This is a genomic window from Butyricicoccus sp. AM05-1 (assembly GCF_003474415.1).
GTDB lineage: Bacteria > Bacillota > Clostridia > Oscillospirales > Butyricicoccaceae > Agathobaculum > Agathobaculum butyriciproducens.
In genome coordinates this window covers 230-57,383 of sequence record NZ_QUDG01000002.1, presented here as the reverse complement: position 1 = coordinate 57,383, position 57,154 = coordinate 230, and the positions used below count along the sequence as shown (strand labels likewise).

The window sequence follows — 57,154 nt, the reverse complement described above, 5'->3', positions numbered from 1 at the left end:
CTTTTCCGATCAGGCAGTCGCGGCAATGACCGTCCTCGGCGTTACCATCGGCGAGGTGGCTGCCGCTGTTTACATGCTCATTCAAGGTGCGATCACGCATCGCAGCAGCTCGGCAGTGCACGCGCTGGACGACAGCGTGCGTCCGGCGGGCCAGCTGGCGAAAACGCTGCTCAGTCTGTCCATTCCGATCACGATCAGCTCAGCGGTTATGAGTCTGACCGACCTGATCGACGTGGCGCTGATTTCCACGCGTCTGCAAAGTCCGGCGGTCGGCATGACGGCAAGAGAAGCAATGTCCACCTACGGCATTTACACCGGTCAGGCCATCAACTTCTTCAACCTGCCGCAGACGCTCATCACCGCACTGGCGGTCAGCGTGCTGCCGACCATCGCAAGCGCACGCGCAGCGGGCAACCATGCCAAGGTCTCCAAAACACTGGGTACCACGCTGCGCATGACGGTTATCATCACCCTGCCGGCCGGCGCGGGCTTCATCATGCTCGCCGGACCGATCCTGCGCATGCTGTACTCGCAGGGCACGGAGCTTGGCGGTGTGCTCATGGGTCTGCTCGGCTTTGCCGTACCGGCGGCGGCACTTGTGGCTGTCACCAACTCGACGCTGCAGGCGTTCGGCCGTATTGACCTGCCGCTTGTCTCGATGTTTGCAGGCGCGGTTGTCAAAATGCTCGGCGACTATTTTCTCATCGGCAATCCGGCACTGAATATCATGGGTGCGCCCATCAGTACGGCGCTCTGCTACTGGCTGATCGCGGTCATCAACCTGTTCCATATCAGGCGTTTGACGGGTTCGCTGCCGCCGATCGGAAAAACGGTCTGCCGCCCGCTGGCGGCCACCATCGGCATGGGTGCGGCGATTTTCATTGTGCAGCGCGTGCTGAACGGTGCGTTGAGCGCAGCTCCCGGCACCATGCCTGACAAGCTGATCACGCTCGCGTGCATCGGTGTGGCGGTTGCCGTGTATGCCGTTCTGCTGCTCGCGCTCGGTGCAGTCGAGCGGGATGATGTTCTGCTGCTGCCCAAGGGCGAGAAAATCGCAGATATTTTACATCTAAAGTAATCAGGAAGTGCAAAAATGGTTGATTTTGAAATAAAGGATTGTTACAAGTTCGATGATCTGCTTCGCATTATGGAAATCCTGCGCGCGCCGGACGGCTGCATGTGGGACCGTGAGCAGGATCATCATTCCATCCGCCGCAACTTCATCGAGGAGACCTACGAGGTCTGTGAAGCCATCGACGACGAGGACACCGAGCATATGAAGGAAGAGCTTGGCGATGTTCTGCTGCAGGTGGTATTCCATACCCAGATGGAGAAGGAAAAGGGCACATTCGACATCGACGATGTGGCGGACGGCATCTGCAAAAAGCTGATCTTCCGTCATCCGCATATCTTCGGCAATGTCGAGGTCGCCTCGTCCGAGGAGGTCCTCAGGAACTGGGATGACCTCAAGCGCAAGGAGAAGCATCAGGAGACTGATACGCAGGCGCTTGAAAGCGTAGCAAAGAGCCTGCCGAGTCTGATCCGTGCAGAAAAGCTGCAGAAGAAGGCGGCAAAGGTCGGCTTTGACTGGGATAACGTGAAGGATGCACTTGACAAGGTGCAGGAGGAGCTTGACGAGGTCCGCCGTGCCATCGACGGCGACGGCGATACGGAGGAGGAGATTGGCGACCTGCTGTTCGCGTCCGTCAACGTGGCGCGTCACCTGAAGATCGATCCGGAGGCTGCCGCCGAAAAGACCTGCAACAAGTTTGTCAGCCGCTTTGCGGAGATGGAGTGTCAGGCGACTGCCGCAGGCAAAAAGCTGGCTGACCTGTCCCTTTCCGAGCTGGACGCACTGTGGGACAGCGCAAAGCACGAGGAACACGCATAAGGAGCAAAACCATGAAGAAAAGCGAACTGGTGACGCTGGTTGCAGAAAAGACCGGCTTTTCCAAGAAGGACACCGAAAAGACGATCGACACCGTGTTTACCGCCATTGCGGATATCATGGCAGCTGGTGACAGGCTGCAGATCAGCGGCTTCGGCACGTTTGAGACCAAGGAGCGCGCAGCACGCACGGGACACAATCCGCGTACCGGCGAGGAGATCAATATTGCAGCGGCGACCATGCCGGTGTTCAAGCCGGGCAAAGTTTTGAAGGATAAGGTAGACGGAAACAAGTGAGATTAGACAAGTATTTGAAGGTATCCCGCCTGATCAAGCGCCGCACGGTGGCGAATGATGCATGCGATGCAGCGCGCATCACGGTCAACGGCAAGCCGGCCAAGGCTTCATATCAGGTGAAGATCGGCGATGTGATCGAGATCGCATTCGGTCAGCGCACGATGAAGGTGGAAGTACTGAATATCGCGGAGCATACGCTCAAAGCAGATGCGTCTGCGCTGTATAAGGAACTGTAAACCGAACATAACGTATCCCGCTCTCGCATATATTGCAGAGCGGGATACTTTTTTGCAGTCAGGAGGGGAGTTATATGGCACAGGAGGAACGAAGCCGTGAAATGCCGCACAGTGTCATTCTGGAGGGGAGAGAGAAGCTGACCATTTCCGGTGTGACCGACGTGCACAGCTTTGATGAGGAACAGGTGCTGCTCGAAACCGTGCGGGGCATGCTGGTCGTGCGCGGTCAGGGACTGCATGTAGAGCGGCTGCAGCTCGAGGCCGGAGAGCTGATCATTCAGGGTGAGATCGGCCTGCTCGAGTACGACGACAGCGTGCAGCCGCGCGACAGCCTGTTCCGGCGGATATTCGGCGGGTGAGCGGCCATGCCGGTGTTTACGAACAGCCAGCAGGTCACGCTCGTGCTGCAAAGCATGCTGCTCGGTGTCGGGATCGGGGCGGTGTATGACATGCTGCGGGCACTGCGTCTGCATTTCCGGTGCGGATGGGCAGGGGCGGCGCTGCTCGATACGTTGTTCTGGGCGATCGTGCTGGCGGCTTTATTTGAGTTTGGGCTGATCGCGGCCGCCGGTCAGCCGCGCGGCTTTGTGCTTTTAACGGCGGCAGGCGGCATGGGATTGTACTTTGCGGCGCTGAGCGAAACCGTGCTGGAGGCGATTATGCGGCTCCTGCAGGTGCTTGCAAAGCTGAGACGCGCCGTATACGGCCTGCGGATGCACTGTCAAACGGTGGTAAAACAGCGGTGCAGTTCGGTAAAAATTCGGTTTTTGACGAAAAAATTTGAAAAAGACTCTTTTCTTTTTCGCAGAAAAGGTATAAAATAAAACTTGTATCAGTCTGACGCGCAAGCAAACGATATGAGGTGAGCAGATGACAAGGCGCACGCGGATGATCCTTATCAGGGCAGCGGTAGTGGTGTTTCTGCTTTACGCGGTCGTCAATGTGGTAAACCTGCGCACGCAGATCAAGAGCAAGCGGGATGAACTCGCGTCTCTGACGTTGCGGGTGGAGGAATATCAGAAGGCGAACGAGACGCTCCGGCAGGAAATGCAAAGCGGCATTTCCGAGGAGGATATCGGAGAGATGGCGCGGACAGAACTGGGTTATGCGGAACCGGGCGAGCGTATTTTTGTAGATACGTCCAGCCGGTAAAAGGGAAATAATAACGGAGGCAAAACAGCTTATATGGATTTGGCAGTGGGAGCAATCGTAGAGGGCAAGGTAACCGGCATCACCAAGTTTGGTGCATTCGTTGCGCTGCCCGAAGGCAAGTCGGGTATGGTGCATATTTCGGAGGTCGCTTCGACTTTCGTAAACGACATCAAGGATTTCCTGCAGGAGGGCCAGCAGGTCAAGGTAAAGATCATCAATATTGATCAGGCAGGCCGTATCAATCTGTCGATCAAGAAGGCGCAGCCGCAGGAGCCGCGTCAGCCGAGACAGGAGCGCCGTGAGGGCGGCTTTGCGCCGCGTCAGCCGCGTTTCCAGCGTTCGTCCGCACCGCGCGGACGTGTGCAGCAGGCACCGAAGGACCCGTCCACGATGAGCTTTGAGGATAAGCTGAAGGCGTTTATGTCGGACAGCGAAAGCCGTCAGGCCGATGTGCGCCACGCAACCGATCGAAAGAACGGTTCGCGCCGCCGCAGATAAAGAAGAAAACCGAGGGAAACCTCGGTTTTGCTTTTATATGCCGGTGCACGAAGCGTCGGCAGGGCTTTTCGGCACTGGCTGTCCGGTGCACATGAACTGCGTAAGCGTGTTCGCCCTGACGGGGCGGCTCCTTTTCTGCACCGACCCAGCGGGGTGCGCGAACTGCCGCAGGCGGGTTCGCCCTTTCCGGGCGGGAAGTTTTCGCTGAACCTCAGAGGGGGCGACGCCGTACCCACGGCGGTGGGCAAAAAGGAAGGACAACCTGCGGTTTTCCTTCCTCTTTGAACTCCTACCTTTCCCATGGATAGTCTTGCGCAGATTGCCGACATGTGACCGCTGCGAAATAGGGGAACGGCAGTCGGGTTACTGCAGCGTGACTTTCTCCGCCTTTTCGCAGTTCACAGACAGCGTACTGCTACACAGGTGGGTTCATCTAAGCAGGCGCGACATAACAGTGTCGCGCAACTCTTTAACGCGTTATACCGCATGGCACCTGCGAATTAGGCGTTTGATACAATTTATCTTCGTAGGTGCTATCTATTATAACGCGCTTACGATTTGCGCGGCACTGTTATGCCGCGCTCTGCGCAGAGTAAACCGTATGTGTAGCAGAACGGTATCTGGCACTGCGAATATGTCGGGATAGGGGAGCACACTGTGCTCCCCTACGGTAGAAAAACTCCTCTGCCGTTCCCCCATTTCGCAGCGGTCACATGTCAGCAATCTGCGCCAGACTATCCAAGGGAAAGGGGAGAAAATCAGAGGGTGGAAACCGCAGGTGTCTACCCTCTTGTGCGCCCGCGCGGCGTCAGCGCAAATCCCCCGCCGCGGGGCGCGGCACGTTCCCGCCGCCGTAGGCGGCGCACTCCAGCTGAGGTTCAGCGAAAAACCCACCGTCCGTTAGGGGCGAACCGCCTGCGCGGTTCGTGTGCACCAGACAATCGGTGCAGGAAGAGGTACTGCCCGGACAGGGCGTATTGCTGCGCAACTCGCGTGCCCAGCATAGTTTGTGCTGAAAAAGAAGCGCAGCTCCTGCTTTTGCGCAAAAAAGCGCGCTCTTCCTTGCGAAAGAGCGCCAAAAGTAGGATTGTGGGGATAAAGATATGAACGGTGCATGGCGGCTTTCCCAACCGCCATGATAAATATACCATAAATTGCCATATATGTCAATAGCTTTTTTGAAAGAGGTTCTGAATGAATCAAACACTGATCAAAAATATCAACATTTGGACGATGGATGAGCGTGATTCTCGCTTTTTCGGCTGGATTCTGCTCGAAAACGGCAGAATTGCCTCGATGGGCGAGGGAGAAACGCCGGACTGCGAAAGCGTCATTGACGGCGAGGGCGGCGTGCTGACCCCCGGCCTGATTGACATTCACTCGCACATCGGTCTTTACGAGGACGGTCTCGGCTTTGAGGGCGCGGACGGCAACGAGGATACCGATCCGGCGACGCCGCATCTGCGTGCACTGGACGGCGTCAACCCGTTCGACCGCAGCTTCCGCGAGGCACTTGAGGCCGGTGTGACGGCTGCCGCAGTCAGCCCGGGCAGCGCAAACCCCATCGGCGGACAGATTGCGCTGCTCAAGACGGCAGGCCGCCGTGTGGACGATATGATTCTCAAGGCGCCGCTGGCGATCAAGTTCGCGCTGGGCGAGAACCCGAAGTCGGTCTACCACGACAAGGACGAAACGCCGGTCACGCGCATGGCAACCGCGGGCATCATCCGCGAGGAGCTGTACAAGGCGAAGGAGTATTTCTTGCGCAAGGCGCGTGCGGAGGACGATCCGGAGCAGGACGAGCCGGATTTCGACATCAAGATGGAAGCGCTGCAGCCGCTTCTCTGGGGCAAGGCCGAGGCACATTTTCACGCGCACCGTGCGGACGATATCTTTACCGCACTGCGCATTGCGAAGGAGTTCGGTCTGCGGGCCGTCATCATTCACGGCACGGAGGCGCACCTTGTGGCCGACCTGCTGGCTGAGGAGCACGTTCCGGTGGTCAGCGGCCCGTACATGACCGACCGTTCCAAGCCGGAGATCCGCAACCTGTCGGATGCCGCGCCCGGACTGCTGTGCAAGGCCGGAATCGAAACCGCCATTACGGTCGATCACCCGGAAATTCCGCTGCGGCTGCTGCCGATGGCGCTTATGCTGGCGGTGCGTGCGGGTATGGATAAAACGGACGCGCTGCGCGCGGTCACATCGGTACCCGCGAAAATTGCGGGCATGCAGGACAGAATCGGCAGCCTGAAAACCGGTTTGGATGCAGACTGTGTGCTGTGGAGCGGCGATCCGCTGGATATTGCAACCCAGGTGCAGGCTGTTTTTGTAAACGGTGCACCGGAATATAGGAGGACAAAATGAGGACGATTGAGGTTTCGGAAGTAACCAAGCTGGTGCGTCAGCTGTGCATTGACGCCAACTACTATCTGCCCGCAGATCTGCGGCAGGCGTTCGTGGATGGTCAGAACGCGGAGGAGTCTCCGCTCGGCAAGACCATCTTCGGTGAAATGATCGCCAACTGCGACCTTGCACGCGAGAACAACGTGCCGGTCTGTCAGGATACGGGCATGGCGATCGTGTTCGCGGAGATCGGTCAGGACGTGCATCTGACCGGCGGCTCGTTCGAGGATGCAGTCACCGAGGGTGTCCGCCGCGGCTACATTGACGGCTATCTACGCCTGTCGGTGGTCGGTGATCCGCTGCGCCGCGAAAACACCAACGACAACACGCCGTGTATCCTGTACACCTCGGTCATTCCGGGTGACAAGGTGAAGATCACGGTGGCACCGAAGGGCTTCGGCTCGGAGAATATGACCCAGATGAAGATGTTCACGCCTGCCGCTACCAAGGCGCAGATCGTGGATTTCATCGCGGATGCGTGCATCCATGCCGGCTCCAACCCGTGCCCGCCGATCGTTATCGGTGTCGGTCTGGGCGGCACGAGCGATAAGGCGGCATATCTCGCCAAGCGTGCGCTGCTGCGTCCGGTCGATCAGCACAACGCCGATCCGCTGTACGCCGAGATGGAGCAGCAGATTCTCGATAAGGTCAACGCATCCGGTGTCGGCCCGCAGGGACTCGGCGGCACGGTTACCGCTCTTGCCTGCGCCATTGAGCCGTTCGGCACGCATATCGCCGGTCTGCCGTGCGTGGTTAATATTTCCTGCCATGTTACCCGTCACGCAGAGGGCGAGCTGTAAGCAACCTTGACAAGAGATTGTAAAACATCTTGGGAAATATGCTGAACAAATTGTGAACTTCTGAAAAATTGTTGGACAAGTTGCATAGGTTGTGCTATACTGAAGATAGCAAAAACCCAATACCGTTTCCGTCACACCACGGCGGCCGCGGATAAAGCCATCAAAGGCGGTTTACGCCTGTTAGGAGATGATTTTATGAAGTTCACTATCGTCGAAAGAAAAATCAAGATCGAGGACGAGCTGCGTCAGTACGCACTGCGTAAGGTAGAAAAGCTGGATCGCTACTTCCAGCAGGATTCGGATACCACGCTTACATTCAGCGAGCTGCGCGGCAAGCAGACGGTCGAGATCACGGTGCGTCAGGTTGGTCTGGTTGTCCGCGCCGAGGAAACGACGACTGATATGTATGCTTCCGTAGACGGTGCCATCAGCAGTATCGAGCGCCAGATCCGCAAGCATAAGACCCGTCTGGAGAAGCGCCTGCGTGAGGGTGCATTCGACAAGATGGCAGAGCAGAAGGCCGCACTGACCGAGGAGGATTTCGATGTAGTACGCCGCAAGCGCTTCGACGTAAAGCCGATGAGCGTGGACGAGGCTATCCTGCAGATGAACCTGCTTGACCACCAGTTCTACTTCTTCCGCAACGCCGACAACGACAATATCCACGCCGTTGTTTACAAGCGTGCGGCAGGCGGTTACGGTCTGATCGAGGGCGAAGAGTAAGCGCTGCTCTAACAATACAAAGTGCATTACATAAGGACCGGCGGCGCTCTGCCGCCGGTCTTTTTCGGTCAAAAAGGGGAGAAACGAATGAATTTATGTGATATTGAGACAATTCGAGCGGTTCTGGGCCGTCATGGCTTCCATTTTTCCAAATCGCTCGGACAGAACTTTCTGACGGACGAAAGCGTGCCGCGCCGCATCGCGGAGATGAGCGGTGCTGCCGAGTGCGGCAACGCGGTTGAGGTCGGCCCGGGCATGGGCTGCCTGTCGGCGGAGCTGTGCCGGCGTGCGGATAAGGTCGTAGCGGTCGAGCTGGACCGTGCGCTCATGCCAGTTCTGGCAGAGACGCTCGCGGATTATGATAACTTCGAGGTCGTGCACGGCGATGTGCTCGAAACCGACCTTGCCGCGCTCTGCAAGGAGAAATTCGGTGACGGAAAGGCGATCGCGTGCGCCAATCTGCCGTATTACATCACCACACCGGCAATTACGGCGCTGCTCGAGAGCGGCACGTTCGAGCAGGTGACGGTCATGGTACAGAAGGAGGTCGCGCAGCGCATCTGCGCAGAGCCGGGCACGGCGGCGTACTCGGCGTTCTCGATTTATGTGCAGTACCACGCCAAGGCGGAAATCCTGTTTGATGTTCCGGCGGACTGCTTTGTGCCCAAGCCCAAGGTGGATTCGGCGGTGCTCAAGCTCGTGCCGCTCGACAAGCCGGCGGTTGAGACTAAGGACGAGAAGCTGTTTTTCGCCCTTGTGCGCGCAGCGTTCAATATGCGCCGTAAGACGCTCGTGAACGCGCTCGGTCCGGTGCTCGGCTCGTCGATGAGCAAGGAGGAGATCACCGCACTCGTAGAAGCAGCCGGTCTGGATGCCCGCGTTCGCGGTGAACGGCTGAGCCTTGCAGAGTATGCGAAACTGGCAGATCTCGCGGCGGAAAAGCTGCAGTAAATTTTGATTTGTGGGTTTAATCAACCTGTACAGGCTATCGTAGGGGCGGACCGGTGTGTCCGCCCTTTTCCGTGGTGGGCGATCGGTCAGATTAGGGCGCACACATTAGTGCGCCCCTGCGGAACGTGTGCCGTTGGTGTTCATTGGTGCAAACCGGAGAGAAACGGCGGGATGACCCCATCCCGCCGTTTACCGGCTATACCTAATGGAATACTCAAACCTATCCCCACCCTGTGGACAAAAGAAAAAGCCTGCACATGCAGGCTTTTTCTCATACCACAATGGCTCTCGGCGGCACCGGCGAGGAAAACACGATCTGTGTTTCGGTCTTGCCGAATTTCTGCAGACGTCCGATAAAGCCGTCCAGCTCCTGCGTCGAGGCGAACGACACCTTGATCAGCATGGAGTAGTTGCCGGTCACGCAGTTGCACTCGAGCACATTCGAGCACGCAGCAATGAACGGATAAAATTCCTCTTTCTGGGTGGGCTGCATATCCAGATGAATGTACGCGAGAATGTGATGGCCAAGCTGCAGCGGGTCCAGATCGAGCGTATACGCACGAATAACGCCCTGTTTTTCCAGCCGCTCAATACGCGCGGAAACCGCAGGGGAGGAAAGGCGAACCTCACCTGCAAGGGCCTTGATGGGGGTGCGGGCATTCTTCTGCAGCAGCCGCAAGAGCTTCAGATCAATTTCGTCCATGGGGCAAATAGCCCTCCTTATCCTAAAAATAAAAACAGGAGTCCGACCCGCCTTCGCGGGACGAACTCCTTTGTTCACTGTTTATTATAAAGCACGACCGGGTTGTTGTCAAATAAAATAAGGCTTCGAACAAAAGTTTTTATACATCCGAGTCGGTGATGACCTTGAATTCCATCCAGTCCGGCGTTGCGGAAACGTAAATGGTATCCTCGTCAATGAACACAAAATCCCGGTTATCGCTGAAATTGGACTGGTTGTTTTCGGTCGGAACATCGTTTCGGTTTGCCGTTTTCGAGGTGATCGAACCGTCAGGCGTTCCGCAGAACGGCTCGGAAGGCAGGTTTCCGGTCTCCTGATACAGCTTGCCATCCACCATGACCATCCGCGGTACGGTGGCATCCTGCTCGAACACGATCCACTGGTTATCAATCAGCACCTCGATATGGTCGTCTATGCGCTGATAGCCGTAGCCCGTGCCGAAGTTGGACTGGCCGTTCTCGGTTGGCGCGTCCGTACCGTTTTCGGTCTGCGAGGTGATCTCGCCGTCCATGTTGCCGCAGCGGCCATCGACCGTGCTGACCTCACCGGCAGACTGATACAGCGTGTTATCCACCATCACCATCATGGGTGCATCTGCGACCGGTTTCTGCTCGGTGGTATCCGGCAGGGCAGTTGCGTCATCCGTGCTCTGGCTGCCGATTTCGGCTTCCGCATTTTTCGGCTCGGCATTGCCGCAGCCGGTCAGCAGCAGCGCCAGAAGTGCAAGAAGCATTGCTAAAGTACGTTTTGTCATAAAAAACACCGCCTTTCGTAACTCTGATAGTATAGACGAAAGACGGCGTAAAAAGTTCCGTATAAAATTATTTTTTCTTTTTCGGTTTTGCCCAGCCGGATTTCTTACCCTGATTCGGCTTGCTCTGAGCCGGACGCGAAGCCGGACGTTTGCCGTTCGGTGCACTGTGCTTGCCGTTGTTAGGCGCAGAATGACGGCGGTCATTATTCTGCTGTCTGCCGCCGTTGGATACGCCGTGGCGGCTGACGCTGTGCTGCTTGCTGCCCGGAATCCGCTGGTCGCTGCTTCTGCCCGGACGAATGAGACATTCCTTGCCGAAGCCGATGAGATCCTCACGGTGCGCCTTTTTGAGCGCGGCAATGACGATCGGGCGCTTGTCCGGTCGGCGCCACTGCAGCAGCGCACGCTGCATCGCCTTGTCCTCGGGCGTTTTTGCCACAAAGACCGGCTTCATGGTGCGCGGATCAATCTCGGTGTAGTACATCGCGGTGGACAGCGTACCCGGCGTGGGATAAAAATCCTGCACCTGCTCGGGCATGTAGCCGACGCGGTTGAGGTACTGCGCGAGCATGATGGCGTCATCAAGCGTTGCACCCGGATGCGAGCTCATCAGATAGGGCACAAGATACTGCTTGCGGCCCAGCTTTTCGTTGATGCGGGCATACCGCTCGCGGAACTGCTCGTACACCTTGAAGGACGGCTTGCCCATGTAGTACAGGGCGTTGTCGCTCATGTGCTCCGGCGCGACCTTCAGCTGACCGGAGATGTGGTGCTCGACCAGTTCGCGGAAGAACGCATCGTTCTTCTCGGCCATCATGTAGTCGTAGCGCAGACCGGAACGGACAAACACCTTCTTCACGCCCTCGATGCGGCGCAGCTCACGCAGCAGTTCGAGGTAATCCGTGTGGTCGGCCTCGATGTTCTGACAGGTGGTGGGGAAAAGGCAGCGCTTGTCCTTGCAGCAGCCGTATTTCTCCTGCTTTTTGCAGGCTGGAAAGCGGAAATTCGCGGTCGGGCCGCCGACATCGTGGATGTAGCCCTTGAAGCCGGGCATTTGGGTGATCTTTTTTGCTTCCTCGATCACGCTCTCGTGGCTGCGGACCTGAATGTAGCGTCCCTGATGGAACGCGAGCGCGCAGAAGTTGCACGCGCCGAAGCAGCCGCGGTTGTGGATGATGGAGAACTGCACCTCCTGAATGGCAGGTACGCCGCCGAGCGCCTCATACGACGGATGATAGTTACGCATGTACGGCAGCGCATAAACGTGGTCCATCTCTTCGGTGGTCAGCGGCTTCGCGGGCGGGTTCTGCACAAGGATGCGCTTGCCGTGCCGCTGGAGAATCGCCTTGCCGCGCACGGCATCCTGTTCGTCGTACTGGATTTTGACCGAACGGGCGTAGTCCGGCTTGCTGGCACAGACATCCTCGTACGAGGGGCATTCGACCGCATCATACTCCAGATCGTCCGTATCATGCACCATATAGGCCGTGCCGCGGACTCCCTTGCACGCATCCGCACCCTTTTTACCGTGCTTGAGGTTGTTCGCCAGCTCAACGACCGAGTGCTCGCTCATGCCGAACATCACGCCGTCCGCGCCGGTGGATTCCAGAATGGACGGCATAACGCGGTCAGCCCAGTAATCGTAGTGCGCAAATCGGCGCAGACTGGCCTCAATGCCGCCGAGATAGACCGGCGTTTCCGGGAAGGCGCGCCGCGCAAGCATGGAATAGACGGTTACCGCACGGTCCGGGCGCTTGCCGCCCACACCGCCCGGCGTGTATGCATCGTCCGAACGGCGCTTTTTCGCCGAGGTGTAGTGCGCGACCATCGAGTCGATGTTGCCGCCATTGATGAGCACCGCGTAGCGCGGACGGCCCATCTCGAGGAAGTCGTGCTCATCGCGGAAGTCCGGCTGACTGAGGATAGCGACCTTGTAGCCGGCATCCTCCAGCACGCGTGAAATAATCGCCGTGCCGAACGACGGATGATCAACGTACGCATCGCCGGTGACGATGAGAAAATCGCAGTAATACCATCCGCGATCGGCCATATCTTGTTTGGAAATAGGGAGAAAACCGTTCATATATACCTCTTTGGATTTACAAGGTGAAAATTATAGGTTACAATAAAAATACGGGTAATCCGGCAAAAGATGTTGAAGACGGTTGACCATACTCCCTGAAGGGAGGTGGTATTGTGGATCAGATTCTGCAGATTATTACATTGATCATTCTGCTTGAAATCGTTAAAACCATAAAAAAATAACCGTCCTCGGCCAAAGGTAACGGTTATTTTTTTAACAAAATAATTGAACCCAGGTCAACCGTCTTCTGCCGGATTGCCCTTTTCTATCTATAAGTATAGCAAATCTGCGGTAAAAGTCAAGCCGCAGAGAACGGAAATGTTTTGTAAAATGAAAAATAACCGTCCTCGCCAAAGGTAACGGTTATTTTTTCGCAAATAAGGTATACGGTTATTCTGCAAAAACTCAGTTATCCAGATAGAACTGAACCAGCTCCTGCATGAGTTCGTCGCGGTCGATCTTGCAGATCAGGCTGCGGGCATTGTTGTGGTTGGTTATGTAAGTCGGGTCCTCAGAGAGAAGATAGCCGACGATCTGGTTGATCGGGTTGTAGCCTTTCTCCTTGAGCGCGTCATACACAGTGGTAAGCGTGCGCTTCATCTCCTTGTTGGACTCGTCTACCAGACTGAATTTTCTCGTTCCGTCAAGCATATTTGGTTCTCCTTTCCGATCCTACCTGTCGGTGTTTATCGTTACTTAAAGCATAATACAAAAAGCGGAAAAAGTAAAGCCTTATCCGCGCAAAACTCGCATGAAAACTTTTTCCGCCTGTGGCATACACTGTATGGCGATGGAAAAGGAGACGGTGTTTTACGAGCTGTAATTTTCCAGCAGCCGCGCCAGCTCCTCTGCATTATCGAGTGTAATGCCGTCCGCAAGTGCCTGCTGCTCGGCGGATGGCAGCGTGCGCGTGTCGATGCCTGTGCGCAGGACCGAGCCGTCGCTCTGCCGGATGACAAGCCGGTCGTTTTCGCTCTGCACCGTATAGGTAATCGATGCGCTCGCCGGAACGGCCGGCGAAGCCAGAAGCGCACGTCCGGCCAGTACCAGACTGATCATTGCTGCAAGACATGCCAGCGCGGCGAACTGTGTGCGCCGCCGCGCCTGCTGCATAGCAAGCAGATAAAAACCCTGCATCATAGTCAAAACTCCTTCACTCAGTGGGACTTGCTTTGAGTATTCCCACAAAAATACGGTCTATTCTAAAAGCAGCGTAAAAAATGTTTGGAATTTGCAAAGTCCTGTGGTATAATGCTATCAGAGTGCCTATTACCTCGGCAGTAAGCTGCCGGAAGAAAATCGGCACAGGCAGCTATTGTACAATTCATTTAGCCTTATAAGACGGTAATACCGATGAATTTTACGGTATTGCCAACAATACACGGTGCTTAAAAAAAGACCGTGTGCGGGAACAAATAGGACGTGTTCTTCGTCTTACCCGACAGGACCCTGCGGTGCATATCGTGGGGCAAGGAGGAAAACAAATTGGCAACTGGCAATCAAAAAGGAACGGGAATCGGACATCTGTTCTCCCGCATACTGATTACACTGGTATTGATCGGTGTGCTGTGCGGCTGCTTCTGCGGTATTGCGTTTGCGCTGTATGTACACATCTATATCAATCCGTCCGCGCAGGAAACTGCGGTGGAGATCAGCAAGGGACTGGGTCTGAATCTGAATTCATTCATTTATGCTAAGGAATCGGATTCCGATGAATACAAGCTGTACGAAACCATCAAGGGCAAGGAAAACCGTGAATGGGTGGACAGCGACAAGATTCCGAATACCCTCAAGAACGCAGTCGTTGCAATCGAGGACGAGCGCTTTTACAAGCACCACGGTGTAGACTGGGTGCGCACGATCGGTGCGGTCAAGGGCTGGCTGCTCGGCGGTACGCAGTACGGCGGCTCGACGATAACGCAGCAGCTGATCAAAAACATCACGGCTGATAACGATTACTCGGTAAAGCGCAAGGTAAACGAGATTTTCCGCGCGTTTGCACTTGAGAAAGAGATTGACGACAAGGACCGTATTCTGGTCATGTACCTGAACACGATCTATCTGGGCTACAACAGCTACGGTGTGCAGACTGCGGCGATGCAGTATTTTGACAAGGATGTATCGCAGCTGGATCTGGCAGAATCCGCCGTGCTGGCAGGTCTTACCAACAACCCGTCGATTTACGACGTTTATAACCATCCCGAAAAGGTAAAGAAGCGTCAGGAGACCATCCTTGCACAGATGCTCGATCAGAAGATGATCTCGCAGGAGGAGTACGAGGCTGCCGTAGCAGAGGAGCTTAACTACCGCCCCTACGAGGAGTATCAGCAGGAGATCAAGTCCACCTACAGCTACTTCACCGATGAAGTTATCAAGGACGTGATCAACGACCTGATGACCGAAAAGGGATATTCCCGTCTGGTTGCGGAGAACATGGTTTACTCCGGCGGTCTGAACATCTATGCGACCATCGACACCAAGGTGCAGAATGCACTCGATGAGGTCTGGGCTAACGCAGATAATTTCCCGAACACCGAGAAGTACGGCGAAATCCCGCAGAGTGCCATGGTCATCACGGACAAGCAGGGCAATATCGTTGGTATTGCCGGCGGCCGCGGTGAAAAGACCAGCAGCCGCGGTTTCTCCTATGCGTCTGACGCACGCCGTCAGCCGGGTTCTTCGCTCAAGCCGCTCTCGGCTTACGGACCGGCGATGGATAACGGCATCGTCACGCCGGACAGCACGATTTATGATCGTGCACTCATGGAGGATGAAGAGGGCAATCCGTGGCCGATGAACGACGGCAAATATCCGACCGGCCGTCAGCTGACCATTAAGGAGGGCATGACCCGTTCGCTCAATACGGTCTCTGCACAGCTTCTCAAAACGCTGACACCGCAGGTATCGTTTAACTTTTTGACCCAGCAGCTTGGCTTTAAGCTGGTAGACAGCCGCACCAACGAGGATGGTACCGTGCAGTCGGATATCGACCTTGCACCGCTGGCGCTTGGCGCACTGACGGACGGTGTTACCGTTCGTGAGATGGCGGGCGGTTTCTCGACCTTCATCAATGATGGCGTTTGCGGCGGTACCCGCACCTACACCAAGGTGACGGACAGCGAAGGCAACACCGTAATGGAGAATACACCCAACACGGATAAGGGCTTTACCAATGTCCGCACGGATTATTATATGCTCGACTGTCTGCAGAACGTTACCGCACACGGTACCGCCTACGGCATTCAGCTTGACGGTGTAGAAACCGGCGGCAAGACCGGTACCACCACCTCCAATACCGATATCTGGTTCTGCGGCATCACGCCGAAGTATTCCGGTGCGGTATGGGTAGGCTACGAGCATAACTACCGTCTGGACGGCCTGTACGGTCGCAATGCGGCGAATATCTGGCTGGCTGTTATGCAGAAGGTGCATGCAGGTGATTCCGGTCTGGTATTTGACTCGCATCCGCAGGATTTCGAGGAAGTCACCTACTGTATGGATACCGGTCTGCTGGCATCCGGTGCGTGCCGCGCTGCGGGACGTGCTGCAACCGGCCGATTCTGGAAGGGCAAGGTTCCGACCGAGACCTGCAGTCATCAGAATATCGAAAACAAGTATGATTTCGAGAACATGGGCGTAGATAATTATTACTACGATGATGAAGAAGATGACAGCGATTCGGACAGCAGCTCTTCGGATACCGGCACCGGCAATGAGGATTCCGGTGACGGCGGATCGTATGACAGCGGCGACAGCGGCGATTCCGGTGACGACAGCGGAGACGGCGGTGACAGCGGAGACGATTCGGGAGACAGCGGCGATTCCGGTGGCGACAGCGGAGACAGCGGTGACAGCTCGGAGGATCCGGAAGCATAAAGCCGAATTGTTCGGCACAAACTGAAAACTGAAAATCGTTCAGCGCCGCACAAGGCCGCACAAGTCGGGGCGTTAGCGGTGCCTTGAACCCGCAATCCGCTTCAGCGGGGACTATGCGGGTAACAAGGAGCACACATGCGGCGAGGCAGCCACTCACAGGGCGATGAGGAACCGGTACTGCGCAACGGAGGACTGTGAACCATGTCAGGCGGGGAACCGAGCAGCATTAAGCAGAAACCATCGTGTGCCGCAGATCTGCCGATTCTGAGCCCGAAATGCGGAAAGGCAGCCGGGTGTGTGTATTCGAATTACCTGTGTGCGGTCTTGTGGGGCGCTGAACGAATCTCGATCGAAACCACGCTTTCGATCGAAGGGGATGTGCCGAGCCTGCGGCTCGGACAAATCCCGGCGGGACAAAAGTTCCTCCCGATGGTCGAAACTTTTGCTCCGTCTTGTATAAAAACCCACGCACATGTCGCGGGTTTTTATGAATCTTACGGCGTGGCCGTAAGATTCGATTGAATGCCGCCGTGAAGCGGCGGAGACCGATGGCTCGGATTTTTGAAACAAAATCCTGCCATGCGGGTACGGTTTGCAAGCAAATCGGTATTGAATGGCGGACAAAGTCCGCGAGAGGACGCTTTGAGGCGGGCTTACGCCCGCCTCTTTATTTTATTGAGGGGAGGATTTTCGTTTGTATCAGGCTTTATACCGCAAATGGCGGCCGCAGACGTTTGCGGATGTGATTGGGCAGCAGCATGTCACGGACACACTGCGCGCGCAGCTGCAGTCCGGACGTTTGAGCCATGCATATCTGTTTACAGGCACGCGCGGCACCGGCAAGACCACCTGTGCGAAGATCCTCGCGCGCGCAGTCAACTGCGAGCATCCGGTGAACGGCGATCCGTGCAACGAGTGTGCGGCGTGCCGCGGCATTCTGGACGGCTCGGTGCTGGACGTGACCGAGATTGACGCGGCGTCCAACAACGGTGTGGACAACATCCGTGACCTGCGCGATGAGACGCGCTACACGCCTGCACAGGTCCGCAAGCGCGTGTTCATCATCGACGAGGTACACATGCTGTCCATCGGTGCGTTCAATGCGCTGCTCAAAACACTCGAGGAGCCGCCGGAGCATGTTCTGTTCATCCTCGCTACCACCGAGCTGCACAAGGTACCTGCGACCATTCTGTCGCGCTGTCAGCGGTTTGATTTCCGCCGCATCGGCGCGGAGGACATTTCCCGCCGGCTGCTGGATGTTGCGGCAGGTGAGGGCATTGCGCTGACCGAAGGTGCGGCACGCCTGATTGCCCGGCTGGCAGACGGCGCCATGCGAGACGCGCTTTCCATGCTCGACCGTGCGGCGGCAGCCGGTGCGGTGGACGAGAAAACGGTCACGGCGGCGCTCGGCGTCATGGGTCAGGACGATGGCATTCGCCTGGCCGAGCACCTGAAAACCGGTGATCTGGCGGCGGCAGTCGGCCTGCTGGACGAATATTATAACGCAGGCCGTGATTTAGCGTCTGTGTACGACCAGATGCTTGGCCTGATCCGCGATGCACTGCTGGTCAAGACCAGCAAGACCGACGTTTCCGCGCTTATTTCTCCCGCGTACAGCGTAAAGACGCTGCAGGCGCTGTGTGACGGTCTGGCGTCGTCCACGCTCATCGCGTGGAGCCGCATTATCAGCGATTCGCTCGACCATATGCGCACGGCAGCCAACCGCCGCGTGGAGGCGGAGCTGTGCGCGGTGCGGCTGTGCAGTCTGGGCGCGGATAATTACGATACACTCGGCGGGCGCGTGGAGGCGCTCGAGGAAAAGCTGAAGAACGGCGTTCCGGTGCAGATGGTGCCCGCAGCAGCCGCGCAGCAGGCAGGCGATGTGCCGCCTCCGCCGAGTGACGATGATGCACCGCCGCTTCCGGGTGACGAGGATGCGCCTGACTGGGTAAGCGAGGAGGAGTCGGCACCGGCACCGCCCAAGCCGGAACGGACGCTGTGGCAGCACTGGCAGCCGCTGCTCAAGGCGCTGACCAACAAAATCAACATCGGCGCGCACACCTGTATCAAGCTGAGCGCGAAAGGCGTGCTCGAGGACAACGCGCTCGTCATTCTCTGCGAGGACAAAATGACGGCTCTTCTCGCGGCAAAGGAGCCGACCATTTCGGTCATCCGGGAGCAGGCGGCCAAGCTGAACGGCGCACCCATCAAGGTCAAGGTGCGCGAAGCGGGCGAGGAGCTTGGTGTGAAAAAAAATATCGCAGTCGATGAACTGATCGACCGCGCTAAATCAATGGATATTCAAGTGAAACAGCTTTAAGGAGGACATTTATTATGGCAAAGGGTAAGGGTTTCGGCGGCTTCGGCGGCGGCATGAACATGCAGGCGATGATGAAGCAGGCACAGAAGATGCAGGAGAGCATGCTCAAGGCGCAGGAGGAGATCGCGCTGATGGAATCCACCGGCACGGCAGGCGGCGGCATGGTTACCGCGACTGTAACCGGCACTTCCACGCTCAAGAGCATTGAGATCAAGCCGGACGTTGTTGATCCGGACGATATCGACATGCTGCAGGATCTGGTCGTTGCAGCGGTCAACGAGGCGCTCAAGGCGGCTTCCGACAAGTCGCAGAGCCAGATGTCCGCGATTACGGGCGGCATTGGCGGCGGTCTGGGCGGTCTGCTGTAATGGAGCTTTTTGCACCGCCGGTCGAACGGCTGATCGAGGAGTTTGCAAAGCTCCCGGGCATCGGCCAGAAGACCGCACAGCGGCTGGCGTTTCATGTGCTCGACCTGCCGAAAGAGGATGCCGAGCGGTTTGCGGATGCCATCCGTGAAGCAAAAGCCAAGACGTTCACCTGCAAGCGCTGTCAGAATCTGACGGACAGCGAGATCTGTCCGATCTGCTCGGACAAGACGCGCAACCAGAAGGTGATCTGCGTGGTGGCAGAGCCGCGCGATGTAATCGCGTTCGAGCGCACGAAGGAGTACAAGGGTCTGTATCATGTGCTGCACGGCACGCTGTCTCCGATGGGGCACGTCGGACCGGACGACATCCGTATCCGCGAGCTGGTCAAGCGCGTGGCGGAGGAGGAGACCGAGGAGGTTATCCTCGCCACCAATCCGGACACCGAGGGCGAAGCCACGGCGATGTACATTTCGCGGCTGCTGCAGCCGTTCGGCATCAAGATTACGCGGCTGGCGTATGGTATTCCGGTTGGCGGGCATCTGGAGTTTGTTGATGAGGTGACGCTGACCCGTGCACTGGAGGGTCGAAAGGAGCTGTGATGGCTCCTTTGCAGCCTTGTAAGGTTTGTGTTTGACGGAAATTGGTGCCGCAGTATGCTGCGGTTCTTGCCTTCGCGGCAGGCGTACAAGAGGGTAGACACCAAGGTTTCCGCCCTCTGATTTTCACCCCTTTCCTAAGATAGCCTGACGCAAATCAGAGACCGGCGACTGCTTCGAAAAGGGGAACGGCAGAGGAGCTTTTCTACCGTAGGGGCGCACAGTGTGCGCCCATGTCTCTGCCTGTACGCAGTGTCAGATAGTTTACTACTACACATATGGGCAACTCTACGCAGAGGGCGGCACAAGGTGAATTGCCCAAAGGGCAAGAGAGGGTCCTCTGGAGGATGGCAGTGCCGCCCAAAGATTTGGTTGGTTGCTGTGCTCGGCAGCGTTGTTTATGACAAGATTGTACTTGTTAGCGTATAGGCGTGCCCGGTGACAGCGTACCGCTTCGCGGATCGTGTGCACCGGATAGATGGTGCTGAATAGAATTTACAACGTCAACTCTCATTTTACCTTTAAAAAAGGCAAAAAAACAGGAACAGCCGAACTTTCGTCCAGCTGCTCCCGCAATAAAAGGTAGGATAGAGAGTAGAAAGCAAGAACATGTGGGGGGATCTTACGCTTTCCACGTCATTTATAATACTGGTGAATTGTGAACATTCTGTGTACATTCTACAACAATATTAGATTTTTGATAGATCGGGAGGAAAAAGTCTGTGGCAGACCTGAAAAAAGAAATTGAAAATCGGCGCACATTTGCAATCATTTCGCACCCTGACGCCGGTAAAACCACCATCACAGAGAAGTTTTTGCTCTACGGCGGAGCCATTCAGGAGGCCGGCATGGTCAAGGGCAAGAAAAACAGCCGTCATGCGGTTTCCGACTGGATGGAGATCGAGAAGCAGCGCGGTATTTCGGTAACGTCCTCGGTGCTGCAGTTCCGCTATGAGGGTAAGTGCATCAACATTCTGGATACCCCGGGTCATCAGGACTTCTCGGAGGATACCTACCGCACGCTGATGGCGGCTGACTCGGCGGTGATGGTCATTGACGCCTCCAAGGGCGTCGAGGCACAGACCCGCAAGCTGTTTAAGGTTTGTGCGATGCGCGGTGTGCCCATCTTCACCTTTATCAACAAGATGGACCGTGAGGCACGCGACCCGTACGAGCTGCTCGAGGACATCGAGAACGAGCTGGGCATCGGCACCTATGCGGTAAACTGGCCGATCGGCTCGGGCAAGCGCTTCAAGGGCGTGTACGACCGCATGGACGATGAGGTTATCGCGTTTGAGGGCGCGGATTTCCGCCACGAGGTCAAGGCGCGGCGCCTGTCGATCGACGATCCGATCCTCGAGGGACTGCTGCCCGAGGATCAGTACCAGACGCTGATCGACGATGTGGAGCTGCTCTCCGGTGCAGGCGACGAGTTTGATCTCAAGGCTGTGCACGAGGGCAAGCTGTCGCCGGTGTTCTTCGGTTCCGCGCTGACTAACTTCGGCGTTGAGCCGTTCCTGAAAAAGTTCCTGCAGATGACGCCGCCGCCGACCGCGCGTACCGCTGACATCGGTGTGATCGACCCGTTCGACCCGCATTTCTCCGCGTTTGTGTTCAAGATTCAGGCGAACATGAACAAGGCGCACCGCGACCGTGTTGCGTTCATGCGTATTTGCTCCGGCAAGTTTGAGCGCGGTCAGGACGTGCTGCACGTTCAGTCCGGCAAGAAGATGGTGCTTGCCGCACCGCAGCAGCTGATGGCACAGGACCGCTCCATTGTCGATGAGGCGTATGCGGGCGATATTATCGGTATTTTCGATCCGGGCGTGTTCTCCATCGGTGATACCGTGTGCGATCCCAAGCATAAGTGCGTGTTCTCCGGCATCCCGACGTTCGCACCCGAGCTGTTTGCCGTTGTCCGTCAGAAGGACACGCTCAAGCGCAAGCAGTTCGTCAAGGGTGTCGAGCAGATCGCACAGGAGGGCGCCATCCAGATCTTCCGCGAGCCGAATGCCGGTATGGAATCGGTTATCGTCGGCGTTGTCGGCGTGCTGCAGTTTGAGGTGCTCGAGTACCGTTTGAAGAACGAGTATAACGTTGAGATCATCCGCGAAAACCTGCCGTATGAGCACGTTCGCTGGGTTGAGAATGACGAGGAGGACTTCGATATTAAGAAGCTCCAGCTCACGAGCGATACTAAGATCGTCGAGGATCTCAAGGGCAACAGCCTGCTGCTGTTCACCTCGCCGTGGAATATCACCTACGCAACCGACCATAACGAGAACCTGCGTCTGGCAGACTTTTCCGAAAACGCATAAGCTAAAAGACCGCCTTACGGCGGTCTTTTTCGATGGTGTGTGATAAGGTGCCCGGGGGGGATGGACTCGGCGCACCGAATTAAACGATTGGTACATGTTATCCCGTAGGGGAGCACAGTGTGCTCCCATGCAATGTAAAATTGAACGTGTTCTGGGCGAACAATGTTCGCCCCTACGGCTGTATATCTGCAAATGGTCTGCAACGGTGCGCCGAGTCGGCGCACCCTACGGTTAAGCGATATCGTATGGTTTGATACTTTGCCGGGTCATTTTTAGCAAACAATAAAAGAGCACCGGAATCGAAATTCCGGTGCTCTTTTATTGCGGTAGCCCTTACAGGCAGCGCCTGTCAAGGGCGTCCCTCGATTGAAAGGGCTGTGCCCTTTCAATCGAAAATCAGCATACGCCCTGAGCCAGCATAGCGTCAGCAATCTTCTCGAAGCCGCCGATGTTAGCGCCCATAACAAGATTGTCCTTGTGGCCGTACTTCTCAGCTGCAGTGATGCAGGTGTGGAAGATGTTAACCATGATGTCGTGCAGACGCTGGTCAACTTCCTCGAAGGTCCAGGACAGACGCAGGGAGTTCTGGCTCATTTCCAGACCGGAGGTAGCTACGCCGCCTGCGTTAGCAGCCTTTGCCGGGCCGAAGAATACGCCGGCTGCCTGGAATGCTGCAACAGCCTCCGGGGTGGACGGCATGTTAGCGCCCTCAGCTACGAACTTGCAGCCGTTGGCGATCAGAGCCTTGGCGTTCTCCTCGTTCAGCTCGTTCTGGGTTGCGCACGGCAGAGCGATGTCGCACTTTACGCCCCACGGACGCTGACCCTCGGTGTAGGTGCTGCCTGCAACGCGCTCAGCATACTCCTTGATGCGGCCGCGCTTAACTTCCTTGATGTCCTTAACAACATCCAGATTGATGCCGTTCGGATCGTAGATGAAGCCGTTGGAGTCGGACATGGTAACAACCTTAGCGCCCAGCTGGGTAGCCTTCTCGCAGGCATAGATTGCTACGTTGCCGGAACCGGAGATTGCAACGGTCTTGCCCTCGAACGAAGTGCCCTTGTATGCGAGCATTTCCTTCATGTAGTAGCACAGGCCGTAGCCGGTTGCCTGCGTGCGTGCCAGAGAACCGCCGTAGGACAGACCCTTACCGGTCAGCACGCCGGTGTACTCGTTGCGCAGACGCTTGTACTGGCCGAACATAAAGCCGATCTCACGGCCGCCAACACCGATATCGCCTGCCGGTACGTCGGTGAACTGACCGATGTGCTTGCACAGCTCGGTCATGAAGGACTGGCAGAAACGCATGATCTCAGCATCGGACTTGCCCTTCGGGTCGAAGTCGGAGCCGCCCTTGCCGCCGCCCATCGGCAGAGTGGTCAGGCTGTTCTTGAAGCACTGCTCAAAGCCGAGGAACTTGATAACGGATGCGTTAACAGAGGGGTGCAGACGCAGACCGCCCTTGTAGGGGCCGATTGCGGAGTTGAACTGTACGCGGAAGCCGCGGTTAACCTGAACCTTGCCCTGATCGTCAACCCACGGTACACGGAACATGAACATGCGCTCCGGCTCTACGATGCGCTCCATGATGCCGTTCTTCTCGAGCTCCGGACGAGCTTCAACAACCGGCTCAAGGCTCTCAAGAACCTCGTAAACTGCCTGCTGGAACTCCGGCTCATTCGGGTTGCGCTTCTGTACGGTTTCGTACACGCCCTGCAGATAAGAATTGGTAAGTGCCATTTTTATTGTCCTCCTTACATTCTATACCACTCGCTTAACTTTCGTAAGTAATCCGAGTGGAATGCTTTTATATTTGGTGACGGTTTTATTATATAGCAATTTTTTTGTATATGCAATACTTTAGCGTGATAAAATTATACAGTTTTTTAGGCTGAAAAACCTATGGATATTGGCAATCTGACTTGATATAATAAAGTAAAAGAAGGAGGCAACAGCCATGGCAAACAGCTTTGAACGTATATATGCAGTGGTGAAGAAAATTCCGCGCGGAACGGTGGCCAGTTATGGGCAGGTCGCGCTGCTCGCGGGCAACCCGAGATGGGCGCGCGTAGTCGGCTATGCGCTGCATGCCAATCCCGATCCGGAGGGTATTCCATGCTACCGCGTGGTGACGAAAGACGGACGAACGTCACCGGCGTTTGCGTTCGGCGGCGCGGATATCCAGCGCGCACTGCTCGAAGCGGACGGCATCGAGTTCACCGAGGACGGCCGCGTGGATATGACGAAATACGGCTGGACAGGATTAGGGTAACACCGCACAATTAAACTGCGGCGCTTTACGGAAATTTTGTGCTCTGACGTCGTTGTGCTTTCACGGTAATACACAAAGTATTACCGCAAAATCACGCCTAGTCAGACCGCAAAATTTACTCGTAAATCGCTCTTGTTCAATTATGTGGTATTACCCTGACTTGACAAATCCGGTCGTGCGGTGCTATGCTTGCGCCAAAGGAGTGACACGCATGATCGACATCGAAAAGCTGACCGCGCTCGCTATCGCATACGACGCAGGCGACGCAAAACGGATTCAGCACTTTATAAAGGTATACGCATACAGCCGTCTGCTCGGGCGCAGGGAAGGTCTGGATGAGCATACGCAGAATGTACTGGAAGCCGCAGCAGTCCTGCACGATATCGGCATCCATGAAGCTGAACGGAAGCACGGCTCGAACGGCGGGCATTGGCAGGAGATGGAAGGTCCGGCGGTCGCGGCACCCATGCTGCGGCAGTGCGGCGCGGATGAGCAGGAAAGCGAGCGCGTGCAGTGGCTCATCGCGCATCACCATACCTATACCGCCGGAGAGGAAAAAGATTTTCGTATTCTGCTCGAAGCGGATTTCCTCGTCAACGCCTACGAGGACGGCATGACGGCAGAGCAGTGTAAAACCGCGAAAGACCGCGTGTTCCGAACCCAAACCGGCAAGCAATATCTTGAAGAAATGTTTCTCAAACCGACATATCAGGCGAAATAATGGAAAATTGAAAATGGAGACACCCACCGCAGTGGGCGTCCAGCGAGCAACCGCCCATAGGGCGGCTCTTAGCGAGTCGGAATGGAGAATGAACCCCGAGGTAGGGCATTCTCCATTTTTTCATTTTTATTGAGTGCCAGCCGGATAGCACGGTGCGCCGAGGTCGGCGCACCCTACGGTAAACATTCATTATCAAATTGAACTCGCAGGTGCCGTCTGTAGCCACCAGACCAACGAATTGCGCGACACAGGTATGTCGCGCCTGCGGAGAGCAGGCCGCATGTGTAGCAGTACGTTATCTGTGAACTGCGAATATGTCGAGAAATGGGCGCACACTGTGCGCCCCTACGGCAGAGTAATCCGACTGCCGTTCTCATATTTTTCGAAGCGGTCGCCGTTCTCTGGTATGCGTCAGGTTAAGAAACAAAAGGAAGTGGGAGTTAAGAGGGTAGAAACCATTGGTGTCTACCCTCTTGCCCCCGCCGTGGGTACGGCGCCCCCCGCCGGGCAGGTGAGATTCCTCTCGCTTCGTAAGCGACCACTCCCCGAAATGTGAACATTTCGTGAAACTCGTTGACATTGCCGAATGACGGTGTATAATATGTTAGCAAGCTAACAGTAAGGAGGCTAACAATGGATTGTTGCGACCATAATGCATGCTGCGGTCACTCGAACGACCGCATCGGTGCAGAAATCGGCATGCTGCATAATCTGCTTCGGCGGCAGATGGCGTGTATGACCGAAAAGACTGCGAATGCAGCGAATGTGACCGGCATGCAGGCGATGATCGTCCATCACCTGATCATACACGAAAAGCAGGGCGATATATTCCAGAAGGATCTGGAAAACGCATTCCAGATGCGCCGCTCGACCGCAACAGGCATACTGCAGCTGATGGAGCAGCACGGTATTATCCGCCGTGAGCCGGTGGAGCATGACGGCCGCCTGAAACGTCTGGTGCTGACCGAGCAGGCGCGTGCAATGGATAAGCGCATTGGCGAGCGCATGAAGCAGATGGAGCAGCTTCTGCGGCAGGGCATCACCGAGGACGAGCTGAAGGGCTGGTTTGCGGTCTGTGAAAAAATCCGCTCCAATCTGGAGCAGTACCAATGCAATATGTGCAGGGAGGGACAGAAATAATGATAAAACGACTGCTGAAAAGTGTGCGTGAGTTCAAAAAGGACGCACTGCTCACGCCGTTTTTCGTTGTGCTTGAGGTCGTGATGGAGGTCATCATTCCGATGGTTATGGCGCTGCTGATCGACAAGGGCATTGACGGGCAGGATATGGCCGCCATTTGGAAATACGGCATCATCCTTGTGCTGTGCGCCATGCTCGCGCTGGTGTTCGGCGCGGCGGCCGGCACCTTTGCGGCGAGAGCCTCAACCGGCTTTGCCCGCAATCTGCGTCACGATATGTACTACAATGTGCAGAATTTCTCGTTTTCCAACATTGATAAGTTCTCCACCGGTTCGATCGTCACCCGTCTGACCACCGATGTTACCAACGTACAGAACGCCTTTCAGATGTGCACCCGCATTGCGGTGCGCTGCCCGGTCATGCTGGTCTTTGCGCTGTTCATGGCGATGAAGATCAACAGCAGGATGGCGCTCGTATTCCTCGCGGTACTGCCGATTCTGGCAATCGGTATGGGCATCCTGATGAAGGTCGTCGGCCCGGTCTTTGAGCGCGCATTCAAAATCTACGACCGCATGAACACAGTTGTACAGGAAAATGTGCGCGGCATCCGCGTTGTTAAGACCTACGTTCGTGAGGACCACGAGACTGAAAAGTTCGAGGGCGTTTCCGGCATGCTGTACCGCACGTTCTCCAAGGCGCAGAAGACCATGGCAGGCGTTATGCCGCTGATGCAGTTCTGCATGTACGCGTGCATGCTGCTCATTTCGTGGTTCGGCGCGCGTCTGATCGTCGGCGGCTCGATGACCACCGGCGAGCTGACCAGCATGTTCTCCTACGCGATGCAGATCCTGATGAGTCTGATGATGGTAGCGATGGTTTTCGTTATGATTACCATGGCCAAGGCAAGTGCAGAGCGTGTTGCCGAAATCCTCGATGAGCAGTCCGACCTGCACAATCCCGCAAACCCGATTCACGAGGTCAAGGACGGCGCGATCGAGTTTGACGACGTTTCCTTCAGCTACAAGGGCGATGAGCGCAAGCTGGCGCTCAAAAACGTCAGCCTGCATATCAAGGCCGGTCAGACCGTCGGCATTCTCGGCGGCACCGGTTCCGCGAAGTCTACGCTCGTGCAGCTGATTCCGCGCCTGTACGATACCACGCACGGCACGGTCAAGGTCGGCGGTGTGGATGTCCGCGATTACGATATCGAGGCGCTGCGCGATCAGGTTGCCATGGTGCTCCAGAAGAACGTGCTGTTTTCCGGCACGATCAAGGAAAACCTTCGCTGGGGTGACGAAAACGCCTCGGATGCGGAGCTCGAGCGCGTATGCCGTCTGGCACAGGCGGATGAATTCATCCAGCAGATGCCGGATCAGTATGACACCCACATTGAGCAGGGCGGCTCAAATGTCTCCGGCGGTCAGAAGCAGCGCCTGTGCATTGCGCGTGCGCTGCTGAAAAAGCCGAAGATCCTCATTCTTGATGACTCGACCAGTGCGGTCGATACCAAGACGGATGCGCTTATCCGCAAGGCATTCGCGGAGGAGATCCCGGACACGACCAAGATTATCATTGCACAGCGTGTTTCCTCTGTGCAGGATGCAGATCAGATCGTCATTCTCGACGGCGGCACCGTGCAGGCTGTCGGCACGCACGATGAGCTGCTCGCAGCCAACACGATCTATCAGGAAATCTACAACCAGCAGAACAGAAAGGGCGGTGAGGAATAATGGCAAGACCTCAGATGCGCGGACCCGGCGGCCGCAGAGGCATGATGGGCGGCAAGCGTAGCAAAAATCCGAAAAAGACGCTCGGACGTCTTATGAAATACATTCAGAGGGGTTACGGCGTACAGTTTGTGGTTGTACTGATCTGCATTCTGCTGTCGGCTGTGGCAAACGTGGCAGGCTCTATGTTCCTCAAAAGCCTGATCGACGACTATATTTCTCCGCTGCTGCTGCAGGCAGCTCCGGTGTTTACCGGCCTGCTGCATGCGCTGATAAGCATGGCGGTGATCTATCTCATCGGCATTGCGACTACGTTTGTCTACAACTGGCTGATGGTCAGCATTTCGCAGGGTGTGCTCAAAAAGGTGCGTGACGAGATGTTCGCGCACATGCAGAAGCTGCCGATTCGCTACTTCGATACGCATACCCACGGCGATCTGATGAGCCATTTCACCAACGATACCGATACGCTGCAGCAGATGCTCAGCCAGTCCGTGCCGCAGATGTTTTCCTCAGCGATGACCATTATCTCGGTGTTCATCGGCATGCTGGTGACGAATGTATGGCTGACGCTGTTCGTACTGCTCGGCGTGTGCGTCATGCTCAAGGTGGTAAAGAAACTGGGCGGTCAGTCCGCGAAGTACTTCCTCGAGCAGCAGAAGTCGCTCGGCAGGGTCAACGGCTATATCGAGGAGATGATCAACGGTCAGAAGGTCATCAAGGTGTTCTGCCACGAGGAAAAGTGCAAGGAGCAGTTCGATGCGCTCAACGATGAGCTGCGCGAGAATGCTGCGAGCGCGAATACCTTCGCAAACATCCTCATGCCGATCATGATGAACATCGGCAACCTGCTGTACGTTCTGGTCGCGGTCGTCGGCGGTGCGCTGGCGCTGTCCGGCGTGGTCGGAAACAGCATCACCATCGGCGTTATCGCGTCCTTCCTGCAGCTGACCAAGTCGTTCACCCAGCCGGTAACGCAGATCTCGCAGCAGTTCAACTCCATTGTTATGGCGCTCGCCGGTGCTGAGCGTATCTTTGAGCTGATGGACGAGGAGCCTGAGGTAGACAACGGCTACGTTACTCTCGTCAACGCCAAGTACGACAAGAACGGCGAACTCGTTGAAACCCCGGAAAAGACCAACATCTGGGCGTGGAAGCACCCGCACGAGGACGGCACCACCACCTATACGCAGGTCCGCGGCGATGTCCGCTTCTTCGATGTGGATTTCGGTTATAACCCGGATAAGATCGTTCTGCACGACATCACGCTGTACGCCGAGCCCGGTCAGAAGGTCGCGTTCGTCGGTGCAACCGGCGCGGGCAAAACGACCATCACCAACCTGATCAACCGTTTCTACGACCTCGCGGACGGCAAGATCCGCTACGACGGCATCAACATCAACAAGATCAAAAAGGCCGATCTCCGCCGCTCGCTCGGCATCGTGCTGCAGGATACCAACCTGTTTACCGGCACCATTCGCGATAATATCCGCTACGGCCGCCTTGACGCGACCGATGAGGAGGTCGAGGCAGCGGCGCAGCTTGCCAATGCGGACGACTTCATCCGCCGACTGCCGGACGGCTACGATACCGTCATCGACGGCGACGGCGGCAGTCTGTCGCAGGGCCAGTGTCAGCTGCTTTCCATCGCGCGTGCGGCTGTTGCCGATCCGCCGGTTATGATTCTCGATGAGGCGACCAGCTCGATTGATACCCGCACGGAGTCCATCGTGCAGGCCGGCATGGACGGCCTCATGTACGGACGTACGGTGTTCGTTATCGCGCACCGCCTGTCCACGATTCAAAACGCAGACGTTATTATGGTGCTGCAGCTCGGCCATATCATCGAGCGCGGCAATCATGAGCAGCTGATTGCGGAACACGGCAAGTATTATCAGCTCTATACCGGAGCGTTTGAATTAGAATAAGTGCTTTCTGCTCGAAACCTGCAGAATCAGAACCCGAAACGAAGATTTCGGGTTCTTTTTTGTGCGCAGAAACAGAAAAACCGCCGGCGGCGGTCTATCGGTTGGGCTTCTGCGGCAAAAGAGCCGCTTTCCGCACTTTGCCGTCGTTTTACGCGCTCGAAAGTTGGAATATGCGCTTAATTTTTTTCAAAACGCAATTTCCGCTGTTATTTCCCGCCAAGCGGCACGCCTGCGTTGGGATATACTGGGAAAACAGCAAGGGAGGCGTAACGAAATGGATAAACAAAGGGCAAGGCGGTCCGCGTCGATACCGGTGCGGATCGGGCATGCGGCAGCATGGGCTGCCGGATTATGGAAACAGGAGCATCTGCGGACGCTCATCACAGGCGCACAGCGATTCGTGCTGTGTGCGGTGTTGGCACAGGGAACCATCCTCGGCGGGTACATGCCGTTCGGACTGGCGATGGCGGCGGCCTTGATGGCTCGAGGAGCGGGACTTTCCGCGCTCGGCGGTCTGGTGTGCGGCGTTATGCTGCGCGGCGACGGATTCCACGGCGGCATTTACGCCGCGGCAGCGCTGCTGGTGCTGTGCGTGATGAGCGTGTGCGCCGGTCTGCGGGTGATGTCCGAGCGGTGGTTTGCGCCCTGTGTGGCGACGTTTGCAAGCGCGGCGTGTACATTCGTGTTCCTGCCGCTCGGTGCAGAGCTGACCGCACCGGCGGTGCTGACATTCCTGCTCGTACAGGGCATCACGTTCGGCGTGTGCTGGATGTACGGCGCGGCCTTCGCACCGCCGCGCGACGAAAACGACTGGCGCAGACCGGTAACGCTTTTGGTGCTGACCGCGACCGTGCTTTTATCGCTTTCGGGTATCAATCTGTTCGGTGTGTTCGCTCCCGCGAGAGCGGGGGCGCTGCTGCTCGTGCTGGCGGCGGCGTATCTCGGCGGACCGGCGGCGGGCGCGGCAGCCGGTGTCGCGTTCGGCGCGGCAATGGATCTCAACATCGGCTACGGAGCCTTGTTCACCTGCTGCTACGGTCTGTGTGCGCTCGTTGCCGGACTGTTTCACGACAGCGGCCGCGGCTGGTTTTCGGTCTGTGCGCTCGGCGGCGGACTGTGCGCGGCTATGCTCGGCGTGGAGCATCCGCTGTTCATTCCGCTGCTCACAGAGCTGTTCTGCGCGGTCCTCATGTTTGCGGCGCTGCCGCCCTTCGTGTGGGAGGCTATCCGGCGCAGCCTGCTGCCGGATACTCTGATGGGCGAAGCCGCCAGTCAGCGCGTGCGGCGGCTGGCGGGTACCTGTGCGACCGAGGCGGCGCAGGCGTTCTACGAGCTGTACCTTGCTATGCTGCACGGCGTCAGCGAGGGCAAAGCCGCCGGAGACCGGAACATTCGGTCGGTATTCGACTACGCGAGCGACCATGTCTGCAAAGACTGCATGCTGTGTACGCAGTGCTGGCAGCGGGACTATGTGAGCACGCTGGCGGCTCTCAATGATGTGACCCAGCCGATGCTGCAGCGCGGACGAGCGGAAATGAGCGATTTTCCCTATCATTTTGCGGCACGGTGTGCGCACCTGCCCGAGCTGATGCGCGCCATCAACAGTGCGCTGTTTGCGCTGCGTGAGCGCGAAAGCCTTCGGCGGCAGCAGGAGGAAAACCAGAGCCTGCTTGCCAGGCAATACGCAGGCATTACGGACATTCTTCGGCAGCTTGGCGCGGAGGTCACGCAGGATGAAACGGCGCAGCCGCTGATGGAACGGCAGGTGCGCCGGTACGCGGCAGCGTTCGGATGGATCGACCGCGTGTGCGCGGTGCGGGATTCGCAGGGCAGGCTGACCGTTGAGTTATACGGCGAGGGCATTGACGATATCATGAAGCAGGGGGACGGCTTTTCAGCCGGTCTGTCCGCGCTGCTGGGCGTGACGTTGACTGCTCCGGAGAAGAAAAAGGGCAGCCAGGGCATCCACGTTGAGATGCACGAGCGGGCGCCGTACCGTGCGGTGGTCGGCATCGGCCGTCAGCAGAAGGAGGGCGCGTCGGTCTCGGGCGACAACGCGTGCTACTTTCTCACCGACACCGGAACGGCATGCCTGCTCCTGTCGGACGGCATGGGCTCGGGTGCCGCCGCGTCGCGGGACAGCCGCATGCTCATCACCTCGCTCGAGCGGTTCCTGCGTGCAGGCATTTCGGTCGGAGACGCGCTGCACGCGGTCTCTCCGGCGCTGCGCCTGCGGTCAGACGGCATGCGCTTCACCACACTGGACGCATTCACGCTCGACCTGTTCAGCGGACGCGCAGAAAACCTCAAGTGCGGCGCCGCACCGACCTACATGCGGCTGAACGGCCGGTGGACTATCCTGCCGGGCACGGCGCTGCCCATCGGTCTGGCGGAGGAGGACGAGCTTGGCGACGCCGTGCCGCTGCAGATGAACGACGGCGACATTGTGGTTCTGCTCTCGGACGGCGTGACCGACGGCACGGACGATAAATGGGTGCGGCAGCTGCTTATCGCGCATGCAGGCGACAGCCCAAAGGAGATCGCGGCACATCTTGTGAACGAGGCGAAAGGCCGCGGACATGATGACGACCGAACGGTAATGGTCATGAAAATCGAAAAGCTGGAATGAGACTGGTATAAAATCACGAAAGAGGGGAATGATGGAACAAAGAGAGGAGGAATCTGTATGGTACGAGGCGTCAGCCGCCGCGTCATTGTCGTCAAGCCGGAGCAGCCGGAATTGTTCGAGCAGGCTATTTTCCTTGTGCGGGACTACAATGCGCCGCGCGGCGACATGGTGCGCGAGGCCTGCCGCATCGCAAACAGCTATCTGCCGCGCAGACGGCGGTCGAGAAGAAAGGCGGACGGTCTTTCTCTGCTGGCCGGATTCTGCACAGGCGCACTGCTCATCGGCACTATATGGGCGCTGACGGCGCTCGTTTTGTAAACAGATTATAAAATGAGCGGCCGTTCTCTTGTACCCTCCGGTTTTGGTTGGTATACTATAGTATACAGACGGAAATTTCGGTTTTCGCCTACTATAGATCAAACGGAGGCGGCTATTATGACGGCCGAAACCTTTTTTCAGCTGTTCAACCAGTACGGACTGATCCTGGTCTGTGCCGTGGTTTTCTGCGAATATATGAACCTGCCCGGATTTCCGGCAGGCGTTATCATGCCGTGCGTCGGTGTGCTGATTGCCCGGAGCGAGCTATCGCTGCCGCTGACGGTTTTTCTGAGCGTGATCGCCGGTGTGCTCGGCAGTCTGGTCATCTACGCCGTGTGCTACTGGGGCGGCGAACCGGTGATGGAGAAGCTGTTCGGCAGGAGCAAGAAATTTAAGTCGCTCGTGCGTAAATGCCACGAATTTATCGACGCACAGCATGGGCGCGGACTGGCGATTATCCGCGTGATCCCGTGTATCCGCACCATTGTTTCCATTCCGGCCGGACTGCTCCGCATGCCGGTCAAGTGGTTCGTCGGCTGGTCTGCGGCAGGCATTGCCGTGTGGAATACCGCACTGATCTCGTTCGGCTATTTCTTCAGCGAGAAGATCCTCAGCATGGTAATGTAACCGAATATATCGACAGGGTAAATCCTCGGATTTACCCTGTTTTTGCGTTCTTCGGTCGGAAAATGGGTGAATCCATTCTATAAGTTGCATTTGCAGTCGTGTTATGGTAAAATATACACCGTTATATAATGTATAAGACGGAGGAACGATATGCAGATCGGCAACGTAACAATCAACGGAAAACTGGCGCTTGCACCGATGGCAGGCGTGACCGATCTTGCATTCCGCCATATCTGCCGGGAGCACGGCGCGGCGCTGACCGTGACCGAAATGGTCTCCGCAAAGGCGCTGTGCTATCAGGATAAGAAAACGCCGCGTCTGCTTGAACTCGGTGCGGACGAGCATCCGGCGGCTGCCCAGATCTTCGGGCACGAGCCGGACACGATGGCCGAAGGCGCAAAACTGGCACTGGAGAAATCCGGCTGTGATATCATCGACATCAACATGGGCTGTCCGGCGCCGAAGATCGTAAACAACGGTGACGGCTCCGCGCTGATGAAGGAGCCGGAGCTGGCATCCAAGGTGATCGCAGCGGTCGTAAACGCGGTCGATGTGCCGGTAACGGTCAAGTTCCGCAAGGGCTGGGATGAAAAGAGCGTCAACTGTGTGGAATTTGCCAGAATGGCTGAGCAGTCCGGCGCGGCAGCAATCACGCTGCACGGACGCACGCGCTCGCAGCAGTACAGCGGCACCGCCGACTGGGATGCGATTCGTGAAGTCAAGCAGGCGGTTTGCATTCCGGTGTTCGCCAACGGAGATGTGGCCGAGCCCGAGGACGCGGTCCGCATTCTCGCGCACACCGGCGCGGACGGCGTGATGATCGGGCGAGGTTCGCTCGGTGATCCGTGGCTGTTCGAGCGGGCGAATGCACTGCTCGAGACCGGCATCTGTCCGGCGCTGCCGCCGTTTGCGGAGCGCATTGACACGGCCGTGCGGCAGATTGAGCTTGCCGCCGAGCAGAAGGGCGAGCATATCGCCATGCTTGAGGCACGCCGACACGTTAACTGCTATCTCAAGCGGGAAAACGGTGTCAAGATGTTCAAGAACCGCATTTGCGCACTCACCAAGCTGAGTGACCTGTATGAAATCGCAGACGAACTGAAAGCCTTCGTTTCGGCGAAGGAGAATGTATAATAATAAGGTAAGAGAAAGGGAGGGGAGACGCAGTGGATGACAAGCATATTGTGGCGCAGGCGCGGCGCGGCGAGCTTTCCGCCTTTGAGGAGTTGGTGACGCGCTACGAAAAGCGCGTGTATGCCATCGCGCTGCGCTCGTCCGGCTCGCCGGAGGATGCCGCAGATATCACGCAGGAGGTTTTCCTTCGGGCATGGCGTTCGATGAAGGACTTCCGCGGGGACAGCGGCTTTGCGACCTGGCTGTTCCGCATCACGATGAACCAGTGCGTCGATTACGCGCGGCATAAGCAGAGCCAGCCGCCGACGCAGCCGCTTGTGCAGGGAGAGGATGACGAGGAACGCGAACTGCCGCTTCCGGATGCGGCTCCATCTCCCGAGGAGCACCTGGAGAACAGCGAGCTGGGACGTGAGCTTGCCGCCGCGCTCGATGAAGTAAGCGACGAGCACCGCAGAATCGTCCTGCTGCGGGACGTTTCCGGCATGAGCTACACCGAGATCGCCGAGATACTCGAGGTCAGCGAAGGCACGGTAAAGTCTCGGCTGTCACGCGCACGCATCGCTTTACGCAAAATTTTACTCAAACGAGGGAACCTTTTTCATTTGCCTTCGTCTAAAGATATGGAAGGAGGCGAGGAGCATGAATGAGGAGGAATATTTTGAACAGCTTTGCTCAAACAGTGTGGACGGAACCCTGACCGATTCCGAAAAGCAAAAGCTGGAAGAGCATCTGGCAGAGTGCCCATCGTGCGCCGCGCTGAAAGAGGATCTGGAGCAGATGCACAGTATGCTGGCGGTGGACGAAACCGAGCCGCCGACCGGACTGCATGACAGCATTATGGAACGTCTGCGGCAGGAGGAAACCGTTCGGGTGGTTGCGCCGCAAAAGCCGATGCGCCGTCTGCCGGCGTTTACGATGGTGGCCGCTGCGGCGGTTGTCGTACTGGTCGTGCTCGGCGGCGGACTGATGCCCGCGTTCAGTACGGTAGGCAGCGGCAGTACGGCGGCAGCGGATTCTGCTTCGGCGGACGCAGGAGATTGCACGATGAACGGCGGTATGCAGGATGAGATCGAGCAGTCCGTACAGAGGAATACCGATACGTCGGACAGCGGAGCATCAAATTCAAGCGTGCAGCAGAGCGGCACGGCTTCGCAGAGTACGAACGGCAGCGCATACAGCGGACAGAATGACACCGGCGAGGACTCTGCGGCGAATGCGCAGAGCGATGCGGGCGTTGATGCTGAGCAGTATGCAGACAACGATCAGTCGATCGCAGCGCCTGAGCCGATTATTGAGAAGTCGGTACAGGTGCAGACCAGTCCGGTGCTCACGCTCCCGCAAAGCCTGCACGGCACACACACCGCGTACTGCTATGTGGCCATCGGCGGCAGCAGCCTGCCGGATATTGATGGTGAGCTGCTCGCGCAGGAGAACGGCGTTTCGTGGTTCCGGCTGGACAACAGTATGGAAACGCTCGAAAAGACTCTGCAGATAGTAGAACGGGCGGGCTGCACGGTGACTGCCTATGATAAGGTCGATCTGACGATCGACAGCCATGCAGATTCGTGGATCTTAGCGGTTGTTACCGGTTGAGATTGGGCAAAACAGACCTGAAACGAGGGTTTTCGGGTCTGTTTTTGTGCATAACGCGAAAAATTCCGATTTCAACAAAAAATCGCTGAAAATTTTGTGCAAACACTTGACTTTTCTCCGAAAGTATTGTACTATGTATAAGAACTTGCGAGAGCAAGTTAAAACGCGATGATACCGGAGATTGCTGCTATGAGCAGGTAACTTCGGTGGAGTAGGTCCGACAATCGGGCGGTTGAGATAACTGCTATCAGCTGAATTCAGATATTCAGCAAAAACGCAATGTTCATGCGTAAATTCGGGACTCGCGGCGCGTGCGCCGTCAAGCCGATGGTTTGAACCACTTACGTTTCTTATCGTGACCGGATTGTTGCGCTGCGGAGTCAGTGCGCCCGGTTATTTTCATGCCCGTTGCGTGATACGCACGGCGGAGTTGCAGTTTCTCTCCGTAGCGAGTCAAAACATTATTTAATGTATGGCACACATACGAGGAGGAAATTCCACAATGGCAAACGCACAGAAGATTCGCATTCGCCTGAAGGCGTATGATCACGAGCTGATCGACCAGTCCGCAGAGAAGATCATCGAGACCGCTAAGCGCAACGGCGCTAAGGTTTCCGGCCCGATCCCGCTGCCGACCGAGAAGCAGATCGTTACCATCCTGCGTGCTGTTCACAAGTACAAGGATTCTCGTGAGCAGTTCGAGCGCCGCACCCACAAGCGCCTGATCGACATCATCAACCCGAATCAGGCTACCATCGAGGCTCTGACCACTCTCGACCTGCCGGCTGGCGTCGAGTTCGAGGTTAAGCTCTAATTTAAGTCAACAAGCTGACCGGATTAACCCACCGGCGGTTTGAAGCCCTGCCGCGACACGCGCGGCGAGGTCATGTTGGCGGTCAAATGCCGTCAACCAATAACCTTTAAGGAGGAAAAACAAATGCTGAACAAAGCAATCATCGGCAAGAAGGTCGGTATGACCCAGATCTTCAATGCTGACGGCAAGGTTATCCCCTGCACCGTAATCGAAGCAGGTCCTTGCGTTGTAACTCAGCTCAAGACCGAAGAGAAGGACGGCTACAATGCTGTACAGTTCGGTTTTGAGGATGTTAAGGAAGCTCGCCTGAACAAGCCCCAGAAGGGTCACCTGAAGAAGGCTGGCGACTCCCTGAAGAAGTACCTGAAGGAGTTCCGTTTTGAGGACTGCACTCCGTTCCAGCTCGGCGATGTTGTTAAGGCTGACATGTTCGTTACCGGCGATTATGTTGACGTTACCGGCACTTCCAAGGGCAAGGGCTACGCTGGCGTAATCAAGCGCTTCAACGCATCCCGCCTGAAGGAAACCCACGGTACCGGCCCTGTACACCGCCATGCGGGTTCTATGGGCGCTTGCTCTGATCCGTCCAAGATCATGAAGGGCAAGATGATGCCGGGTCACATGGGCGCTGAGCAGGTTACTGTTCAGAACCTGGACGTTGTAAAGGTTGACGCTGAGCTTAACCTGATCGCCGTTTGCGGCGCAGTTCCGGGCCCGAAGGGCGGCATCGTAGTGCTGAAGAACACCGTTAAGAACAACAAGGTTGCCAAGGGCGAGGCTGGCATCAGCAAGAACCCGCAGAAGGCTTCCGCAAGAAAGTAAGGGAAGGAGGAGCAAATCATGCCTACAGTAGCAGTTTTTGATATGACCGGTAAGAAGACCGGCGAGATGGAGCTGAACGCGGCTGTTTTCGGTATCGAGCCGAACATGACCGTTGTACACGCTGCAGTAAAGAATTATCTGGCTAACCAGCGTCAGGGCACTCAGTCCACGCTGACCCGCGCCGAGGTTCGTGGCGGCGGCATCAAGCCGTGGCGTCAGAAGGGCACCGGCCGTGCTCGTCAGGGTTCTATCCGCTCTCCGCAGTGGACCCATGGTGGTATTGCCCTCGGCCCGAAGCCCCGTTCCTACAACTACAGCCTGACCAAGAAGACCAAGCGTCTGGCTATGCTGTCCGCTCTGTCTGCAAAGGCAGCAGCAGGCGAGATCATCGTAATCGATGGCCTGGATATGGGCGAGATCAAGACCAAGTCCTTCGTTGGTTTCCTGAACGCAGTTGAGGCAACCGGCAAGAGCCTGGTAGTTACTCCGGAAGTTCGCGTAAACGTAGTTAAGTCTGCGGCAAACATCCCGGGCGTACGCACCACGATCGCGTCTACCCTCAATGTATACGACATCCTCAATGCTGACAAGTTCATCATCGACAAGGCAGCAGTTGAGAAGCTGCAGGAGGTATACGCATAATGAAGTACGCATACGACATTATCAAGAAGCCGATCATCACCGAGCGTTCCATGATGGGCGCACAGGACAACAAGTACACCTTCGAAGTAGCGATCGATGCCGGCAAGGTAGAGATCAAGAAGGCTGTAGAGGAGATCTTCGGCGTTAAGGTTGCCAAGGTTAACACCATCAAGCTGCCGGGCAAGTGGAAGCGCATGGGCGTTCACGTTGGCAAGCGTTCCGACATCAAGAAGGCGATCGTAACCCTGACCGCTGACTCCAAGAAGATCGAGATCTTCGAGAACATGATGTAAAAACCACTTCGGCTGCTAAGGCGAGCCTGAGTGTTCCCGCGAAGCGGGTTTTCAATAGAATCTGCTTGCAGATTCATAAAAACCGGGAGCATGTATCACGGTTTTTATACAAGAGCGAAGAAAAGTTTCACTGGTCGGAACTTTTCGCAGCCTTGGTTTCATCCGCGCTGTGCGCGGTGGAACCTCTCTCGTTTGAAAACGTGTTTTCAAACGAAGTAATTGTATGGGGAAGCCACCCCGATAATAACGTATCAAGGAGTTGAAATTCCAAATGGCTATCAAGACTTTCAACCCGACGACGCCCTCGCGCAGAAATATGACTGTGCTTTCCTACAAGGGTCTGTCTAAGGTGAAGCCCGAGAAGAGCCTTCTCGAAAAGGTCAAGAAGACCGCCGGCCGCAACAGCTACGGCCGCATCACCGTTCGCCACATCGGCGGCGGCAACAAGAAGAAGTACCGTATCATTGACTTCAAGCGTCAGAAGCTCGACGTTTACGCCGAGGTTAAGACCCTGGAGTATGATCCGAACCGTTCCGCTAACATCGCTCTCGTTCAGTACGAGGACGGCGAGAAGGCATATATCCTCGCTCCCGAGGGCCTGAAGATCGGCGACAAGGTCGTTTCTTCCAAGGATGCCGACATCAAGCCCGGCAACTGCCTGCCGGTTGAGAACATTCCGGTTGGTACCATGATCCACAACATTGAGCTGTACCCGGGCAAGGGCGCACAGCTGGTTCGTTCCGCAGGCGTCGGCGCTCAGCTGATGGCTAAGGAAGGCGGCAAGGCAATGGTTCGTCTGCCCTCCGGTGAGCTGCGTTACGTCCGTCTGGACTGCAAGGCTACCATCGGCGTTGTTGGTAACTCTGATCATTCTAACGTACAGCTGGGTAAGGCTGGCCGTACCCGTCATCTGGGTATCCGCCCGACCGTTCGTGGTTCTGTAATGAACCCGTGCGATCACCCGCACGGCGGCGGCGAAGGCAAGAGCCCGATCGGCCGTCCGTCTCCGGTTACCCCGTGGGGCAAGCCGGCTATGGGTTACAAGACCCGCAAGAAGAACCACCGCACCGACAAGCAGATCGCTCGTCGTCGCAACGGCAAGTAAGAAAGGAGTTATCTTAATATGGGCAGAAGTGTTAAGAAAGGCCCTTTTGTGGCTCCTGAGCTTATCAAAAGAGTCGTTGAAATGAACGAAAAGGGCGAGAAGAAGGTCCTCAAGACCTGGTCCCGCGCTTCCACGATCTTCCCTGAGTTCGTCGGTCATACTATCGCAGTACACGACGGCCGCAAGCACGTTCCGGTATACGTTACCGAGGACATGGTTGGTCACAAGCTGGGCGAGTTTGCTCCCACCCGTACCTACAAGGGTCACGCGGGCAGCAAGACCTCCAATAACGGCAAGTAAGGAGGAGTTAAAGTAACATGGAAGCAAGAGCTATTGTACGCAACGTACGCATGACCCCGCGAAAGATCAAGCTGATCTGCGATCTGATCCGCGGCAAGGATGCGGGCGAAGCTATGGCCATCATCATGAATACCCCCAAGGCAGCATGCGAGCCGATGGAGAAGCTCCTCAAGAGCGCAGTTGCCAATGCCGAGAACAATCACGGCATGAACACCGACAAGCTTTACGTTAAGGAAGTTCACGTCGGTCCCGGTCCGATCATGAAGCGCGTTATGCCGCGTGCACAGGGCCGTGCATTCAGAATCCTCAAGAGAACCTCGCACGTAACGCTGGTTCTTGGCGAGAAAGAATAAGGGAGGGTAATCAATGGGCCAGAAAGTAAATCCGAACGGTCTCCGTGTCGGCGTTATCAAGAATTGGGATTCCCGTTGGTTCGCTAAGGACAATGTGTTCGGCGACCTCCTCGTGGAAGACTACAAGATCCGTAAGGATCTGAAGAAGCGTCTGTACGACGCAGGCGTTCCGGCGATCGAGATCGAGCGCAAGAACGACGAAATCAAGATCATGATCCAGTGCGCACGTCCCGGCATGGTTGTCGGCCGCGGCGGCGAGGATATCAAGAAGCTCGAAGAAGAGCTGACCAAGAAGTACGGCAAGAAGGTTCGCTGCTCCATCATCGAGATCAAGAACCCGGACACCAACGCTACCCTGGTTGCTGAGAACATTGCAGCTCAGCTCGAGAAGCGCATCGGTTTCCGCCGTGCAATGAAGCAGTCCATGGGCCGTGCAATGCGCATGGGCGCCAAGGGCATCAAGGTTTCCTGCGGCGGCCGTCTGGGCGGCGCGGAAATCGCACGCACCGAGCATTACCACGAGGGCACCATTCCGCTGCAGACCCTGCGTGCGGACATCGACTATGGTTTTGCTGAAGCTGCGACCACCTACGGCCGCATCGGTGTTAAGGTATGGATCTACAAGGGTGAGGTTCTCCACGGCGGTCCGCGTCTGGGTCGCTCCATTGAAGCTCCGAAGCCGGCATTCGAGCGCCGCGATCGTCGCGGTGACCGTCGTGGCCGTCGTGACTTCAACCGTGGCGAGCGTCGTGCTCCCCGTCAGGAAGGAGGCAACCGTTAATGCTGCTCCCTAAGAGAGTTAAGTATCGTCGCGTTCATCGCGGCCGTATGACCGGCAAGGCTACCCGCGGTAACTTCGTATCGAACGGTGAGTTCGGTATCCAGGCTACCGAGCCGTGCTGGATCACCTCGAATCAGATCGAGGCAGCCCGTATCGCTATGACCCGTTACACCAAGCGTGGCGGTCAGGTATGGATCAAGATTTTCCCCGACAAGCCGGTTACCAAGCATCCGGCTGGTGCTCGAATGGGTTCCGGTAAGGGCGCACCCGAGTACTGGGTTGCAGTAGTTAAGCCGGGCCGTGTACTGTTTGAGATCGCAGGCGTTTCCGAGGAAGTTGCTCGTGAGGCACTGCGTCTGGCAAGCCACAAGCTGCCCTGCAAGACCAAGTTCGTTGCCCGTGAGAAGAATGGCGGTGAAGCATGATGAAGGCATCTGAGATCAGAGAACTGACGGCTGAGGAGCTGTCTGCAAAGCTCGGTGAGCTGAAGAAGGACCTCTTCAACCTCCGTCTGCAGCTCGCTACCAATCAGCTCGACAACACCAACAAGATCAATGAAGTCAAGCACGACATTGCTCGTATCAATACCGTTATCCGCGAGAAGCAGATCGCGGAGAAGGCATAAGGGAGGGAAACGAATATTATGAGCGAAAGAGCATTACGCAAAACGCGAGTAGGCAAGGTCGTTTCCGATAAGATGGATAAGACCATTGTCGTAGCAATTGAGGATCGTGTAGCACATCCTCTGTACAAGAAGGTTATTCCGCACACCTATAAGCTGAAGGCACACGACGAGAACAACGAGTGTGGCATCGGTGATAAGGTTAAGGTGATGGAGACCCGCCCGCTGTCCAAGGACAAGCGCTGGCGCCTGGTCGAGATCATCGAGAAGGCAAAGTAAGGAGGAGAGCACATGGTTCAGCAGGAAAGCTTTCTGCGTGCAGCTGACAACAGCGGCGCAAAGGAACTGAAGGTAATCCGTGTTCTCGGCGGCTCCGCACGCAAGTACGGCAACATCGGTGACGTAGTTGTTTGCTCGGTGCGCAAGTGCACCCCGGGCGGCGGCGTAAAGAAGGGCGATGTCGTTAAGGCAGTTATCGTCCGCACCGTTAAGGGCCTGCGCCGCGCTGACGGCAGCTATATCCGCTTTGACGAGAACGCTGGCGTTATCATTCGTGATGACAAAAACCCCCGCGGCACCCGTATCTTTGGGCCTGTCGCTCGTGAGCTGCGTGACAAGGATTACATGAAGATCCTGTCGCTTGCTCCGGAAGTACTGTAAGGAGGTCGCCAACAAATGAACAATTTGCACGTTAAGACGGGCGACACCGCAGTCGTTCTTTCCGGCAAGGAAAAGGGCAAGCGCGGCAAGATCCTGTCCGTAAACCCGAAGAAGGGTATGGTAGTAATCGAAGGTGTGAACATGATCAAGTGCCACACCAAGCCCCGCCGTCAGGGTGAAACCGGCGGCATCATCGAGCGCGAGGGTGCGCTGCGTGCCTGCAAGGTAATGCGCGTATGCCCGAAGTGCGACAAGCCGACTCGTGTAGCGCACAAGTTCACCGAGAACGGCACTAAGCTGACGGTGTGCAAGCACTGCGGCGAAACGCTTTAAGAAGAGGAGGTTGCAATAAATGGTTCCGAATATGAAAGCAAAGTATACTGCGGAAGTTGCGCCTGCTCTGATGAAGAAGTTTCAGTACGAGAGCGCAATGCAGATCCCGAAGCTCGACAAGATCGTAATCAACGTCGGCTGCGGTAAGGAAGCAAACGGTAACTCCAAGGTTATCGAGGCTATTGTCCGTGATATCACCCTGATCTCCGGCCAGAAGCCGATCATCACCCACGCTAAGAAGTCCATCGCAAACTTCAAGCTGCGTGACGGCATGCCGGTAGGCGTTAAGGTAACCCTGCGCCGTGACCGTATGTGGGAGTTCCTGGATCGTCTGTTCAACGTAGCTCTGCCGCGTGTACGCGACTTCCGCGGCATCAACGGCAACGCATTTGACGGCCGTGGCAACTACGCTCTGGGTCTGAACGAGCAGCTGATCTTCCCGGAAATTTCCTATGATCAGATCGACAAGATCCGCGGCATGAACATCGTTATCTGCACCACTGCAAATACCGATGAAGAAGCAAAGGAGCTGCTTACTCTGATGGGCGCTCCGTTTGAGAAGTAAGGAGGAGAAGTTAAATGGCTAAGAAGTCGATGGTTCTCAAGCAGCAGGCTAAGCCGAAGTTCTCCAGCCGAGCTTACAACCGCTGCAAGATTTGCGGCCGTCCGCACGCTTACCTGCGTGATTTCGGTATCTGCCGTATCTGCTTCCGCGAGCTGGCTTACAAGGGCCAGATTCCGGGTGTCCGCAAGGCATCCTGGTAAGGAAGAGCGATTTCAAAAAGGAACCCGTAAGGGTTCCTTTTTTTATGCTTTAACGGTGGGCAGAGACCATTTCTGCACCGACTGATCGGGGCACGCGAACTGCGTAAGCGGCCTCGCCCCTAACGGGCGGCAGCCTTTTTCAGCACCGGCTGAGCGGGGTACGCGAGCTGCCGCAGGCGTGTTCGCCCTTTCCGGGCGGGGAGTTTTTCGCTGCACCTCAGCGGGGGGATTCGCCGTCTGCGGACGGCGGGAACGTGCCGCGCCCCGCGGCAGGGGCAAAAAGGAAGGACAACCTGCGGTTTTCCTTCCTCTTTGAACTCCTACCTTTCCCTTATTTGTTAGCCTGGCGCAGACCAGAGACCGGCGACCGCTCCGAAACAGGGGAACAGCAGAGGATTTTTTCTACCGTAGGAGAGCACAGTGTGCTCCCATTTCTCTACCTATTTGCAGTGCCAGACAGTTTACTGCTACACAGGCGGTTTGGTCTCCGCAGGCGCGACACAAGATGAATTGCCCGAAGGACAAGAGAGGGTCCCCTGGGGGATAGCAGTGCCGCGCAACGCTTTTGTGTGTTGTTACGGACGGCACCTGCGGGTTTAATAATTGGTACAATCTATCTCGTAGGGTGCGCCGACCTCGGCGCACCGCTAAACAAAGGAAAACATCACGTTAAATCTTCATTTTAACGAAAAAATCCGGTTTTCCTCTTGCATTTTCCCGCAAAATGTGTTTTAATAATTCTGTTATGAATATTCCAATGCGATGAGCAGGAAAAGTAACGCTGTGTTCCTCTTTCTCAGAGAGAGCGGTCCCATGGCTGCAAGCCGTTTATCGAGGTATGGCGCGAAGTTCCCCTGTGAGCACCGGTGCTGAATAGATGCAGTAGGCGCCGGCGAAGTAACGCTCCGTTACCGGCGTTCAATGAGTGCCCGATTTTTTTCGGGAATCAGGGTGGTACCACGGAAGTTTTACGCCTTTCGTCCCTATTTTACGGGGACGGAAGGCGTTTTTTATTACCACTGTAACGGATGATACCCGTAGGGCGCGACGACTCGGCGCGCCGCATCGAACGGCAGCTGATGATTTCAGACGGCGTGCCGAGGTCGTCACGCCCTACGAACTATCCGCCTTCACCCTATCACAAAATCACATTCCAAAGGAGAATTGGTATGAAAGAAAAGCTGCAAGGCATTTTGCAGACCGCGAAGGAGCAGCTCGCTGCCGCGAAGGATTCGCGCGCGCTGGACGAGGCCCGCGTTAAGTTCCTCGGCAAAAAGGGTGAGCTGACCGCGCTGCTCAAGGGCATGAAGGACGTTGCTGCAGAGGAGCGTCCGGTTGTTGGTCAGCTGATCAACGACGTTCGTGCGGAGATCGAAACCATCATTGACAAGCAGAAGAAGCTGATCGAGCAGGCTGCGCTCGAGAAGAAGCTGGAGGCTGAGACCATCGACGTTACCCTGCCGGGTGAGGACGTTGTCATCGGCAAAAAGCATCCGCTGAACATCGTGCTCGATGAGTTCAAGGAGATTTTCCTCGGTCTGGGCTTCTCCATCGCAGAGGGCCCGGAGGTTGAACTGGATCACTACAACTTTGAGGCGCTGAACATTCCGAAGGACCATCCGGCACGCGACACGCAGGATACCTTCTATATTTCGGATAACGTTGTGCTCCGCACGCAGACCTCTCCGATGCAGGTCCGCACGATGGAAAAGCGCAAGCCGCCGATCCGCATTATTGCGCCGGGCCGTGTTTACCGTTCGGACGCCGTTGATGCAACCCACTCTCCGCTGTTCCATCAGATCGAGGGTCTGGTTGTCGATAAGGGCATCCGCATGAGCGACCTGAAGGGCATCCTCGAGCTGTTTGCAAAGAAGCTGTACGGCGAGGACACGGTTGTTCGTTTCCGTCCGCATCACTTCCCGTTCACCGAGCCGTCTGCGGAGATGGATATCCAGTGCTACCGCTGCCACGGCGAAGGCTGCCCGCTCTGCAAGGGCGAGGGCTGGATCGAGATCCTCGGCTGCGGCATGGTTCACCCCAAGGTGCTTGAGATGAGCGGCATCGACCCGAATGAATACTCCGGCTACGCCTTCGGCATCGGTCTGGAGCGTATGGTTATGGGCCGTTTCAAGATCGACGATATCCGTCTGTTCTATGAGAACGACGTTCGATTCCTGCACCAGTTCTAAACCTGCACCCGTAGGGCGGGGTGACCTCATCCCGCCGCACTCTCCCGCATGTTACAAGCGATACGTATTATCGTCGCGCCCTACGGACAACAATAACACCAAAAGGAGTGTTCCTATCAATGAAACTGCCATTATCCTGGCTTTCGGATTATACCGATATGACCGGCATCACCCCGAAGGAGTATGATGCCAAGCTGACTATGTCCGGCTCCAAGGTCGAGGAGGTTTACTACCTCGGCGCGGAGATCGACAACGTTGTGACCGGCAAGATCCTCGAGGTTGTCGATCACCCGGATTCCGACCATCTGAAGATCTGCCAGCTCGATGTCGGCAAGGAGGAGCCGGTGCAGATCGTCACCGGCGCACCCAATGTAACGCCTGCGTCCGTTGGCGAGATCTGCCCGGTCTGCCTGCACAAGTCCACCCTGCCGGGCGGCGTGAAGATCACCAAGGGCAAGCTGCGCGGCGTGCCGTCCAACGGCATGATGTGCTCGTTCCAGGAGCTGGGTCTGTCCCACGGCTGCGTACCGTATGCGTGCGAGAACGGCATCCTGTTCCTGCCGGCCGGTACCCCGGTTGGCGAGGACATCAAGAAGGTACTCGGTCTGGACGACTGGGTTTCCGATTTTGAGATCACGTCCAACCGCCCGGACTGCCTGAGCGTGATCGGTTTGGCCCGCGAGACTGCGGCTACCTTCGACCGTCCGTTCAGCGTTAAGACCCCGGAGGTAAAGGGCGTTGGCGGCGACATCAACGAGTATATGTCGGTTGAGGTTAAGGATACCGACCTGTGCTCGCGCTACACCGCCCGCATTGTTAAGAATATCAAGATCGAGCCGTCTCCGGCGTGGATGCGCGAGCGTCTGCACGCCTGCGGCGTTCGTCCGATCAACAATATCGTTGATATCACCAACTATGTTATGCTTGAGTACGGCCAGCCGATGCATGCGTTCGATTACAAGTGCCTGTCCGACGGCCGCATTGTTGTCCGCCGTGCCCGCAACGGTGAGTCCATCCAGACTCTGGACGGCGTGGATCACGACCTGAGCGACAAGATGCTCGCCATCTGCGACAACGACAAGCCGGTTGCTGTTGCAGGCGTTATGGGCGGCGCAAACTCCGAGATTATGGACGACACCAAGACTGTCGTTTTCGAATCCGCGAACTTCCACGGCGCTACCGTTCGTATCACCGCAAAGGCGCTCGGCATGCGTACCGAGGCCTCCGGCCGCTTTGAGAAGGGCCTTGACCCGCGCATGACCCTCGATGCAGTCAACCGTGCGTGCGAACTGATCGAGATGCTCGGCGCAGGCGAAGTCGTTGACGGCATCATTGACGTTGACAACTCCGACCCGAACCACAAGCGTCTGCCGTTTGAGCCGGACAAGATGAACGCGCTGCTCGGTCTGGAACTGTCCACGGAGGAGCAGGTAAAGCTGCTCGAGAAGCTGGGCTTCAAGATCGAGAACAACGAGGTCGTTGTGCCGTTCTTCCGCACCGACATCAACCGTATGTGCGACGTAGCCGAGGAGGTTGCCCGCATGTACGGCTACGACAAGATTCCGACCACGCTGTACGCCGGTGAGATGGTACAGGGTGAGTTCACGCCGGCTCAGCAGGCGGAGCGCGCTGCCGCGCTGGTTTGCCGCGAGGCGGGCTTTGACGAGTCCATGAGCCACTCGTTCATCTCTCCGAAGTTCTACGACATGATCGGCTGGGACGAGAACGACCCGCGCCGTATCTCCACCACCATCCTCAATCCGCTCGGCGAGGATTTCAGCGTAATGCGTACCACCGTGCTGCCGTCCATGTTGGATAATCTGGCGCACAACCACGCACACCGCAACCCGACCGCTTCGCTGTACGAGCTGGGCACCATCTACACCCCGACCGTCAAGGACGGCAAGGCTGACCCGGACGTACTGCCGCACGAGGAGAAGATCCTGACCCTCGGCAGCTACGGCCGCCTGTCCTTCTTCCAGTTCAAGGGCGTAATCGAGGCGCTGCTGCGTGAGCTGAACATCAAGGACGCGTCCTTTGCTCCCGAGAAGGCCAACCTGTCCTACCACCCGGGCCGCTGTGCCAAGGTGCTCATTGACGGCAAGGAGATCGGCGTATTCGGCACCATTCATCCGACCGTTGCCGCACGCTACGGTCTGTCCGGCGAGGTGCTCGCTGCCGAGCTGCAGATGGACGCGCTGCTGGCTGCCATCGACCCGGAGAAGCTGTATCATCCGCTGCCCAAGTTCCCGGCATCCACCCGCGATATCGCCGTTCTGGTTGATGATGCCGTTCCGGCGGCTTCCATGCAGGCTGCTGTTGAGAAGGCGGCAGGCAAGCTGCTCGAGTCGGTCAAGCTGTTTGACGTTTACAAGGGCAAGGGAATCCCGGAGGGCAAGAAGTCTGTTGCATATTCGCTGTCCCTGCGCGCACCCGACCGCACCCTCACCGATGAGGAGTGCGACAAGGCAATGCGTGCCGCTATCTCGGCGCTCGAGACCGAGTTCGGCGCGCAGCTGCGCGGCTAAATTCCTGAATTGGATAGAAAAAGAGCAGATGCTTGGCATCTGCTCTTTTTTTGTGTGCTTATTCTTCGGGTTCCTCGTACGGGTCGTTGTATACCCATTCGACGACTTTACTGCCGTCCGGCAGCTTGACATTCGGCGCAGAATCCGACGGGGAAGAGGAAAGGGTCAGGTCAACGGTCACAATACTGTCATTTTTCTTGTGCTGCGACAGCTTGATGCGGCAATCCTGCAGATTACCGGAAAATTCAAAGGTGGTCAGCGTGACGCTCTTCCAGTATTCCTCGCGCTTTTCAAACGCAGCAGAGAACGAACCGTTTGCTATATCCAGCGTGAAGGTCGTGTTCTGCGTTGTACCATAGCCGTCGTCTGTTTCGGATTTTGCGGTATACCTGGTGCCGCTGCGCGTGAACAGCTCATCACCGAAGATTGCAGCAAGATAGTTTGCATGTGCCTGCACACTTTCCCATAAAAATTCAAAATTTCTGTTTTCGTCTTCCTGCTCCATTGAGGTAACAATCGCATCACCGGCAGAGGTAAGCGAAAAGTCCCGCAACTCATCAAGCTGGTTTGTTGTGCCGACGATTGGCTCGAGCAGTTCAAACGAGTGGATATGCAGCCACGCACCGTTGGCCATTGCGGTAACGTTCTCTTCATTGTCGTAACCGCTTGCAACAAGCAGCTTGGCAAGGGATGGACAGCGCAGATAGAGCGAACCGCTAGACGGGTCGCACAGGAAATCCACGCGGATATCTTTGAGCGAAGCCTTGAGCATCGTCAGCGCTGTCGCAGAAAGCAGATTGTCTGTGTCGGTATCAAGCAGCAGGTCGGCCAGCATGCGCAGGTCGGCAGTAGCTGTCAGTTGTAGGTTTTGTCCTTGAGACAAAATAGTGACATTGGCGTTTGCATTGTAATCCTTGTTGCCGTCCACAGTGTCAAAGACCGTGTACAGTGCATTGACGGTCGCAACGCTCTTCAAGGCCGTTGCGGTATCCTGCTTGGGCTGTGCTTTAAGCCATTGATTGAGCACTGTAAATTTGCTGTTGACCTCTGCAATGAGTGCAGCACGGTCATACAGCACAGCAGTGTGATAATAGTCATCCCACAGGACATTCAAGCCAAACGCTTCAGCGAAAAAGCGTACCGGAACATAGGTTCTGCTGCTTTTCTTGTACGGTGCGGTGTCAATTTCAGTGGTTTTGAGTGTTTTTCCGGTCTTGTCGTCCACAATAGTAAGCTGCTTGCTGCCGAGTGCGAACGAAAGCGTTTGTCCATCTTTTTTTGCGGTAATGGCACCGGAATCATAGCTTACCTCAGCACCAAATGCTTCTGCAATGGCGCGGAACGGCACCATGATACGGCCGTTTACCTTTTCGGGTTTGGTATCGGTAAAGCGGATATTCTTGCCGTTCAGCTGTACGGTGAGCTGCTTGCGCATGTCATCGTCCTTTTCGTGAACGAACGAGCATGCCACATCACGCAGATAGTCATCACGGCTGTCCCATATGCCGTATTCGATTGCCAGATCAAGGTGCTCCCAGCTGTCGAAGTTGCCGCATTCCAGTGCACGCTTCGGGTCAGCTTTTAATTCCTGCAAAGCTGTGCGGTAGATGTCGCTGACCTCGTCATAATCCAGCATGTACCATTCCCAGTCATTGCTCTGCATGAACGCCTCCGCGCTGTCACACCCGAACTGCTTGTACATCGGCGGTGTGGAATCCAGCGCAAGCGCGCTCGGCGCAGAGCCTGCCAGCAGCAGTGCCGCCAGTGCCGCAGAGGCAAATCGTTTCATCTTTTTCATGTCGTAACCCCCTCATGTTGGTGTTACTACCATTGTACAGGAAATCAGTAGGGGTTGTCTACCTGTAACCTGCCGCAAATTGGCAGAGAAAAATCGGCATATTGCCCATGCAGCCGCATAGGGTAGAGCAAGGGAGGGCACTGCTATGTTTATCACGATCACACGCACGGGTCTGCGCCGAATCGGTGTGGGACTTAGCGTTTTTGCGGTTCTGACTGCGGTTTTCATTCTGTTTCCGCGCGAAAATGCTGAGCCGACAGCCGCCGAACAGGTGGTTTCCGCGTCTGTCAGCGACTGGGGATTGTCGTTCCAAACCGAGGGTCAGCCGCCGGTCGGCAATGTCTCCGCCGAGGAACTGCGGCAGTACAACGCGTTTTACGTCGGCGATACGAGCAAAAAGACCATCTACCTGACGTTCGACGCGGGCTACGAGAACGGCTGCACGCCTGCTATTCTGGATGCGCTCAAAAAGCATAACGCGCCTGCCTGCTTTTTCGTGGTGGGAAACTTTATTGATACCGCACCGGATCTCGTAAAGCGCATGGCCGCAGAAGGGCATATTGTGGGCAATCACACGCTGCACCATCCGGATATGTCCGGCATTGCGGATAAGAGCGCGTTTGCGGCGGAGCTGAACGGTCTCGAGGAGAAATACACCGCGCTGACCGGTCAGCCGATGCAGAAATTTTATCGTCCGCCGCAGGGCAAGTTCAGCGAGGAGAATCTCCGGCAGGCGCAGGAGCTGGGGTATACCACGGTTTTCTGGTCGCTCGCGTATGTGGACTGGTATACGGATAATCAGCCGACCGATGAGCAGGCATTCTCCAAGCTGCTTCCGCGGATACATAACGGGGCCATCGTGCTGCTGCATTCCACCAGCGAGACCAATGCGAGGATTCTCGATGAATTGCTGACCAAGTGGGAGAGTGCGGGTTATGCCTTTGGCGCACTGACAGACCTGATATCCGGCTAAACCGCAGGGGGCGGCAAGGTAAAATAAAACCCTCTCTGGATTTTCAGAGAGGGTTTTGTGCATTGTTTGCTTTTACGGCATCATGGTGCGGCCTTCAAACTCGGCGCGGCGCTTGATGTCCTTCATGACGGTATCGAACTGGTTGAGGTCGAGCGACTGTGCACCGTCGCAGAGGGCGTGTGCGGGATCGTTATGCGCCTCGATGATCAGGCCGTCAGCACCGGCAGCGATGGCTGCGCGGGACAGCGGCTGCACCATATCACGGCGGCCTGCTGCGTGGGACGGGTCGATGATGATCGGCAGGTGGCTGAACATCTTAACCAGCGGAACAGCGGAGATATCCAGATTATTGCGGATCAGCTTCTCAAAGGTACGGATGCCGCGCTCGCACAGGATAACATTGGTATTGCCGCCTGCGAAAATGTACTCGGCAGCCATGAGGAACTCCTCCATGGTGGCGGACAGACCGCGCTTGAGGAGGATCGGCTTTTTCGAGCGGCCCAGCTCCTTGAGCAGCATGAAGTTCTGCATGTTGCGGGCGCCAAGCTGGATGATATCTACATCTGCGAACAGGTCGAGATGCTTTTCGCTCATGATCTCGGTGACGATCGGCAGACCGGTCTGACGCTTTGCCTCGAGCAGCAGCTTGAGACCCTCGGCCTCCAGACCCTGGAACGAGTACGGGGAGGTACGCGGCTTGAATGCACCGCCGCGCAGGAAGGAGGCGCCGGCAGCCTTGACGCGCTCGGCACACTCGACGATCTGTGCTTCGTTCTCGACCGAGCACGGACCTGCCATAACATTGAAGTAGCCGGTGCCGATCTTGCGGCCCGCAACCTCGATGATCGTGTCCTCGGGATGGAATTTGCGGTTGACGGCCTTAAACGGCTCGGTCACGCGCTGTACACGCTCGACCACGTCATACGCCATAATGTCCCTTTCATCGAGCCGGGTCGTGTCGCCCATCAGGCCCAGGATGGTGGTGTCTGCGCCCTCGGAATAGTTGATCCGCAGCCCCATATCCGTGAAATGCTGCATCAGTTTTTCGACATGTCCTTTGTCGCTGTTTTGTTTGAGTACAACGATCATTTCAGTTCACTCCTTCACAATGTGATAAATTTTAAGTAGAATTCGATATACGCTTGATTTTTTCAGCTTTTTTACAGCGTACGATTTGAAGTATACCATATCAGAGGGCAAAAAGAAAGAGCGATTTACGACAAATCGCCCTTTGATTTCCCACGCTTTTTGCACATGGTTGCATTCTGCTAACCGGCTGCTTACGATGCGTTTGCCGCCTCATCGGCCTTCAGCTCCTTGTATTTGGCGGTTACTGCGCTGCAGAATTCATCCCAGCGGCCGCTGTTGATGAGGGTGGACGGGCAGATTTTGCCCGAAAAGTCCTGATGCTTTTTCAGTGCCTTGGACGGGTTCAGGTCGTATTCGATCAGCAGCCGCGCGCACAGCTTTTCGGTGTTGATGAGCGTCTGTTCGTAGTTGCCGTCCGAGTTGACGCACATTTCAATGCCGATGCCGTTCATGTTGCCGCCGTTCTTCTCCATGCCGTCGCCTGCGTGATAGGCAGTCTCATCATCCGGCAGATGGTGGTAGATCTCGTGATCGTCCACCGTGTAGTGCCACGAAACAATGCCCTCCTCGGCGTTGGCGTTCTGGTGGATGAATGAGTTGTGCGCGGCCGCATTTGCGCCGGTGCCGGTGTTGTCGGTCTCGTGGATGACAAGATACTTGATCTCGCGCTTCTGTCCCGGACGGGCGCGTGTGCCCTCGGGAAGAAAGTCGGTCATCACCGGAATATCCTCAATGTAGGTCAGACCGGCGTCGGTCTGCGGCTCGCGGAACACGATCCTCTGTGTCAGCATGCCCGCCGCAAACGACACGATCATCAGTCCGACTGTCAGCATCAGGCTGACCCGAAGTCCCTTGCTTCTCTTTTTGCGTGCCATGATTCACCTTATCTTTTCAGAATGATATCGTCTTACTGTTCCATTGTACTACGTTTTACGCGATTTTTCAAAACAAAGACTGTAAACTTTTTGTGATGGCGACACCGTATAGGCGGATTCGGTATCAAATTCGTAAAATTTGCAAGATGAACTTGCATTTGCACGCGGATTCCCTTATAATAAAAGTTACTCGGAGAGGCGAAGCCTTTCAGCAGAATTTCTTTGACCGCCCGGTTTCTGCGCGAAAACGGTGCCAAGGCCATACGGACAGCCGGGTCAAATGCCGAAACTGGCAACTTTGTTGCCTTATTGAATTTTATAAGTTGGCTGACTAAAAGCCGTGTGCCGCGGGCGCATCACACTTGTGAAACGATCAATAAGAGTAGTAAAAGTAACGATTCTTGCTATATAGACTCTTTCCTCTTCCATAAAACCTACGGAATGTGCAGAAGCATCCGCAAAAAGAGAACGATCATCCCCAAGTGAAAGCGTACCGTGTGTACCCCTTTCGCCTGGGGATTTTTTGGTATTGTGAGGATATGAAATGCAGAACAAGCTTAAACTTTACGGGTTCAACAACCTGACCAAGGCGCTGTCCTTCAACATTTATGATGTCTGCTATGCAAAGACCGAGCGCGAACAGCGTGACTACATCAAATATATCGACCAGCAGTACAACTCCGAACGACTGACCGGCATTCTCGAGCGGGTAACCGAGATGATCGGTGCGCATGTGCTGCACATTTCCAAGCAGGATTACGACCCGCAGGGCGCCTCCGTAACCTTTCTCATCGCGGAGGAGCACATGAAGCCCGCGCTCGAGCCGGATACCATCGTCGCGCACCTCGACAAGAGCCATGTTACCGTGCATACCTATCCGGAATACCATCCGGATACCTGCCTTGCCACCTTCCGCGTGGATATTGATGTTGCCACCTGCGGCGAGATCACGCCGCTGTCTACGCTCGATTACCTGATCGGCTCGTTCGATTCGGATATCATCACCATGGACTACCGCGTGCGCGGCTTTACCCGCGATATTGAGGGCAAAAAGCTGTTCATGGATCACCATATGACGTCCATTCAGGACTTTATCGACCCGAAAACGCTCGAGCGGTACGACGCCTACGACATTAACGTGTACCAGTCCAATCTGTTCCACACGAGAATGCTGCTCAAGGAGGTCGATCTGCAGAACTATCTGTTCAATACCGACATCTATGAGCTGCCGCCGAAAACAAGACTCAAGATTCACTCCGACCTCAGACGAGAGATGATTGAGATTTTCTCGGGGAAGAACATCTACTGATTTCGATTGAAAATACATTTTCAATCGAAAAAGACAAACCGAACGATGTTCGGATTTGTCTCACAATAAACTTTGCGCGTCGCTGCGCGGCACACAAAGTTTATTCCTTGTATAAAAACCGTGATACATGCTCCCGGTTTTTATCAATCTGCTGCGCAGATTGTATTTCATGCGCGCTTCGCGCGAAAGCGCAGTATATCATTCTCTGCCGAAAGAAGGCATTTTTATGGATCAATCCCGTGCGCCAATTATGGAGGCGCTCGAAAACTTCAAAGACATGCGTATTGTGCCGTTCGATGTGCCCGGACACAAGCGCGGACGCGGCTCGCCGGAATTAACGAAATTCCTCGGTCAGCAGTGCATGACGGTGGACGTCAACTCGATGAAGCCGCTCGACAATCTATGCCACCCGACCAGCGTTATCCGCGAGGCCGAGGAGCTGGCGGCGGATGCGTTCGGTGCGGCGCACGCCTTCCTGATGGTGGGCGGCACGACGAGCAGTGTACAGGCGATGATCCTGTCGGTGGTAAAGCGCGGCGACGAGATCATTCTGCCGCGCAACGTACACCGCAGCGTCATCAACGCGCTCGTGCTGACCGGTGCGATTCCGGTTTACGTCAACCCGCAGATGAACGACCGGCTGGGCATTTCACTCGGCATGTCGGTCGCGGACGTGAAGGCCGCCATTGAGAAGCACCCGTCCGCCAAGGCGGTGCTCGTCAACAACCCGACCTATTACGGCATCTGCTCGAACATTCGGGAAATCGTAAGGCTCGCGCACGCGGCGGGCATGAAGGTGCTGGCCGATGAGGCGCACGGCACGCATTTCTACTTCGGTGAAAATATGCCGGTCTCCGCGATGGCGGCAGGCGCGGATTTAGCATCCGTTTCCATGCACAAGTCGGGCGGTTCGCTCACGCAGTCCAGCTTTCTGCTGTGCGGCCCGTCGATGAACGCGGAGCACGTTCGCCAGATCATCAACCTGACCCAGACGACCTCCGGTTCGTACCTGCTGATGGTCAGTCTGGATATTTCGCGCAAGAACCTTGCCCTGCACGGCAAGGAGATCTTCCGAAAGGTCGTTGACCTGACGACCTATGCGCGTGAGGAGATCAACGCCATCGGTGACTACTACGCCTACGGCAGCGAACTCATCAACGGCGACACCGTGTACGATTTCGACACGACCAAGCTGGCGGTAAACACGCTGGACGTTGGTCTGGCGGGCATCGAGGTGTACGACATTCTGCGCGATTTTTACGATATTCAGACCGAGTTCGGTGATCTCGGCAATCTGCTCGCCTATGTTTCGGTGGGCGACCGTGAGCGCGACCTCGAACGTCTGGTAGCCGCTCTGGCGGACATTCGCCGCCGCTACAAGCGCGACAAGGCGACGCTCATGCGGCAGGAGTATATCTCTCCGCAGGTGGTCGCCGGCCCGCAGGAGGCGTTCTACGCGGACAAGAAGGCCATGCCGCTCGAGGAGTCGGTCGGACGCATCTGCGCGGAGTTTGTCATGTGCTATCCGCCCGGCATCCCGATCCTCGCGCCCGGTGAGCGTATCACCCGCGATATTCTTGATTATATTCGCTACGCCAAGGAAAAGAACTGCATGCTGCTCGGCACCGAGGACCCCGAGGTGAACAACCTGCAGGTCATCCGCGGCGTTGTCAGCCCGGAATAAAAGGAGCGTTTCACCCATGCAACTTACCTTTACTGAAATGCACACGCCGACGGTTGGGCTGCAGATACAGGTAGACCGTCAGCTTTACACCGAACAGAGCGACTTTCAGCGCATCGACGTGTTTGAATGCGAGGAATTCGGTCGGTTTCTCACGCTTGACGGCTACATGATGCTGACCGAGCGGGATGAGTTCATCTATCACGAAATGATGGTGCATGTGCCGCTGGCCGTGCTCGGTGAGAAGATTAAAAAGGTGCTCGTCATCGGCGGCGGTGACGGCGGCTGTGTCCGCGAGCTGTGCCGCTATCAGCACATCGAGCACATCGACCTTGTGGAGATCGACGAGCGCGTTGTTGCGGTCTGCAAGGAGTACCTGCCCGGTGTGGCGTGCTCACTGGACGACCCGCGCGTGCACATTCTCTATCAGGACGGATTAAAGTATATCCGCAGGATTGAGGACGAGTACGACCTTATCATCATCGACTCGACCGACCCGTTCGGCCCGGGCGAGGGCCTGTTCACGATGGAATTTTACGGCAACTGCTACAAGGCGCTCAAGGAGCACGGCGTGCTCGTCAACCAGCACGAAAGCCCGTTCTACAAGGGCGATGCGCTGGCGTGCCAGAGAGCGCACCGCAATATCGTGCACTCGTTTGAGCTGAGCCGTCTGTTTCAGGCGCATATTCCGACCTACCCGTCCGGACACTGGCTGTTCGGCTTTTCGTCGCGCGGCGTGCATCCGGTGCGCGATCTGAATCCGGACTGGTGGAACAGTCTGGGACTGGAAACCAAATATTACAATACCAATCTGCACAAGGGCGCGTTCTATCTGCCGAATTATGTGCAGAAGCTGCTGGAAAAGGTGGAGTAACGTAGGCGTTGGACAACCGCTTTCTCTGCACCGGCTGACTGGGGCACACGAACTGCCGCAGGCGGGTTCGCCCCTTCCGGGCGGCAGCCTTTTTTCAGCACCGGCTGACTGAGGCACACGAACTGCCGCAGGCGGGTTCGCCCTATCCGGGCGGCAGCCTTTTTTCAGCACCGGCTGACTGGGGTACACGAACTGCCGCAGGCGGGTTCGCCCCTAACGGGCGGAGAGGTTTTCGCTGAACCTCAGCGGGGA

At 56.3% G+C, this 57,154-nt stretch carries 58 protein-coding genes, 1 other RNA gene and 1 other annotated feature (1 of these 60 only partly in view); of the genes, 50 read left to right on the top strand and 9 right to left on the bottom strand.

What is annotated here, in order from left to right:
- The 12 genes from DW088_RS04200 to rsmA all read left to right on the top strand — a co-directional run.
- On the top strand, positions 1-1,078 hold the 3' portion of the coding sequence (locus DW088_RS04200; protein ID WP_158574605.1) for a putative polysaccharide biosynthesis protein. 548 nt of this gene lie to the left of the window's left edge; only the last 1,078 of its 1,626 coding nucleotides appear in the window; its start codon lies off the left edge, out of view; it ends in the stop codon at positions 1,076-1,078.
- Positions 1,079-1,093: 15 nt separating this feature from the next.
- Positions 1,094-1,891 (top strand): nucleoside triphosphate pyrophosphohydrolase, encoded by a 798-nt coding sequence (gene mazG, locus DW088_RS04195; protein WP_118359745.1) that lies wholly within the window; start codon positions 1,094-1,096, stop codon positions 1,889-1,891.
- Between the two features lie 11 nt (positions 1,892-1,902).
- The gene (locus DW088_RS04190) at positions 1,903-2,184 is read left to right on the top strand and encodes an HU family DNA-binding protein (protein ID WP_118359743.1); all 282 of its coding nucleotides are present in this window, start codon (positions 1,903-1,905) and stop codon (positions 2,182-2,184) included.
- The gene (locus tag DW088_RS04185; RefSeq protein WP_116704678.1) at positions 2,181-2,420 is read left to right on the top strand and encodes an RNA-binding S4 domain-containing protein; all 240 of its coding nucleotides are present in this window, start codon (positions 2,181-2,183) and stop codon (positions 2,418-2,420) included. The genes DW088_RS04190 and DW088_RS04185 overlap by 4 nt, the downstream gene beginning before the upstream one ends.
- 74 nt (positions 2,421-2,494) lie before the next feature.
- Positions 2,495-2,779 (top strand): sporulation protein YabP, encoded by a 285-nt coding sequence (yabP, locus tag DW088_RS04180; RefSeq protein ID WP_110435242.1) that lies wholly within the window; start codon positions 2,495-2,497, stop codon positions 2,777-2,779.
- A gap of 6 nt (positions 2,780-2,785) precedes the next feature.
- Positions 2,786-3,244 (top strand): spore cortex biosynthesis protein YabQ, encoded by a 459-nt coding sequence (gene yabQ / locus DW088_RS04175; protein WP_118359741.1) that lies wholly within the window; start codon positions 2,786-2,788, stop codon positions 3,242-3,244.
- 46 nt (positions 3,245-3,290) lie between these two features.
- Entirely contained in the window at positions 3,291-3,572 is a 282-nt protein-coding gene (locus DW088_RS04170; protein ID WP_110435240.1) for an FtsB family cell division protein, read from the top strand.
- Positions 3,573-3,605: 33 nt separating this feature from the next.
- Positions 3,606-4,070, top strand: coding sequence for a S1 RNA-binding domain-containing protein (locus DW088_RS04165; RefSeq protein ID WP_110435239.1), 465 nt, complete (start codon positions 3,606-3,608; stop codon positions 4,068-4,070).
- Positions 4,071-5,264: 1,194 nt separating this feature from the next.
- Entirely contained in the window at positions 5,265-6,437 is a 1,173-nt protein-coding gene (locus DW088_RS04160) for an amidohydrolase (RefSeq protein WP_118359739.1), read from the top strand.
- Positions 6,434-7,276 (top strand): fumarate hydratase, encoded by an 843-nt coding sequence (locus DW088_RS04155; protein WP_118359737.1) that lies wholly within the window; start codon positions 6,434-6,436, stop codon positions 7,274-7,276. The genes DW088_RS04160 and DW088_RS04155 overlap by 4 nt, the downstream gene beginning before the upstream one ends.
- A 195-nt stretch (positions 7,277-7,471) precedes the next feature.
- Positions 7,472-7,999, top strand: a complete 528-nt coding sequence (gene hpf, locus DW088_RS04150; RefSeq protein ID WP_118359735.1) for a ribosome hibernation-promoting factor, HPF/YfiA family — start codon at positions 7,472-7,474, stop codon at positions 7,997-7,999.
- Positions 8,000-8,086: 87 nt separating this feature from the next.
- Complete coding sequence (rsmA, locus tag DW088_RS04145) at positions 8,087-8,950, top strand: 16S rRNA (adenine(1518)-N(6)/adenine(1519)-N(6))-dimethyltransferase RsmA (protein WP_118359733.1); 864 nt, start codon at positions 8,087-8,089, stop codon at positions 8,948-8,950.
- 271 nt (positions 8,951-9,221) lie between these two features.
- On the opposite strand, the gene DW088_RS04140 is transcribed toward rsmA, so the two are convergent.
- The 5 genes from DW088_RS04140 to DW088_RS04120 form a co-directional block, all read right to left on the bottom strand.
- Positions 9,222-9,653 (bottom strand): Lrp/AsnC family transcriptional regulator, encoded by a 432-nt coding sequence (locus tag DW088_RS04140; protein WP_116704675.1) that lies wholly within the window; start codon positions 9,651-9,653, stop codon positions 9,222-9,224.
- A gap of 139 nt (positions 9,654-9,792) precedes the next feature.
- Positions 9,793-10,446: a hypothetical protein gene (locus tag DW088_RS04135; RefSeq protein WP_147356545.1), complete on the bottom strand. Its 654-nt coding sequence runs from the start codon at positions 10,444-10,446 to the stop codon at positions 9,793-9,795.
- Between the two features lie 67 nt (positions 10,447-10,513).
- Positions 10,514-12,529 (bottom strand): YgiQ family radical SAM protein, encoded by a 2,016-nt coding sequence (locus tag DW088_RS04130; protein ID WP_118359729.1) that lies wholly within the window; start codon positions 12,527-12,529, stop codon positions 10,514-10,516.
- A 405-nt stretch (positions 12,530-12,934) separates the two neighbouring features.
- Positions 12,935-13,180 carry an IreB family regulatory phosphoprotein gene (locus DW088_RS04125; protein WP_110435230.1) on the bottom strand — a complete coding sequence of 82 codons (246 nt, stop codon included), beginning with the start codon at positions 13,178-13,180 and terminating at the stop codon, positions 12,935-12,937.
- A 159-nt stretch (positions 13,181-13,339) separates the two neighbouring features.
- Positions 13,340-13,669, bottom strand: a complete 330-nt coding sequence (locus DW088_RS04120; protein ID WP_118359727.1) for a BofC C-terminal domain-containing protein — start codon at positions 13,667-13,669, stop codon at positions 13,340-13,342.
- A gap of 345 nt (positions 13,670-14,014) precedes the next feature.
- On the opposite strand from DW088_RS04120, the gene DW088_RS04115 reads away from it, so the two are divergent.
- The 6 genes from DW088_RS04115 to DW088_RS04090 all read left to right on the top strand — a co-directional run bounded on the left by DW088_RS04115 (position 14,015) and on the right by DW088_RS04090 (position 22,007).
- Positions 14,015-16,405, top strand: a complete 2,391-nt coding sequence (locus DW088_RS04115) for a transglycosylase domain-containing protein (RefSeq protein ID WP_158574604.1) — start codon at positions 14,015-14,017, stop codon at positions 16,403-16,405.
- A 55-nt stretch (positions 16,406-16,460) separates the two neighbouring features.
- Positions 16,461-16,727: signal recognition particle sRNA large type (ffs, locus tag DW088_RS04110), an RNA gene on the top strand.
- A gap of 372 nt (positions 16,728-17,099) precedes the next feature.
- A complete protein-coding gene (gene dnaX / locus DW088_RS04105) occupies positions 17,100-18,725 on the top strand; it encodes a DNA polymerase III subunit gamma/tau (protein WP_118359723.1) in 1,626 nt (541 codons plus the stop codon).
- A gap of 14 nt (positions 18,726-18,739) precedes the next feature.
- Positions 18,740-19,093, top strand: a complete 354-nt coding sequence (locus DW088_RS04100) for a YbaB/EbfC family nucleoid-associated protein (protein WP_118359721.1) — start codon at positions 18,740-18,742, stop codon at positions 19,091-19,093.
- A complete protein-coding gene (gene recR, locus DW088_RS04095; protein ID WP_110435225.1) occupies positions 19,093-19,692 on the top strand; it encodes a recombination mediator RecR in 600 nt (199 codons plus the stop codon). Before DW088_RS04100 ends, recR begins: the two co-directional genes overlap by 1 nt.
- Before the next feature lie 719 nt (positions 19,693-20,411).
- Complete coding sequence (locus DW088_RS04090) at positions 20,412-22,007, top strand: peptide chain release factor 3 (protein WP_118359719.1); 1,596 nt, start codon at positions 20,412-20,414, stop codon at positions 22,005-22,007.
- Positions 22,008-22,403: 396 nt separating this feature from the next.
- Here the strand turns inward: DW088_RS04090 and gdhA are convergent, their stop codons facing one another.
- The gene (gene gdhA / locus DW088_RS04085) at positions 22,404-23,747 is read right to left on the bottom strand and encodes an NADP-specific glutamate dehydrogenase (protein WP_118359717.1); all 1,344 of its coding nucleotides are present in this window, start codon (positions 23,745-23,747) and stop codon (positions 22,404-22,406) included.
- A 217-nt stretch (positions 23,748-23,964) separates the two neighbouring features.
- Between gdhA and DW088_RS04080 the strand changes: the two genes are divergently transcribed.
- The 28 genes from DW088_RS04080 to pheT all read left to right on the top strand — a co-directional run bounded on the left by DW088_RS04080 (position 23,965) and on the right by pheT (position 48,303).
- The gene (locus DW088_RS04080; RefSeq protein WP_118359715.1) at positions 23,965-24,279 is read left to right on the top strand and encodes an MGMT family protein; all 315 of its coding nucleotides are present in this window, start codon (positions 23,965-23,967) and stop codon (positions 24,277-24,279) included.
- Between the two features lie 211 nt (positions 24,280-24,490).
- Complete coding sequence (locus DW088_RS04075; RefSeq protein WP_118359713.1) at positions 24,491-25,000, top strand: HD domain-containing protein; 510 nt, start codon at positions 24,491-24,493, stop codon at positions 24,998-25,000.
- A 633-nt stretch (positions 25,001-25,633) separates the two neighbouring features.
- Entirely contained in the window at positions 25,634-26,140 is a 507-nt protein-coding gene (locus DW088_RS04065; RefSeq protein WP_118359709.1) for a MarR family winged helix-turn-helix transcriptional regulator, read from the top strand.
- Positions 26,140-27,870 (top strand): ABC transporter ATP-binding protein, encoded by a 1,731-nt coding sequence (locus tag DW088_RS04060; protein ID WP_118359707.1) that lies wholly within the window; start codon positions 26,140-26,142, stop codon positions 27,868-27,870. Before DW088_RS04065 ends, DW088_RS04060 begins: the two co-directional genes overlap by 1 nt.
- Complete coding sequence (locus DW088_RS04055; RefSeq protein ID WP_442861169.1) at positions 27,870-29,795, top strand: ABC transporter ATP-binding protein; 1,926 nt, start codon at positions 27,870-27,872, stop codon at positions 29,793-29,795. Before DW088_RS04060 ends, DW088_RS04055 begins: the two co-directional genes overlap by 1 nt.
- A 274-nt stretch (positions 29,796-30,069) precedes the next feature.
- Positions 30,070-32,424: a SpoIIE family protein phosphatase gene (locus tag DW088_RS04050; RefSeq protein WP_118359705.1), complete on the top strand. Its 2,355-nt coding sequence runs from the start codon at positions 30,070-30,072 to the stop codon at positions 32,422-32,424.
- A gap of 57 nt (positions 32,425-32,481) precedes the next feature.
- Positions 32,482-32,742, top strand: coding sequence for a hypothetical protein (locus DW088_RS04045; RefSeq protein WP_118359703.1), 261 nt, complete (start codon positions 32,482-32,484; stop codon positions 32,740-32,742).
- Positions 32,743-32,859: 117 nt separating this feature from the next.
- Complete coding sequence (locus DW088_RS04040) at positions 32,860-33,369, top strand: DedA family protein (RefSeq protein WP_158574603.1); 510 nt, start codon at positions 32,860-32,862, stop codon at positions 33,367-33,369.
- 150 nt (positions 33,370-33,519) lie between these two features.
- Positions 33,520-34,503: a tRNA dihydrouridine synthase DusB gene (dusB, locus tag DW088_RS04035; protein ID WP_118359699.1), complete on the top strand. Its 984-nt coding sequence runs from the start codon at positions 33,520-33,522 to the stop codon at positions 34,501-34,503.
- Positions 34,504-34,535: 32 nt separating this feature from the next.
- Positions 34,536-35,150 carry an RNA polymerase sigma factor gene (locus tag DW088_RS04030; RefSeq protein ID WP_118359697.1) on the top strand — a complete coding sequence of 205 codons (615 nt, stop codon included), beginning with the start codon at positions 34,536-34,538 and terminating at the stop codon, positions 35,148-35,150.
- Positions 35,143-36,096, top strand: coding sequence for an anti-sigma factor family protein (locus tag DW088_RS04025; protein WP_118359695.1), 954 nt, complete (start codon positions 35,143-35,145; stop codon positions 36,094-36,096). Before DW088_RS04030 ends, DW088_RS04025 begins: the two co-directional genes overlap by 8 nt.
- A gap of 502 nt (positions 36,097-36,598) precedes the next feature.
- Positions 36,599-36,910, top strand: a complete 312-nt coding sequence (gene rpsJ, locus DW088_RS04020) for a 30S ribosomal protein S10 (protein WP_054326972.1) — start codon at positions 36,599-36,601, stop codon at positions 36,908-36,910.
- A gap of 126 nt (positions 36,911-37,036) precedes the next feature.
- Entirely contained in the window at positions 37,037-37,732 is a 696-nt protein-coding gene (gene rplC / locus DW088_RS04015) for a 50S ribosomal protein L3 (RefSeq protein ID WP_117491440.1), read from the top strand.
- An 18-nt stretch (positions 37,733-37,750) separates the two neighbouring features.
- Complete coding sequence (rplD, locus tag DW088_RS04010) at positions 37,751-38,374, top strand: 50S ribosomal protein L4 (RefSeq protein ID WP_117491403.1); 624 nt, start codon at positions 37,751-37,753, stop codon at positions 38,372-38,374.
- Positions 38,374-38,667, top strand: a complete 294-nt coding sequence (rplW, locus tag DW088_RS04005) for a 50S ribosomal protein L23 (RefSeq protein WP_110435211.1) — start codon at positions 38,374-38,376, stop codon at positions 38,665-38,667. The genes rplD and rplW overlap by 1 nt, the downstream gene beginning before the upstream one ends.
- Positions 38,668-38,938: 271 nt before the next feature.
- Positions 38,939-39,772, top strand: a complete 834-nt coding sequence (gene rplB, locus DW088_RS04000; protein WP_116704664.1) for a 50S ribosomal protein L2 — start codon at positions 38,939-38,941, stop codon at positions 39,770-39,772.
- An 18-nt stretch (positions 39,773-39,790) separates the two neighbouring features.
- On the top strand, positions 39,791-40,072 hold the full coding sequence (rpsS, locus tag DW088_RS03995; protein WP_110435209.1) for a 30S ribosomal protein S19: 282 nt from the start codon (positions 39,791-39,793) through the stop codon (positions 40,070-40,072).
- A 17-nt stretch (positions 40,073-40,089) separates the two neighbouring features.
- Positions 40,090-40,425: a 50S ribosomal protein L22 gene (gene rplV / locus DW088_RS03990; protein ID WP_110435208.1), complete on the top strand. Its 336-nt coding sequence runs from the start codon at positions 40,090-40,092 to the stop codon at positions 40,423-40,425.
- A 13-nt stretch (positions 40,426-40,438) separates the two neighbouring features.
- Positions 40,439-41,206, top strand: a complete 768-nt coding sequence (rpsC, locus tag DW088_RS03985; protein WP_117751454.1) for a 30S ribosomal protein S3 — start codon at positions 40,439-40,441, stop codon at positions 41,204-41,206.
- Entirely contained in the window at positions 41,206-41,631 is a 426-nt protein-coding gene (gene rplP, locus DW088_RS03980; protein WP_110435206.1) for a 50S ribosomal protein L16, read from the top strand. Before rpsC ends, rplP begins: the two co-directional genes overlap by 1 nt.
- Positions 41,631-41,831 carry a 50S ribosomal protein L29 gene (rpmC, locus tag DW088_RS03975; protein WP_110435205.1) on the top strand — a complete coding sequence of 67 codons (201 nt, stop codon included), beginning with the start codon at positions 41,631-41,633 and terminating at the stop codon, positions 41,829-41,831. The genes rplP and rpmC overlap by 1 nt, the downstream gene beginning before the upstream one ends.
- An 18-nt stretch (positions 41,832-41,849) precedes the next feature.
- Positions 41,850-42,107 carry a 30S ribosomal protein S17 gene (gene rpsQ, locus DW088_RS03970; RefSeq protein WP_054326963.1) on the top strand — a complete coding sequence of 86 codons (258 nt, stop codon included), beginning with the start codon at positions 41,850-41,852 and terminating at the stop codon, positions 42,105-42,107.
- 12 nt (positions 42,108-42,119) lie between these two features.
- Positions 42,120-42,488 carry a 50S ribosomal protein L14 gene (gene rplN, locus DW088_RS03965; protein WP_116704662.1) on the top strand — a complete coding sequence of 123 codons (369 nt, stop codon included), beginning with the start codon at positions 42,120-42,122 and terminating at the stop codon, positions 42,486-42,488.
- A 15-nt stretch (positions 42,489-42,503) separates the two neighbouring features.
- Positions 42,504-42,821, top strand: coding sequence for a 50S ribosomal protein L24 (rplX, locus tag DW088_RS03960; RefSeq protein WP_110435203.1), 318 nt, complete (start codon positions 42,504-42,506; stop codon positions 42,819-42,821).
- 19 nt (positions 42,822-42,840) lie between these two features.
- Positions 42,841-43,386, top strand: coding sequence for a 50S ribosomal protein L5 (rplE, locus tag DW088_RS03955; protein ID WP_117555184.1), 546 nt, complete (start codon positions 42,841-42,843; stop codon positions 43,384-43,386).
- Positions 43,387-43,400: 14 nt separating this feature from the next.
- Positions 43,401-43,586, top strand: coding sequence for a type Z 30S ribosomal protein S14 (locus DW088_RS03950; protein ID WP_110435201.1), 186 nt, complete (start codon positions 43,401-43,403; stop codon positions 43,584-43,586).
- A 753-nt stretch (positions 43,587-44,339) separates the two neighbouring features.
- Positions 44,340-44,574: a binding site (T-box leader), on the top strand.
- A gap of 181 nt (positions 44,575-44,755) precedes the next feature.
- Positions 44,756-45,775 (top strand): phenylalanine--tRNA ligase subunit alpha, encoded by a 1,020-nt coding sequence (gene pheS, locus DW088_RS03945; RefSeq protein WP_110435200.1) that lies wholly within the window; start codon positions 44,756-44,758, stop codon positions 45,773-45,775.
- 119 nt (positions 45,776-45,894) lie between these two features.
- Entirely contained in the window at positions 45,895-48,303 is a 2,409-nt protein-coding gene (pheT, locus tag DW088_RS03940; RefSeq protein ID WP_118359693.1) for a phenylalanine--tRNA ligase subunit beta, read from the top strand.
- Positions 48,304-48,361: 58 nt separating this feature from the next.
- Here pheT and DW088_RS03935 read toward each other — a convergent pair whose 3' ends face one another.
- Positions 48,362-50,101 carry a copper amine oxidase N-terminal domain-containing protein gene (locus tag DW088_RS03935; RefSeq protein WP_118359691.1) on the bottom strand — a complete coding sequence of 580 codons (1,740 nt, stop codon included), beginning with the start codon at positions 50,099-50,101 and terminating at the stop codon, positions 48,362-48,364.
- A 145-nt stretch (positions 50,102-50,246) separates the two neighbouring features.
- On the opposite strand from DW088_RS03935, the gene DW088_RS03930 reads away from it, so the two are divergent.
- Positions 50,247-51,074, top strand: coding sequence for a polysaccharide deacetylase family protein (locus DW088_RS03930; RefSeq protein WP_118359689.1), 828 nt, complete (start codon positions 50,247-50,249; stop codon positions 51,072-51,074).
- Positions 51,075-51,146: 72 nt separating this feature from the next.
- On the opposite strand, the gene aroF is transcribed toward DW088_RS03930, so the two are convergent.
- Positions 51,147-52,163 carry a 3-deoxy-7-phosphoheptulonate synthase gene (gene aroF / locus DW088_RS03925; RefSeq protein WP_118359687.1) on the bottom strand — a complete coding sequence of 339 codons (1,017 nt, stop codon included), beginning with the start codon at positions 52,161-52,163 and terminating at the stop codon, positions 51,147-51,149.
- Positions 52,164-52,354: 191 nt separating this feature from the next.
- Positions 52,355-53,038, bottom strand: coding sequence for a peptidoglycan recognition protein family protein (locus DW088_RS03920; RefSeq protein WP_118359685.1), 684 nt, complete (start codon positions 53,036-53,038; stop codon positions 52,355-52,357).
- 544 nt (positions 53,039-53,582) lie between these two features.
- Here DW088_RS03920 and speD point away from each other — a divergent pair.
- From speD to speE, 3 genes are all read left to right on the top strand, one after another.
- Entirely contained in the window at positions 53,583-54,347 is a 765-nt protein-coding gene (speD, locus tag DW088_RS03915; protein ID WP_110435194.1) for an adenosylmethionine decarboxylase, read from the top strand.
- Between the two features lie 226 nt (positions 54,348-54,573).
- A complete protein-coding gene (locus DW088_RS03910; RefSeq protein ID WP_117491390.1) occupies positions 54,574-56,031 on the top strand; it encodes an aminotransferase class I/II-fold pyridoxal phosphate-dependent enzyme in 1,458 nt (485 codons plus the stop codon).
- A 16-nt stretch (positions 56,032-56,047) separates the two neighbouring features.
- A complete protein-coding gene (gene speE / locus DW088_RS03905; RefSeq protein ID WP_118359683.1) occupies positions 56,048-56,902 on the top strand; it encodes a polyamine aminopropyltransferase in 855 nt (284 codons plus the stop codon).
- The last annotated feature ends 252 nt before the right edge of the window (positions 56,903-57,154 follow it).

Coding starts and splice junctions, on each gene's coding strand:
- mazG (WP_118359745.1), top strand. CDS start 1,094: ATGGTTGATTTTGAAATAAAGGATTGTTACAAGTTCGATGATCTGCTT.
- DW088_RS04190 (WP_118359743.1), top strand. CDS start 1,903: ATGAAGAAAAGCGAACTGGTGACGCTGGTTGCAGAAAAGACCGGCTTT.
- yabP (WP_110435242.1), top strand. CDS start 2,495: ATGGCACAGGAGGAACGAAGCCGTGAAATGCCGCACAGTGTCATTCTG.
- yabQ (WP_118359741.1), top strand. CDS start 2,786: ATGCCGGTGTTTACGAACAGCCAGCAGGTCACGCTCGTGCTGCAAAGC.
- DW088_RS04170 (WP_110435240.1), top strand. CDS start 3,291: ATGACAAGGCGCACGCGGATGATCCTTATCAGGGCAGCGGTAGTGGTG.
- DW088_RS04165 (WP_110435239.1), top strand. CDS start 3,606: ATGGATTTGGCAGTGGGAGCAATCGTAGAGGGCAAGGTAACCGGCATC.
- DW088_RS04160 (WP_118359739.1), top strand. CDS start 5,265: ATGAATCAAACACTGATCAAAAATATCAACATTTGGACGATGGATGAG.
- DW088_RS04155 (WP_118359737.1), top strand. CDS start 6,434: ATGAGGACGATTGAGGTTTCGGAAGTAACCAAGCTGGTGCGTCAGCTG.
- hpf (WP_118359735.1), top strand. CDS start 7,472: ATGAAGTTCACTATCGTCGAAAGAAAAATCAAGATCGAGGACGAGCTG.
- rsmA (WP_118359733.1), top strand. CDS start 8,087: ATGAATTTATGTGATATTGAGACAATTCGAGCGGTTCTGGGCCGTCAT.
- DW088_RS04140 (WP_116704675.1), bottom strand. CDS start 9,653: ATGGACGAAATTGATCTGAAGCTCTTGCGGCTGCTGCAGAAGAATGCC.
- DW088_RS04135 (WP_147356545.1), bottom strand. CDS start 10,446: ATGACAAAACGTACTTTAGCAATGCTTCTTGCACTTCTGGCGCTGCTG.
- DW088_RS04130 (WP_118359729.1), bottom strand. CDS start 12,529: ATGAACGGTTTTCTCCCTATTTCCAAACAAGATATGGCCGATCGCGGA.
- DW088_RS04125 (WP_110435230.1), bottom strand. CDS start 13,180: ATGCTTGACGGAACGAGAAAATTCAGTCTGGTAGACGAGTCCAACAAG.
- DW088_RS04120 (WP_118359727.1), bottom strand. CDS start 13,669: ATGATGCAGGGTTTTTATCTGCTTGCTATGCAGCAGGCGCGGCGGCGC.
- DW088_RS04100 (WP_118359721.1), top strand. CDS start 18,740: ATGGCAAAGGGTAAGGGTTTCGGCGGCTTCGGCGGCGGCATGAACATG.
- recR (WP_110435225.1), top strand. CDS start 19,093: ATGGAGCTTTTTGCACCGCCGGTCGAACGGCTGATCGAGGAGTTTGCA.
- gdhA (WP_118359717.1), bottom strand. CDS start 23,747: ATGGCACTTACCAATTCTTATCTGCAGGGCGTGTACGAAACCGTACAG.
- DW088_RS04080 (WP_118359715.1), top strand. CDS start 23,965: ATGGCAAACAGCTTTGAACGTATATATGCAGTGGTGAAGAAAATTCCG.
- DW088_RS04075 (WP_118359713.1), top strand. CDS start 24,491: ATGATCGACATCGAAAAGCTGACCGCGCTCGCTATCGCATACGACGCA.
- DW088_RS04065 (WP_118359709.1), top strand. CDS start 25,634: ATGGATTGTTGCGACCATAATGCATGCTGCGGTCACTCGAACGACCGC.
- DW088_RS04060 (WP_118359707.1), top strand. CDS start 26,140: ATGATAAAACGACTGCTGAAAAGTGTGCGTGAGTTCAAAAAGGACGCA.
- DW088_RS04055 (WP_442861169.1), top strand. CDS start 27,870: ATGGCAAGACCTCAGATGCGCGGACCCGGCGGCCGCAGAGGCATGATG.
- DW088_RS04050 (WP_118359705.1), top strand. CDS start 30,070: ATGGATAAACAAAGGGCAAGGCGGTCCGCGTCGATACCGGTGCGGATC.
- DW088_RS04045 (WP_118359703.1), top strand. CDS start 32,482: ATGGTACGAGGCGTCAGCCGCCGCGTCATTGTCGTCAAGCCGGAGCAG.
- DW088_RS04040 (WP_158574603.1), top strand. CDS start 32,860: ATGACGGCCGAAACCTTTTTTCAGCTGTTCAACCAGTACGGACTGATC.
- dusB (WP_118359699.1), top strand. CDS start 33,520: ATGCAGATCGGCAACGTAACAATCAACGGAAAACTGGCGCTTGCACCG.
- DW088_RS04025 (WP_118359695.1), top strand. CDS start 35,143: ATGAATGAGGAGGAATATTTTGAACAGCTTTGCTCAAACAGTGTGGAC.
- rpsJ (WP_054326972.1), top strand. CDS start 36,599: ATGGCAAACGCACAGAAGATTCGCATTCGCCTGAAGGCGTATGATCAC.
- rplD (WP_117491403.1), top strand. CDS start 37,751: ATGCCTACAGTAGCAGTTTTTGATATGACCGGTAAGAAGACCGGCGAG.
- rplW (WP_110435211.1), top strand. CDS start 38,374: ATGAAGTACGCATACGACATTATCAAGAAGCCGATCATCACCGAGCGT.
- rplB (WP_116704664.1), top strand. CDS start 38,939: ATGGCTATCAAGACTTTCAACCCGACGACGCCCTCGCGCAGAAATATG.
- rpsS (WP_110435209.1), top strand. CDS start 39,791: ATGGGCAGAAGTGTTAAGAAAGGCCCTTTTGTGGCTCCTGAGCTTATC.
- rplV (WP_110435208.1), top strand. CDS start 40,090: ATGGAAGCAAGAGCTATTGTACGCAACGTACGCATGACCCCGCGAAAG.
- rpsC (WP_117751454.1), top strand. CDS start 40,439: ATGGGCCAGAAAGTAAATCCGAACGGTCTCCGTGTCGGCGTTATCAAG.
- rplP (WP_110435206.1), top strand. CDS start 41,206: ATGCTGCTCCCTAAGAGAGTTAAGTATCGTCGCGTTCATCGCGGCCGT.
- rpmC (WP_110435205.1), top strand. CDS start 41,631: ATGAAGGCATCTGAGATCAGAGAACTGACGGCTGAGGAGCTGTCTGCA.
- rpsQ (WP_054326963.1), top strand. CDS start 41,850: ATGAGCGAAAGAGCATTACGCAAAACGCGAGTAGGCAAGGTCGTTTCC.
- rplN (WP_116704662.1), top strand. CDS start 42,120: ATGGTTCAGCAGGAAAGCTTTCTGCGTGCAGCTGACAACAGCGGCGCA.
- rplX (WP_110435203.1), top strand. CDS start 42,504: ATGAACAATTTGCACGTTAAGACGGGCGACACCGCAGTCGTTCTTTCC.
- rplE (WP_117555184.1), top strand. CDS start 42,841: ATGGTTCCGAATATGAAAGCAAAGTATACTGCGGAAGTTGCGCCTGCT.
- DW088_RS03950 (WP_110435201.1), top strand. CDS start 43,401: ATGGCTAAGAAGTCGATGGTTCTCAAGCAGCAGGCTAAGCCGAAGTTC.
- pheS (WP_110435200.1), top strand. CDS start 44,756: ATGAAAGAAAAGCTGCAAGGCATTTTGCAGACCGCGAAGGAGCAGCTC.
- pheT (WP_118359693.1), top strand. CDS start 45,895: ATGAAACTGCCATTATCCTGGCTTTCGGATTATACCGATATGACCGGC.
- DW088_RS03935 (WP_118359691.1), bottom strand. CDS start 50,101: ATGAAAAAGATGAAACGATTTGCCTCTGCGGCACTGGCGGCACTGCTG.
- DW088_RS03930 (WP_118359689.1), top strand. CDS start 50,247: ATGTTTATCACGATCACACGCACGGGTCTGCGCCGAATCGGTGTGGGA.
- aroF (WP_118359687.1), bottom strand. CDS start 52,163: ATGATCGTTGTACTCAAACAAAACAGCGACAAAGGACATGTCGAAAAA.
- DW088_RS03920 (WP_118359685.1), bottom strand. CDS start 53,038: ATGGCACGCAAAAAGAGAAGCAAGGGACTTCGGGTCAGCCTGATGCTG.
- speD (WP_110435194.1), top strand. CDS start 53,583: ATGCAGAACAAGCTTAAACTTTACGGGTTCAACAACCTGACCAAGGCG.
- DW088_RS03910 (WP_117491390.1), top strand. CDS start 54,574: ATGGATCAATCCCGTGCGCCAATTATGGAGGCGCTCGAAAACTTCAAA.
- speE (WP_118359683.1), top strand. CDS start 56,048: ATGCAACTTACCTTTACTGAAATGCACACGCCGACGGTTGGGCTGCAG.